Origin of the sequence: Bacillus sp. NH11B, assembly GCF_001884205.1 — a bacterium.
Lineage (GTDB): Bacteria > Bacillota > Bacilli > Bacillales > Bacillaceae_G > Bacillus_A > Bacillus_A proteolyticus.
On record NZ_MAOG01000094.1, the window covers coordinates 1 to 57,671 of the forward strand.

The 57,671-nt window shown below is 36.1% G+C and carries 52 protein-coding genes and 1 riboswitch (1 of these 53 running past the window's edge); of the genes, 14 read left to right on the top strand and 38 right to left on the bottom strand.

Annotated features, from left to right (window positions below; translation table 11 throughout):
* The 5 genes from BAU27_RS13590 to BAU27_RS13615 form a co-directional block, all read right to left on the bottom strand.
* Nucleotides 1-2,193: Cna B-type domain-containing protein (locus BAU27_RS13590; RefSeq protein ID WP_071771207.1), on the bottom strand; the 2,193-nt coding region annotated here is incomplete at its 3' end.
* A 650-nt stretch (nucleotides 2,194-2,843) separates the two neighbouring features.
* The gene (locus BAU27_RS13595; RefSeq protein ID WP_071771115.1) at nucleotides 2,844-4,400 is read right to left on the bottom strand and encodes a fatty acid--CoA ligase; all 1,557 of its coding nucleotides are present in this window, start codon (nucleotides 4,398-4,400) and stop codon (nucleotides 2,844-2,846) included.
* 391 nt (nucleotides 4,401-4,791) lie between these two features.
* Entirely contained in the window at nucleotides 4,792-6,282 is a 1,491-nt protein-coding gene (locus BAU27_RS13605; RefSeq protein WP_071771116.1) for a coproporphyrinogen III oxidase, read from the bottom strand.
* Nucleotides 6,283-6,423: 141 nt separating this feature from the next.
* On the bottom strand, nucleotides 6,424-10,179 hold the full coding sequence (locus BAU27_RS13610) for an MSCRAMM family protein (protein WP_071771117.1): 3,756 nt from the start codon (nucleotides 10,177-10,179) through the stop codon (nucleotides 6,424-6,426).
* A gap of 394 nt (nucleotides 10,180-10,573) precedes the next feature.
* Nucleotides 10,574-11,446: a Cof-type HAD-IIB family hydrolase gene (locus BAU27_RS13615; RefSeq protein WP_071771118.1), complete on the bottom strand. Its 873-nt coding sequence runs from the start codon at nucleotides 11,444-11,446 to the stop codon at nucleotides 10,574-10,576.
* A gap of 134 nt (nucleotides 11,447-11,580) precedes the next feature.
* On the opposite strand from BAU27_RS13615, the gene BAU27_RS13620 reads away from it, so the two are divergent.
* The gene (locus tag BAU27_RS13620) at nucleotides 11,581-12,195 is read left to right on the top strand and encodes a DNA-3-methyladenine glycosylase (RefSeq protein WP_071771119.1); all 615 of its coding nucleotides are present in this window, start codon (nucleotides 11,581-11,583) and stop codon (nucleotides 12,193-12,195) included.
* Between the two features lie 179 nt (nucleotides 12,196-12,374).
* On the opposite strand, the gene BAU27_RS13625 is transcribed toward BAU27_RS13620, so the two are convergent.
* The 6 genes from BAU27_RS13625 to BAU27_RS13650 form a co-directional block, all read right to left on the bottom strand.
* A complete protein-coding gene (locus tag BAU27_RS13625) occupies nucleotides 12,375-13,484 on the bottom strand; it encodes a glycosyltransferase family 2 protein (protein WP_071747868.1) in 1,110 nt (369 codons plus the stop codon).
* Between the two features lie 50 nt (nucleotides 13,485-13,534).
* Complete coding sequence (locus tag BAU27_RS13630) at nucleotides 13,535-14,614, bottom strand: tetratricopeptide repeat-containing glycosyltransferase family 2 protein (RefSeq protein ID WP_071747867.1); 1,080 nt, start codon at nucleotides 14,612-14,614, stop codon at nucleotides 13,535-13,537.
* A gap of 202 nt (nucleotides 14,615-14,816) precedes the next feature.
* The gene (gene alsD, locus BAU27_RS13635) at nucleotides 14,817-15,575 is read right to left on the bottom strand and encodes an alpha-acetolactate decarboxylase (RefSeq protein WP_071771120.1); all 759 of its coding nucleotides are present in this window, start codon (nucleotides 15,573-15,575) and stop codon (nucleotides 14,817-14,819) included.
* 16 nt (nucleotides 15,576-15,591) lie between these two features.
* The gene (gene alsS / locus BAU27_RS13640; protein ID WP_071771121.1) at nucleotides 15,592-17,280 is read right to left on the bottom strand and encodes an acetolactate synthase AlsS; all 1,689 of its coding nucleotides are present in this window, start codon (nucleotides 17,278-17,280) and stop codon (nucleotides 15,592-15,594) included.
* A 224-nt stretch (nucleotides 17,281-17,504) separates the two neighbouring features.
* Nucleotides 17,505-17,861, bottom strand: a complete 357-nt coding sequence (locus BAU27_RS13645) for a YlbF/YmcA family competence regulator (RefSeq protein WP_071747864.1) — start codon at nucleotides 17,859-17,861, stop codon at nucleotides 17,505-17,507.
* A 123-nt stretch (nucleotides 17,862-17,984) separates the two neighbouring features.
* The gene (locus BAU27_RS13650) at nucleotides 17,985-19,130 is read right to left on the bottom strand and encodes a DUF445 domain-containing protein (protein ID WP_071771122.1); all 1,146 of its coding nucleotides are present in this window, start codon (nucleotides 19,128-19,130) and stop codon (nucleotides 17,985-17,987) included.
* A gap of 125 nt (nucleotides 19,131-19,255) precedes the next feature.
* On the opposite strand from BAU27_RS13650, the gene BAU27_RS13655 reads away from it, so the two are divergent.
* A complete protein-coding gene (locus tag BAU27_RS13655; RefSeq protein ID WP_071771123.1) occupies nucleotides 19,256-20,308 on the top strand; it encodes a YheC/YheD family protein in 1,053 nt (350 codons plus the stop codon).
* 19 nt (nucleotides 20,309-20,327) lie between these two features.
* A complete protein-coding gene (locus BAU27_RS13660) occupies nucleotides 20,328-21,788 on the top strand; it encodes a YheC/YheD family endospore coat-associated protein (RefSeq protein WP_071771124.1) in 1,461 nt (486 codons plus the stop codon).
* A gap of 168 nt (nucleotides 21,789-21,956) precedes the next feature.
* Here BAU27_RS13660 and BAU27_RS13665 read toward each other — a convergent pair whose 3' ends face one another.
* Entirely contained in the window at nucleotides 21,957-22,202 is a 246-nt protein-coding gene (locus BAU27_RS13665) for a hypothetical protein (protein ID WP_071771125.1), read from the bottom strand.
* A gap of 426 nt (nucleotides 22,203-22,628) precedes the next feature.
* On the opposite strand from BAU27_RS13665, the gene sasP reads away from it, so the two are divergent.
* Entirely contained in the window at nucleotides 22,629-22,832 is a 204-nt protein-coding gene (gene sasP / locus BAU27_RS13670) for a small acid-soluble spore protein, SasP family (RefSeq protein WP_000013349.1), read from the top strand.
* Nucleotides 22,833-22,883: 51 nt separating this feature from the next.
* Here the strand turns inward: sasP and BAU27_RS13675 are convergent, their stop codons facing one another.
* From BAU27_RS13675 to BAU27_RS13700, 5 genes are all read right to left on the bottom strand, one after another.
* The gene (locus tag BAU27_RS13675; RefSeq protein WP_071771126.1) at nucleotides 22,884-23,618 is read right to left on the bottom strand and encodes an amino acid ABC transporter ATP-binding protein; all 735 of its coding nucleotides are present in this window, start codon (nucleotides 23,616-23,618) and stop codon (nucleotides 22,884-22,886) included.
* A 28-nt stretch (nucleotides 23,619-23,646) separates the two neighbouring features.
* Entirely contained in the window at nucleotides 23,647-24,345 is a 699-nt protein-coding gene (locus tag BAU27_RS13680) for an amino acid ABC transporter permease (protein WP_071747859.1), read from the bottom strand.
* The gene (locus BAU27_RS13685; RefSeq protein WP_016082716.1) at nucleotides 24,332-25,129 is read right to left on the bottom strand and encodes an amino acid ABC transporter substrate-binding protein; all 798 of its coding nucleotides are present in this window, start codon (nucleotides 25,127-25,129) and stop codon (nucleotides 24,332-24,334) included. Before BAU27_RS13685 ends, BAU27_RS13680 begins: the two co-directional genes overlap by 14 nt.
* 279 nt (nucleotides 25,130-25,408) lie before the next feature.
* The gene (locus BAU27_RS13695) at nucleotides 25,409-27,409 is read right to left on the bottom strand and encodes an ABC transporter ATP-binding protein (RefSeq protein ID WP_071771127.1); all 2,001 of its coding nucleotides are present in this window, start codon (nucleotides 27,407-27,409) and stop codon (nucleotides 25,409-25,411) included.
* Nucleotides 27,406-29,166: an ABC transporter ATP-binding protein gene (locus BAU27_RS13700; protein WP_071747857.1), complete on the bottom strand. Its 1,761-nt coding sequence runs from the start codon at nucleotides 29,164-29,166 to the stop codon at nucleotides 27,406-27,408. The genes BAU27_RS13695 and BAU27_RS13700 overlap by 4 nt, the downstream gene beginning before the upstream one ends.
* A 639-nt stretch (nucleotides 29,167-29,805) precedes the next feature.
* On the opposite strand from BAU27_RS13700, the gene gapN reads away from it, so the two are divergent.
* Nucleotides 29,806-31,245, top strand: coding sequence for an NADP-dependent glyceraldehyde-3-phosphate dehydrogenase (gene gapN, locus BAU27_RS13710; protein WP_071771128.1), 1,440 nt, complete (start codon nucleotides 29,806-29,808; stop codon nucleotides 31,243-31,245).
* 27 nt (nucleotides 31,246-31,272) lie between these two features.
* Here the strand turns inward: gapN and BAU27_RS13715 are convergent, their stop codons facing one another.
* The gene (locus BAU27_RS13715; RefSeq protein ID WP_071771129.1) at nucleotides 31,273-32,127 is read right to left on the bottom strand and encodes a GNAT family N-acetyltransferase; all 855 of its coding nucleotides are present in this window, start codon (nucleotides 32,125-32,127) and stop codon (nucleotides 31,273-31,275) included.
* 193 nt (nucleotides 32,128-32,320) lie between these two features.
* Nucleotides 32,321-32,503: riboswitch (Lysine riboswitch) on the top strand.
* 147 nt (nucleotides 32,504-32,650) lie between these two features.
* Between BAU27_RS13715 and BAU27_RS13720 the strand changes: the two genes are divergently transcribed.
* The 3 genes from BAU27_RS13720 to BAU27_RS13730 all read left to right on the top strand — a co-directional run bounded on the left by BAU27_RS13720 (nucleotide 32,651) and on the right by BAU27_RS13730 (nucleotide 35,701).
* Complete coding sequence (locus BAU27_RS13720; protein WP_071747854.1) at nucleotides 32,651-34,075, top strand: amino acid permease; 1,425 nt, start codon at nucleotides 32,651-32,653, stop codon at nucleotides 34,073-34,075.
* 60 nt (nucleotides 34,076-34,135) lie between these two features.
* A complete protein-coding gene (locus BAU27_RS13725) occupies nucleotides 34,136-35,335 on the top strand; it encodes an ABC transporter permease (RefSeq protein ID WP_071747853.1) in 1,200 nt (399 codons plus the stop codon).
* A 162-nt stretch (nucleotides 35,336-35,497) separates the two neighbouring features.
* Nucleotides 35,498-35,701: a hypothetical protein gene (locus BAU27_RS13730; RefSeq protein WP_001063864.1), complete on the top strand. Its 204-nt coding sequence runs from the start codon at nucleotides 35,498-35,500 to the stop codon at nucleotides 35,699-35,701.
* A gap of 51 nt (nucleotides 35,702-35,752) precedes the next feature.
* Here the strand turns inward: BAU27_RS13730 and BAU27_RS13735 are convergent, their stop codons facing one another.
* Nucleotides 35,753-37,015 carry an MDR family MFS transporter gene (locus BAU27_RS13735; protein ID WP_071771130.1) on the bottom strand — a complete coding sequence of 421 codons (1,263 nt, stop codon included), beginning with the start codon at nucleotides 37,013-37,015 and terminating at the stop codon, nucleotides 35,753-35,755.
* A 154-nt stretch (nucleotides 37,016-37,169) separates the two neighbouring features.
* Between BAU27_RS13735 and BAU27_RS13740 the strand changes: the two genes are divergently transcribed.
* Together BAU27_RS13740 and BAU27_RS13745 are read left to right on the top strand one after the other, a co-directional pair.
* Complete coding sequence (locus BAU27_RS13740; RefSeq protein WP_071771131.1) at nucleotides 37,170-38,909, top strand: SgrR family transcriptional regulator; 1,740 nt, start codon at nucleotides 37,170-37,172, stop codon at nucleotides 38,907-38,909.
* Between the two features lie 30 nt (nucleotides 38,910-38,939).
* Nucleotides 38,940-39,458, top strand: coding sequence for a general stress protein (locus tag BAU27_RS13745; protein WP_071771132.1), 519 nt, complete (start codon nucleotides 38,940-38,942; stop codon nucleotides 39,456-39,458).
* Between the two features lie 55 nt (nucleotides 39,459-39,513).
* Here BAU27_RS13745 and BAU27_RS13750 read toward each other — a convergent pair whose 3' ends face one another.
* Both BAU27_RS13750 and BAU27_RS13755 read right to left on the bottom strand, forming a co-directional pair.
* Nucleotides 39,514-40,062: an NAD(P)H-dependent oxidoreductase gene (locus tag BAU27_RS13750; RefSeq protein ID WP_071771133.1), complete on the bottom strand. Its 549-nt coding sequence runs from the start codon at nucleotides 40,060-40,062 to the stop codon at nucleotides 39,514-39,516.
* Between the two features lie 19 nt (nucleotides 40,063-40,081).
* Nucleotides 40,082-40,621, bottom strand: coding sequence for an ester cyclase (locus BAU27_RS13755; protein ID WP_071771134.1), 540 nt, complete (start codon nucleotides 40,619-40,621; stop codon nucleotides 40,082-40,084).
* 166 nt (nucleotides 40,622-40,787) lie between these two features.
* Here BAU27_RS13755 and BAU27_RS13760 point away from each other — a divergent pair, with 166 nt between their 5' ends.
* On the top strand, nucleotides 40,788-41,126 hold the full coding sequence (locus BAU27_RS13760) for a winged helix-turn-helix transcriptional regulator (RefSeq protein ID WP_071771135.1): 339 nt from the start codon (nucleotides 40,788-40,790) through the stop codon (nucleotides 41,124-41,126).
* A gap of 65 nt (nucleotides 41,127-41,191) precedes the next feature.
* On the opposite strand, the gene BAU27_RS13765 is transcribed toward BAU27_RS13760, so the two are convergent.
* From BAU27_RS13765 to BAU27_RS13785, 5 genes are all read right to left on the bottom strand, one after another.
* Nucleotides 41,192-42,394 carry an MFS transporter gene (locus tag BAU27_RS13765; RefSeq protein WP_071771136.1) on the bottom strand — a complete coding sequence of 401 codons (1,203 nt, stop codon included), beginning with the start codon at nucleotides 42,392-42,394 and terminating at the stop codon, nucleotides 41,192-41,194.
* A gap of 212 nt (nucleotides 42,395-42,606) precedes the next feature.
* Nucleotides 42,607-43,185, bottom strand: a complete 579-nt coding sequence (locus tag BAU27_RS13770; protein ID WP_071771137.1) for a TetR/AcrR family transcriptional regulator — start codon at nucleotides 43,183-43,185, stop codon at nucleotides 42,607-42,609.
* Nucleotides 43,186-43,323: 138 nt separating this feature from the next.
* Nucleotides 43,324-43,638, bottom strand: coding sequence for a DMT family transporter (locus BAU27_RS13775; protein ID WP_000539702.1), 315 nt, complete (start codon nucleotides 43,636-43,638; stop codon nucleotides 43,324-43,326).
* Between the two features lie 2 nt (nucleotides 43,639-43,640).
* The gene (locus tag BAU27_RS13780; protein ID WP_071771138.1) at nucleotides 43,641-43,997 is read right to left on the bottom strand and encodes a DMT family transporter; all 357 of its coding nucleotides are present in this window, start codon (nucleotides 43,995-43,997) and stop codon (nucleotides 43,641-43,643) included.
* Between the two features lie 559 nt (nucleotides 43,998-44,556).
* Nucleotides 44,557-44,916, bottom strand: coding sequence for a MerR family transcriptional regulator (locus tag BAU27_RS13785; protein WP_071771139.1), 360 nt, complete (start codon nucleotides 44,914-44,916; stop codon nucleotides 44,557-44,559).
* A gap of 130 nt (nucleotides 44,917-45,046) precedes the next feature.
* Here BAU27_RS13785 and BAU27_RS13790 point away from each other — a divergent pair, with 130 nt between their 5' ends.
* A complete protein-coding gene (locus tag BAU27_RS13790) occupies nucleotides 45,047-45,817 on the top strand; it encodes an SDR family NAD(P)-dependent oxidoreductase (protein WP_071771140.1) in 771 nt (256 codons plus the stop codon).
* 79 nt (nucleotides 45,818-45,896) lie between these two features.
* On the opposite strand, the gene BAU27_RS13795 is transcribed toward BAU27_RS13790, so the two are convergent.
* Both BAU27_RS13795 and BAU27_RS13800 read right to left on the bottom strand, forming a co-directional pair.
* The gene (locus tag BAU27_RS13795; protein ID WP_071771141.1) at nucleotides 45,897-46,352 is read right to left on the bottom strand and encodes an N-acetyltransferase; all 456 of its coding nucleotides are present in this window, start codon (nucleotides 46,350-46,352) and stop codon (nucleotides 45,897-45,899) included.
* Nucleotides 46,353-46,489: 137 nt separating this feature from the next.
* Nucleotides 46,490-46,984 (bottom strand): Lrp/AsnC family transcriptional regulator, encoded by a 495-nt coding sequence (locus BAU27_RS13800; RefSeq protein ID WP_000446106.1) that lies wholly within the window; start codon nucleotides 46,982-46,984, stop codon nucleotides 46,490-46,492.
* Between the two features lie 205 nt (nucleotides 46,985-47,189).
* Between BAU27_RS13800 and BAU27_RS13805 the strand changes: the two genes are divergently transcribed.
* Complete coding sequence (locus BAU27_RS13805) at nucleotides 47,190-48,101, top strand: DMT family transporter (RefSeq protein WP_071771142.1); 912 nt, start codon at nucleotides 47,190-47,192, stop codon at nucleotides 48,099-48,101.
* 34 nt (nucleotides 48,102-48,135) lie between these two features.
* Here BAU27_RS13805 and BAU27_RS13810 read toward each other — a convergent pair whose 3' ends face one another.
* The 9 genes from BAU27_RS13810 to BAU27_RS13850 form a co-directional block, all read right to left on the bottom strand.
* Nucleotides 48,136-48,618, bottom strand: a complete 483-nt coding sequence (locus BAU27_RS13810; protein WP_071771143.1) for a PRK06770 family protein — start codon at nucleotides 48,616-48,618, stop codon at nucleotides 48,136-48,138.
* An 87-nt stretch (nucleotides 48,619-48,705) separates the two neighbouring features.
* The gene (locus tag BAU27_RS13815; RefSeq protein ID WP_071771144.1) at nucleotides 48,706-49,107 is read right to left on the bottom strand and encodes a nuclear transport factor 2 family protein; all 402 of its coding nucleotides are present in this window, start codon (nucleotides 49,105-49,107) and stop codon (nucleotides 48,706-48,708) included.
* A gap of 156 nt (nucleotides 49,108-49,263) precedes the next feature.
* Entirely contained in the window at nucleotides 49,264-49,668 is a 405-nt protein-coding gene (locus tag BAU27_RS13820) for a DoxX family protein (RefSeq protein ID WP_071771145.1), read from the bottom strand.
* A 152-nt stretch (nucleotides 49,669-49,820) separates the two neighbouring features.
* Nucleotides 49,821-50,894, bottom strand: a complete 1,074-nt coding sequence (locus tag BAU27_RS13825) for a DUF871 domain-containing protein (RefSeq protein WP_071771146.1) — start codon at nucleotides 50,892-50,894, stop codon at nucleotides 49,821-49,823.
* Nucleotides 50,895-50,942: 48 nt separating this feature from the next.
* Nucleotides 50,943-52,307: a PTS transporter subunit EIIC gene (locus tag BAU27_RS13830; protein WP_071747833.1), complete on the bottom strand. Its 1,365-nt coding sequence runs from the start codon at nucleotides 52,305-52,307 to the stop codon at nucleotides 50,943-50,945.
* A gap of 23 nt (nucleotides 52,308-52,330) precedes the next feature.
* A complete protein-coding gene (gene murQ / locus BAU27_RS13835) occupies nucleotides 52,331-53,215 on the bottom strand; it encodes an N-acetylmuramic acid 6-phosphate etherase (RefSeq protein ID WP_071771147.1) in 885 nt (294 codons plus the stop codon).
* Between the two features lie 151 nt (nucleotides 53,216-53,366).
* The gene (locus tag BAU27_RS13840) at nucleotides 53,367-54,230 is read right to left on the bottom strand and encodes a MurR/RpiR family transcriptional regulator (RefSeq protein WP_071771148.1); all 864 of its coding nucleotides are present in this window, start codon (nucleotides 54,228-54,230) and stop codon (nucleotides 53,367-53,369) included.
* A 30-nt stretch (nucleotides 54,231-54,260) separates the two neighbouring features.
* Entirely contained in the window at nucleotides 54,261-54,578 is a 318-nt protein-coding gene (locus tag BAU27_RS13845; RefSeq protein WP_071771149.1) for an outer surface protein, read from the bottom strand.
* Between the two features lie 125 nt (nucleotides 54,579-54,703).
* A complete protein-coding gene (locus tag BAU27_RS13850) occupies nucleotides 54,704-55,831 on the bottom strand; it encodes a cation:proton antiporter (RefSeq protein WP_083596011.1) in 1,128 nt (375 codons plus the stop codon).
* Between the two features lie 273 nt (nucleotides 55,832-56,104).
* Between BAU27_RS13850 and bcaP the strand changes: the two genes are divergently transcribed.
* A complete protein-coding gene (gene bcaP, locus BAU27_RS13855; RefSeq protein WP_071771151.1) occupies nucleotides 56,105-57,508 on the top strand; it encodes a branched-chain amino acid transporter BcaP in 1,404 nt (467 codons plus the stop codon).
* A 124-nt stretch (nucleotides 57,509-57,632) separates the two neighbouring features.
* Here the strand turns inward: bcaP and BAU27_RS13860 are convergent, their stop codons facing one another.
* On the bottom strand, nucleotides 57,633-57,671 hold the end of the coding sequence (locus BAU27_RS13860; RefSeq protein WP_000391506.1) for a hypothetical protein. The gene runs 165 nt beyond the window's last position; only the last 39 of its 204 coding nucleotides appear in the window; its start codon lies off the right edge, out of view; it ends in the stop codon at nucleotides 57,633-57,635.

Here is a 57,671-nt window from a genome sequence, read left to right on the forward strand (position 1 = left end):
TTCCGGTTTCTCTTCTACTTCTGGTTTGTTCGGTAATTCCGGTTTCTCTTCTACTTCTGGTTTGTTCGGTAAGTCTGGTTTGTTCGGTAATTCTAAATGCTCTTCCTCTGGTTTTACCCAGATTTCCGGTTTGTCTGTTACCTCTGGTGTTTCTAACTCATTCGGTTCTTCTGTCACCGTTGGCTTTTCCGGTTTTAATGACTCTTCTATTTCTTCTGTTGTTTCTTCTTCAATCTTTTCTTCTTCTGGTTTTACCCAGATTTCCGGTTTGTCTGTTACCTCTGGTTTCTCTAACACATTCGGTTCTTCTGTCACCGTCGGCTTTTCCGGTTTTAATGACTCTTCCAGGTCTTCTGTTGTTTCTTCTTCAATCTTTTCTTCTTCTGGTTTTACCCAGATTTCCGGTTTGTCTGTTACCTCTGGTTTCTCTAACACATTCGGTTCTTCTGTCACCGTCGGCTTTTCCGGTTTTAATGACTCTTCTATTTCTTCTGTTGTCTCTTCTTCAATCTTTTCTTCTTCTGGTTTTACCCAGATTTCCGGTTTGTCTGTTACCTCTGGTGCTTCTAACTCATTCGGTTCTTCTGTCACCTTTGGTTCTTCCGGTTTTGATAGCTCTTCCATCTCTTCTGTTGTTTCTTCTTTACCTTGCTCTTCTACTTCTGTTGCTTCATGGATCTTTATATTTGTAATATCATATCCGTTAACTTTCGATTGATATCCCGTTACTGGTTGTTCTTTCACTTCATACTTATGAGCTTTTCCTTCATTATTAACTGCTGGTAACTTTTCAAACTCATATTTCCAACCATTTGCTGCAGTTACTTCTTTCGTTGCGATTACTTTACCATCTTGCAGTAAATCTACTTTAATTGTTTCCGGGCGATCATTTGCTTTATCGCCTTCCCATGTTTTCTTTCCCATAACTGATGTAGTTTTTAACTTATTTGGAACCATAAGTTTTATTCCATTTACATCATCCTTCTTAATTGTAAAAGGAATTTTCGTTTGTGGATCGAACTCTACATAGTTCGGAGCTGAAATTTCTTGTACATAGTAATTACCTGGAGTTAGATTTGATGCCTCAACTACTCCATCTTTATTCGTTGTATAAGAACCACCAATTTGTTGTCCTGACTCTGTATACAGTTTAAAAGAAACACCCGGGATAAACTTTTTCTCATCCCCAGTAATATGTTTCACAATTTGCAGCGTTCCTTTCGCAGGTAAATCCCCTTCAGCTCCGCCACCAAATGATATATTTTCAACCTTTACACTATTAGATTCAGAAGTAGGTTTCTCATATAAAATTTGATAATCAAGTTTATAGTCATTTTGTAGGAATTTCAAATTTTTCCCACTCTCAGTTATAGTTGATTTATAAGCAACAGTAAATGAAGTGGCGTTCCCCATATGTCTATAAATCACGACTTCAAATGAGTTATCACTCGTAAACTTAATATATCCATAGCCTCGCTTTTGAAACTCTTCAAGTGACAAATTTTCTCTACTATTAATAGTTATATAAAAACTATCTTTATTAAGCATTTGTCCTTCTTGTAAAGTATCTTTCAAAACGATATTGTCATGTAAATATTGTTTCTTTAGATTGATATTTAAAAACCAACGTATTTCATTACTTTTGTCTGGCTGAATATCACCAGCTTTATAGAAAAAGATCCCCGGTTCTGTACCGCCCCCTTTCGAGTGGGTAATGCTAACCGTTTGTTTTTCTAAATTTGTCCCTAAATTCGTTTGTACATCTTTCGTTTTTCCTGCTTCTACATTCGTACCTTGAACAGTAAAATTAAAGTTCCCTCGAATATTCTCAAGCTTCTCTACCGTATCGTTAAATGTACAAACCACATTATTTCTATTGATCTGGCACGTTCCAAAAACAAGTCCTGCCTCATCCTTTAATGCAATCGTTCCACTATAACCCTGTAATTCTGGAGGAAGCGCTAACGTTAATGTATCCCCAGACTTCATCTTCTTTCCAGGTTTTTCACTAAAGTTTACACGTATGCTAGTCTTTTCCCCATAATTTAATGTTGTCTTTTCGATTGCAAAACTATCAACAAATCCTGCTGTATTTAATTCTTGAGCATGCCCTATGACAGGCAGAAAAACCTGTCCAATAATAACAGTAAAAATAAAACAAATCACAGATATTCTTTTTAAATATGTACTCATAACGCCTCCATCTTTAATTATCAAATTTTCCTGCGGTGAAATCCTTTCCACCCTAAACCACCTTGAAAAAAGGTTACAACTAAAGAATATTTGCAGCATCAAACTATCTTTAATCATGCAAAACAAAGCAGTAACAAAGCGATTCATTAACCGTATTGTTCTCTTGTTTTGGCAGCCAACAATAAATATTAGTACTTATAAAAATGCATTACAAGACTGTTCATTTAAACTTTAATTTGTTACTATAATAGTAGTAACCAAAAGTACTAAATGACCAATTCGCTCATATGGTCATCTGATGACTGACCATCTTTCTTTACAAATATGCTCCACCAACATTCTCCTCAAATTTATTTATTCAACTCGTACTAATATATGAAGATGTTTCGTAATTACAAACTAACTATTACTATTTTAGTATTCCTCATCCAACCAAAAACGCTTCTATATTAAAATAGAAAACATGATTTCAGGGCTAAAACAGTAAAAATAAAATTATTTCATTATAATATAAGAACGTAATTTAAAATAAAAGGTATATACTATTTTTTGACCAAACTACCTCCCTTACTTGATTATTTTTAAAAAATAAGGCTACCTTTCCTTATGAAGAAAGATAGCCTTATTTGTATAGACAACTGTCCTACTAATTATTTTTTCGCGCCTTTCAGCGACTCTCTCAGCACAAATTTTTGTAGTTTTCCACTCGCATTACGAGGAAGTTCATCCACAAATAAATAATGACGTGGGCGTTTATAGTCTGCTAATTCGTCACTTTCTTTACAATACATTTCTAAATCAGCTTCTGAAATATTTTCATCTTTCTTTACAACGACCGCAACGACACGCTCTCCCCATAGTTCATCTGGCTCACCAAGTACTGCAACATCTAATACACCAGGGTGACTATGAAGGAAATCTTCAACTTCACGAGGATAAATATTTACCCCACCGCTAATTACCATATCATCAACACGATCTGCAACGAATAAATAACCGTCTTTATCGAAGTAGCCTAAATCACCAGAATGATACCAGCCTTTATACATTGATTTTACATTTGCTTCTTCTCGATTATGATAACCAGCCATCATAGTCGGGCCGCGTAAAATAATTTCCCCTACTTCATAAGGAGGCAAGACATCGTCTGGCTCTGCCGGTGCATCTTCGTTCGGTTTAACAATTCGAATTTCATGGCTAAAGCACGGTGTTCCAGCTGAACCAGCTTTCGTAATTTGATCCTCTTCCACGAGAAACGCAACAACCGGTCCCATTTCTGTCATTCCGTAAATTTGGACAAGATCAATATAAAGACGCTCTTTACATTCCTTCACTAGTGCTGGGGCCATCGCAGCCCCGCCATATACACCAATCTTCATCGAAGTTAAATCATACTTAGTCAGATCTTTTTGCAGTAACATATTCCACATCGTTGGTGCTGCAAAAAACGTCGTAATCTTCTCTTCTTGAATTGTATGTAACACTCTATCCGTATCAAAATGATGTAAAATAACATTTTTTCCGCCAACTTGAATGCGCGGTATAATTCCAGCATTTAACTCGCCGCAATGATATAAAGGCGCTACCACAAGTCCGGCGCTATCCCTGTTATATTTTATGAAATACGTACAAATCATACTATGCTCAGCCATATCACGATGGCGATGTAGTACACCTTTCGGATGGCCAGTCGTACCACTCGTATAAAGCATAGAACAATAATCCATCTCATCTACTACAATATCTACTTTTTCAGCTGATGCTTCATTTACTTTTTCATGGTAAGAACTCGCATAGGAAGGTGTATCGTCTTCTACATACCAAAAAGACGTATTTGGAAAATCTCGTTCAATCATAGCAACAGTTGATTCGACTGCTTTTTCAAAGACAACTAATTTCGAGGCTGCATCTTGGAGGATATACGATAATTCTTTTGCTTTTAAGCGGAAATTAATCGGGTTAAAGATCGCCCCAATTTTGGCACAGGCTAAGTAAACGTTTACAAATTCACGACAGTTATATAAGTAAACAGATACAGAGTCTCCTTTTCTTACTCCTTCTTTCAATAGAGCTTGCGCCGTTTTATTTATTTGCTCATCCCACTGTTTATATGTCCAGCGAATATTTTTTTCTGGCTCTACTAACGCCTCTTTATTCGGATACTTGCCAACTGCTAAATCAAAAATTCTCCCTATCGTCATGTACATGCCAACAATTTCCCCCTTTTCTCTTTCATAAATCTATCATTTCGTCTATAAGTAGACATTGTCCTCTAATAATATGACTAATTTTTCTGATTATTATCGACATAGTTTTACAAACAGTGTCACTTGACGGTAAATGAAATTATATTGAAGGTTTTTAAAATATATTGACCGCAACTTGAAATATATCAGCGATTTTCAAGATATATCGACGCAACTTGAAATATATCAGCGATTTTTAAAATATATCGACCGCAACTCAATTTATATCAGCGATTTTTCGAATATATCGACTTACCGACAAAAACTGACAATATAAAGTGACACTTTAATCTGCCCGGCAAATAGCGGGATAAAAAAGAGACTGTTCCAAGTCAGAACAGTCTCTTTCTCCTTACACAAATAGCTCTTCTAAAATTTTCAGTTTATCTTCTGTATATTTCACAAAGCCATCGTTATATGATTTTGGATCTTTCGGATTCGCAAAGTGTGTAATTGCTCCTGTTTGTGGGTGAACAAATTTACTTGATGCACCGCAACCAAGTCCGATAATCGATTGTACTTCTTCCATAATAACAATATTGTAGATACTTTCTTGCGTAGGCATTGCATACCCAACGTTTTCTAAGTTCCCTAAAATATTTTTTTGACGATATAAATAGTATGGCACGTAATTGTGGTTCTTCGTCCACTCTTCCGCCTCATGCATCATCGCAGTGATTTCTTCGCGACCTGCTACTTTATATTTACGTTTGTTTTGCGTCATTTCAGAAGCACGTTTAAATGATAACGTATGAACTGTTAACGATTCTGGCATTAACTTTTCTGTTTCATCTAGCGTATGCTTGAAGATTTCTAATCCTTCACCAGGAAGACCAATAATTAAGTCCATGTTAATATTGTTCATTCCCATTTCACGTGCTAAATGATACTTCTCAATCGTTTCTTCTACAGTATGATGACGTCCAATTGCTTTTAGTGTCTCTTGATGGTATGACTGCGGATTAATACTAATACGGTCAATGTTCCATTTATTTAACACTTCTAGCTTCGCTGGTGTGATCGTATCTGGGCGACCTGCCTCAACTGTTACTTCACGTACATCTTTCACATCTGGGAACGCTTCGTACATTTCTTCATACAGCATATCCATCTCTTCTGCTGTAATACTCGTCGGTGTACCACCGCCGTAATAAATCGTCGTAACTTTAACACCTTTTTCTTTTAAAAACTTACCAATTTCACGAACTTCATAATGTAAGCCACCTAAGAACGAATCAACTGACCCTTGGCGTCCGTTAATTGCATAAGCCGGAAATGTACAGTATGCACATTTTGTTGGGCAGAATGGAATACCAATATAAATACTTACTTCCTCTTTCAAACGGTATAAATCCGGAACTACCGCTAATTGGCAATCCACGATACGCTGAAGAAGCTCAATTTTCTCTTCATGAATTAAATAGCTTTCACGAAGTTCTTTATGCGCCTCTTCTTTTGTCATACCATTTTGAAGCATTTTATGAAGAAGCTTCGTTGGGCGTACTCCCGTTAAAATCCCCCAGCTCTGTTCAAGTCCAGTTAGCTGTTGAAGTACAGAAAGATATACGTAAGAAACAACATGTTTCACTTGCTTCATACGTTCTTTTTCATCTGTAAAAGCAGATAAATCTTTCGAGAATGTTTCTTCATACACATTTCCGGTTGCAACATCTGTTAAATGAGCTGATGCTGTCACATTACCTTCTATCTGTATATCAACGATCAGATTTGCTTCTTCTTTCTCAAACCCTATCGTGCTCTCTTCAAAAAATAAACCGCCAATATTTTGTAGCGGACGTAAAAAACGATCATCTTGTAACGTTTTAATTGAAATTAACAACATTATCACCTTTTCATTTGCAAACTCTCTTTAGTTTACTTGAAGGGCGTTTGCAGGTCAATACAGAAGCTTTTACCTTATTTCTTCTATTAATAACTTAAAGGCATAAGAGATAACATTTCTCTTATGCCTTTTATACATCTATTAACTATTTTTAGTCATAAATCTTAAACGTATTCCTAATAACAGAAGAACAAAACCGACGAATGGAAGATAATTCATATCATGCCCTGTAGCTGGCAGTTGTTGATTATTAGAAGAACCCTGTCCTTTTTCTGGTAAATTAGGCTTTTCTGTTTCTTCACCTGGTTTTTCTGTTCCTTCACCTGGCTTTTCTGTTCCTTCACCTGGCTTTTCTGTTCCTTCACCTGGCTTTTCTGTTCCTTCACCTGGCTCTTTTTGATTTGTAATTTGAAGTTTTATAGCTTGAATTTTTTGATTAGAAATCGTAAATCTGATTTCCTTATCAGATAAAGTGTATCCTTCTGGAGCCTGAACTTCTTTTAAAATATAATCTCCTGGCTCCAATTCTTTCGAAGTTACTTTACCATTTTTATCTGTTGTTAATGTGTCTATTTTTGTTCCGTCTTTCAAAATTTCAAAAACTGCGCCTGCTAATGTTTTATCTGTATCATTAGCATCTACCTTTGTAATTTCTACTTGGCCTGTAATTTTTTCTTTCACTTTTTCATTCAATACTTCTTGTTTTGCTACTTCATTTGCAACAATGTTTACTTCTACTGTCACTTCTAGCGCTTTATAACCCTCTGGTGCTTTCGTTTCTTCTAACTTGTATTTTCCTGGCACTAAGTTTTCGAATTTCACAACACCATCTTTATCTGTTGTTTTCGCTTCTCCAACTACTTGACCATTTTCGTTCTTCAGTCTAAATTCCGCGCCTTCTAGAACTTTTCCACTTTCTGCATCCTTTTTGATTACTTGTAAGCTTCCTAGTTCTTTTGCGTTTTCTACTTGTACTTGTACTACTTTGTTTGCTTCCACAACGACTTCAATTTCTTCTTTTAGTAACTTATATCCTTGTGGTGCTTTCGTTTCTTTTAATGTATATTTTCCTGGTTCTAATTTCTTAGAAATTACTTTACCTGTTTTATCTGTTCGTAATGTCTCTACTTTTTTACCATCTTTATACACTTCAAATTCTGCGTCTGATAATACTTTCGCTTTATCATTTGCATCTACTTTCACGATTTCGAATTGACCAAGGCTCTTACTATTCGTTACTTTTACATCAACAACTTTTTCACCATCAACTGTTACATGAATTACTTGTTTTGTTAACTCATAACCTTCTGGCGCTTTCGTTTCTTCTAACGTATATTCACCCGGCGCTAGTCCGTCTACTTTAACAGTTCCAGACTCATCTGTTGTAATTCCTTCTTTTACAACATTTCCTTTCACATCTTTCAATGTAAATTCTGCGCCTGCTAAACGTTTCGCTTGATCTTTATCATCCGTCTTAATAATTTGTAGAGAACCTAAGACTTTTTCATTTTCTGCCTCTACTTTTACTATTTCGTTCTCATTTTGAATTGCTACTTTCCATTCTTTATTAGAAAGCTTGTAACCTTCTGGTGCTTTCGTTTCTTTCACTGTATATTCACCTAATGGTAATTTCGGTGACATCACTTTTCCACTCTCATCTGTTTTAAGTTCCGCTACCTTTTTTCCATCTTTATACACTGCGAATTCTGCACCTGATAACACTTTCGTTTTATCATTCGCATCTACCTTCACGATTTCAAATTGACCTGTTACTTTTTCGTTCATAACTTCTTGTTTTACTACTTCATTCGCTACAACGTTTACTTCCACTGTCACTTCCAGCGCTTTATAACCTTCTGGTGCTTTCGTTTCTTCTAACGTGTACTTTCCTGGCACTACGTTTTCGAATTTCACAACACCATCTTTATTTGTTGTTTTCGTTTCTCCAACTACTTGACCATTTTCGTTCTTCAGTCTAAATTCCGCGCCTTCTAGAACTGTTCCACTCTCTGCATCCTTTTTGATTACTTGTAAGCTTCCTAGTTCTTTTGCGTTTTCTACTTGTACTTGTACTACTTTGTTTGCTTCCACAACGACTTCAATTTCTTCTTTTAACAACTTATATCCTTGTGGTGCTTTCGTTTCTTTTAATGTGTGCTTTCCTGGTTCTAATTTCGTAGATATTACTTTACCTGTTTTATCTGTTCGTAACGTATCTATTTTTTTACCATCTTTGTACACTTCAAATTCTGCATCGGATAATAATTTCTCTTTATCATTTGCATCTACTTTTACGATTTCAAATTGACCTGTAGCTTTTTCAACGATCTTTTTATTCAACACATCTACAGTCACTGTTTTATTAGCAGCTACATCAACATGAACTAAACTAGATGATAGTTCATAACCTTTTGGTGCTTCAACTTCTTTTAATATATATGTTCCAACTGGAAGTTGTTTTGATAAAGCTTCACCTTTACCATCTGTAATAATTGTTTCGACAACGTTTCCATCTTTATCTATAACATCAAACTTTGCACCTGATAGAAGTTGACCAGATTCACTATCTTTCTTCAATATTTTAAATTGACCATTCTCTACTTTTTTCGTATTCTTCATAACAATTTCAATTACCTGTGTATTATCAATAGTTACTTTTACTGGTGTATCAACTTTTATATATCCTTCTGGTGCACTAATTTCTTTTACAAAATAGTCACCCAGTGGTAAATCTTTAACTTCCGCAATACCCTTTTCGTTTGTTGTAACAGTAGCCACAACATTATTCTCTTTGTCTATAACATCAAATTTTGCGTCTTTTAAAACAATGTTTTCATCGCTTTCATCAACTTTTTTAATTTGTAAATTTCCTTTTTCAGCTGCCGGCTTTTTCCACTTCGGCCAGTTAAATTTGAAATTATGAACCTCAAATCCATCTCTTTGGTGCAATCCTCCAACAAAGGCTTGTCCATTAATAGAACCACCTTTTGTCTCTACAACAGCATTAGGCGCAAACACACTTCCTACTACACCATAACCTTTAGTTGTTATCTTTGTAGCATTAGGGAGCACCCAAATGACCTTACTAGCTAACTCAGTAAAAGATGAATTAGGATCATATGCTTGAGATGTATTAATTAAGTCTGTTGCCATCCCAGTATTCCTTGTATCATACAAAATTGCACCACTAGCAAAATTAACTGTTTCCGCATCTGAGTAAATAACAATAAAATCCTTGTTATCTACATTCGGAAGAAAAACATCTTTTACATCAAACGTTTTCTCTCCTGTTAACCCTGAAGAAACATAAATATTAGGATTTTTTACATCTTCACCAATTCCAAAGCTCATATTCGGTTTTGGTTTATCAGTGTGTAATTGGCCCGCATCCCCAATTACGCCATCAACGTCTTTTCTAAATTCTTTAAATTTAGCATCAATCTCCGCTTGCTCTTTATAAGCGATACGGTCATATGATGTTTTCATTGTGCCTTCTGGGTCACCGTCTTTTGTCATCGCCACTGTTCCATCTTGGATAATTACTTGTCCTGCTCCCGCTTTCGTAAATTGACCACCTAATAATAACGATGGATATCCTTCATCTACCCATGTTGCTCCAGCTAAGTTGTTCGCTCCAGTTGCAGCCGCTAAGACTGTATAACTTGATGCGTTCATATTTTTTTGAACAGCCATCGCACCTTCAATATCCGCACTCGTTGCACTATGATCTCCAAAAATGATGGCGTTGTAATAAGATACGTCACCTAAACCTTTTAATTCTGTTGTAGCCGCCTCTGCTTTAAATGGTAAGTGGATTAAAAAATTCATACATACTAGTAATACAACTATTAAACTACTACTTATTTTCTTTACTTTTTGATTAAATAATTTCCTCAAGAAATTCATTCCCCCTTTTAAACTTCCTAAAACCACAAAAAGAAGCACATTTCATATGTACCAAGTCTTACTCACATTAACTTAAAATAATCCATTTAAATAAAACAAAGAAATTCTACAACTAATTAATAAAATTACTATAATTCATTTTTGAAATAATACATGAACTAAACTATCATGCGGAAATGTTTTTACGTACGGGAGCCCAATAAAATTAATCTGAAGAATATTTCGTGTGGTGTAACTAATTTGGCAACATCATCCACTTTACATCAGTTTCCTAGAGTATTCAAGTGAATTGTATAGACTTCATGCACAATTCACATTTTAAAACGCTTTCATTCATTTTAATAAGTTCAACAAAAAAACGTAGCCAAAAAGCTACGTTTTTCTTTCATCGTTTCGGTGTATTTTTATGATTTTTCAAAAACGGAAGCGGGAATTGTTTGCGAAAATGTTCTTTAATCATATACTCTACACCATTTTCACTATTCGAACGTGTAATCCAGTCAGCTGCTTGTTTTAACTCTACAGGCGCGTTCCCCATTGCTACCCCGAGCCCAACATTTTCAATTACCTCTAAATCTTCTATGCTATCCCCAATCGCAACCATTTCACTAAGGCTAATATTTAAATGCTCTCCAAGTAATTGTAAACCACGTAGTTTTGATACATTTTGAGGGAGAATTTCTATACGCCTCGCATCACATTCGACGTACTCTATATCTTGAAATGCCTTTCTTAACGTATTCATCCCTCTTTCTTTTTCACCTTTCGTATGGAAGACAACATCAACTTTGGGTGCAGCTACTGGATGATCACGCAGTGCATCCCCTAGTGAATCTACAAATTGAACTGGATAAAATAACGGATCTGCGCTCGATAATACAGTACGCGCAATTAAGTTTGGTGTATTTCTCTCACGATTCCCAATTGAAAATCGTTCATGAGAAATACGAACATTACAATCAAAATGCTCTAACACTTGCACAATATTAAAGGTTTTCTCTTCAGATAATCTCCTTTGAGCGAACGGCTTATCTAACGATGCTGAAACGAAAGCACCACCATGTGTAACTAATATAGAATCTAATTTTAACGCCTTCGCTATTTTATGAGCAGATTGAAAATTACGATTCGTAAACAATGTAACGTATACATCTTTTCTTTTCACAAAGTCAATTGTCTCCCGTAACCCTTTTGCGATTTTTCCGTTGTTGTATAGTAGTGTCCCATCTATATTAAGAGCTAGTAAGCGATAAATCATGTCGCACTCCCCCTCTTCGCTGTTGTACTCTATCCATAATTTATGAAATAAACGTAGCAAATAGAACGAGTTAGAATTACTACTCAAAATTTGGTTTACTATATACATATACAACCAGCAAAGGAGATAGTACAATGCAGGCACCACCTTCTTTTTATGAAGGCGATACGTTAGAAGTCGCAAAGAAGTTACTCGGACATAAACTTGTTCATATTGTAGATGGAATAAAACGAAGCGGAACTATTGTAGAAGTAGAAGCATACAAAGGTCCAGATGATAAGGCCGCACATAGTTACGGTGGCAGACGAACAGATCGAACAGAAGTAATGTTCGGTGCACCCGGACATGCTTACGTATATCTTATTTATGGTATGTATCATTGTTTTAACGTAATTACAGCACCAGTCGGCACCCCGCAAGGAATTCTCATTCGTGCTCTTGAGCCTATAGACGGAATCGAAGAAATGAAACTAGCGCGCTACAACAAAACCGATATTACGAATAAGCAATATAAAAACTTAACAAATGGACCTGGAAAACTATGCCGCGCACTCGGAATCACTTTAGAAGAACGCGGGGTATCATTACAAAGTGATACATTACATATTGAGTTAGTTCCAAAAGAAGAACATTTATCATCCACACATAACATAATAGCTGGCCCTCGTATTAATATTGATTACGCAGAAGAAGCCATTCACTACCCATGGCGGTTTTATTATGAAAAGCATCCGTTTGTTTCAAAGTAAAGAAGCTATCCTATAAGTATGCGAAACCAGCTTATAGGATAGCTCTTTTTTCATAATTCATCACACGTCGAAAAGCCGAAATCCGGGCTCGGATTTCGGTTTTGTTTCTATAAAAGAAACCGTTGTTCCTCCAACATTGCCAAATACAGTTCATCTCCACAGAGAAAATCTTAAAAGTATTATTTTTTTAATGCATAATAATTATCCAAATTGAATTTCGACATAATGAAAGTTCCTGTTGGCGTTAACAGTTGTGACATAGATTGTATGACATGCGGTAATTTCGCTGGCTCAATGGGATGTGATAGTAGGATGTACTGGAATTTTTCATCTGTAAATACCTCATGTAACTTGTCATATTCAGCAGAAGTTGTAGGAGCTACCCGATTTGCAAGAGCTGCCGCTTTTTCATTACTTTCTGCTCCGAATAAAGAAACTGCCTGATAACACCCTTTTATTTTTAATAAAGTGGCACCACATCCAGCTCCTATATGAAGAATATTTACTTTATCAGGTGCAAATCGCTCTAAAATCGCTAGTAAATCATAATGAATGTATAAACTTTCACCATAAAATCCCCATTTTTCATACAATTTTATATTATTCGCATGTAAAACTACAGAAAATTTCATACTATCTTCTTTCCATGAGACACTTCCATAATGATGAATAAATGTATCTCTACATAAATACAATTTATATCCTTTTTCAAACATTCTTAGTGACAAATCATCATCTTCATAATTCCCCGGTGTAAATCGTTCATCTAATAATCCAACTTCATCTAACACTGATTTTTTTATAAGCATACAGAATCCGATTAATTTCATACGTTCTTCCCATTTATCTTTATCACTTTGATTATATAAAGTTGCAAACTTCTGCATTCCTTCAATATCTTTATAAAAGGTTGGTATAGCAGTATAGTAAGCTGCATTATTAGTTACGGGCCCTACCGCTCCAGTATCCTTACTTTCATATAAACACCGAATTAAGTTGCTTAGCCAATTTTCAGTTACGACCACATCATTATTTAATAATAGAATATTATCACCTTTTGCCTCTTTAATCCCCTGATTGCATCCCTTTGGAAAACCCATATTCTCCGCATTTTCCACTAGCATAATATCCGATTGTTTTTGTAACCATTCTACAGTACCATCTGTTGACGCATTGTCCACAACTATTAACTCATACTCTTGTTCCACTGTATAAGTTCTAATACTTTGGATGCATTCTTTTGTATATTGTAATTGATTATGAGTCAATATAATTATACTTGTGAGCATGAATCAAACTCCTCTCAGCAGCCAAAATGATTATCTAGTATTATTAAATACTATTTTTGTAATAAACTATCAAAATATTTTCTATTATATGCAATGCTTGGATTATTAGGTATGAACTCCGCAGCTTGTTCGTTATGATAAATTGCCTTCTCATATTCTTGTATTCGATCATAACAAATACATAGTTGAATATGCGGCAACCATGTATGACACTCTTCTCGGACAAACGGAGAATCCTTTGGCCTTGGCCCGTCAATTGCTGCATGGTACCAATATATCGCTTTAGAATATTCCCCTTGTTGCAAAAATACACGTCCTAAGTGGCAACAAAGTTCTCCTCTAGGCGTGTCATACGTAAATGATTGCAAACAAGACTGTATAGATTTTTTTAAGTCCCCCAATTCTAAATAACATTCGGCTCTTTTTAAACACGCTTGAATATTATCTTCAACCCACCCCTTTTCTTCATCTAAAAATTTAGAATACCCCTTAACAGCCTTATCAAATAATCTGTGATCCCTACATTCATTTGCATAATAGTACACATCACGGGGACTAAATTCTTTTCCACTCTCAAGATGCTTTTCATATATTTTCAAATTACGATTAGTATATGCTTTTATTTTTTTATGACTTACCCCTACATCACTATTTATAAGATTTCCATACACCTCTAAATATTCATGAACAAATCCATGCCATTGAAAATTTCTACTTCTGTTGACTAATCGATATCGCCTTAAAGAATGTGTTGGATTTCCTTCTATATCAAAAGTTAAATAATATTTCATAGATACTGCATCCGTACTACGATCTAACGTACTTTTTAACTGCAACAATTTCTTTATATCTTCCGTATCTATTATGTCATCTGCGTCTAGCCAAAGAATATATTCTTTTGTAGCTTTAGAAAATGCAAAATTTCGTGCCGCTGAAAAATCTTCAATCCATTGAAAATCATAAACTTTCGCATCATACTTCTTCACAATTTCTTTTGTAGCATCTGTTGAACCTGTATCTACAATAATAATTTCATCCACAACACTTTTGACCGATTCTAAACATTTCGATATAGTTTGTTCCTCATCTTTTACAATCATGCATAAACTAATAGTAATCGAGTTTCCCATCATATCCCCCCTATCCTTTTGATGTATATGTTTAGGGAGAAATTTATATTTCTTTTGCTTCAAAATTGAGTTTTCATTTTACAAATGAAACATAATGAGGCGGTACAGGGGAATTTCACGAGAAGATTGCGCATCAATAAAAAGACCGAAGCCTGAACAAGACTTCGGTTCTTATATAGAGAATACATGATTTCGATTCCTTTTACTCCGCACCTTCCGCAGTTGCAATATCATTCTCTAAGTTTTCTCTTGATAGTTCAGCCGTCATAAAGTCAGCTGTTTCCGGAAGCGCTAAATGCATATGAGCTTTTTGACAAATTTGGATCGTACAGTTTTCTACAACATAATCGAAAACATGTCCACCCCCGCGAATTTCATCATCAATGTAATGTAAGTGGAAACCAGCTACACCAATACCTTGCGCGTAATCCGGCGTCCAAAATCCAGCCATCGTCCCATCCGTATCTTTAAACGAAAAAATCGGTTGTGATTTCGTCACTTCAACGAGCGGCGTATATGGTTTTTCTTGTCTTGGAACAGTTCTCGTTCTTACTTCACGGAACGTACCGTCCATTCGAATAGCGTAAAATAAGTTTTTACTCGGCATCAATTCATGTAATAACGCTTCAACTTCTTCACGATTCATCGGGTGTTCTACCGTATAACTCATTTCTTTTTCAAAAAACGTTACCGTCGCAAAAGGTGTTGTTTCTTCCGGTTCTACCTTTTCCGCTGAACCGTCTGAACGTAAATGATAAAACTCATTATCAAACGCAATCATTTCACCATCTAATTGATCAAATGTGCCGATGCCAAAATCACCACGTTCTTTCAATTCCTCAAAGCTAATAACACCATCATATATACCATCTAATAGCGCAAGCATTGTAGATGTTTGATATACTTCATTACTCGTTTTCGTTCTTTTTTCATCAATATCAATTAATTGCGCAACATTCATCTCAAGTCTGCCCCCATTAGTTTAATTGGTTTGGTAATAATTTTTCGCTTAATTTAATGTTGTCACGGTAATCGATTGGAATATCAATAATGACAGGACCGTCTGCTTCTAATGCCGTTTTCAATACATCTTCTAATTCATCTGGTGTATTGACACGAAGACCTAATGCCCCGAAACTTTCCGCATATTTCACAAGATCAACATCGCCAAACTCTGTAGCTGATGTTCTGCCGTATTTCATCATTTGTTGGAACGCAACCATATCGTACGTACCGTCTCTCCATACGAGATGGACAACCGGAGCATTTAAACGTACCGCTGTTTCTAATTCCATCGCTGAGAATAAGAAACCACCGTCACCTGACACTGAGACTACTTTTTTACCCGGTTCTACTAAAGTAGCAGCAATTGCCCAAGGAAGTGCAACACCTAACGTTTGCATACCGTTACTAAATAATAATCTACGTGGTTCATAAGAACGGAAACATCTCGCCATCCAAATAGAATGGGAACCGATGTCACATGTAACGGTTGTATCGTCACTAATTAAAGAACGAAGTGTACGAATAACTTGAAGTGGATGCGTAACACCTTCTGAAGCACGATTTGGAACTAATGCTTGCTCTGATAATTTCGAGCGTAATCGTTCTAAAACTGCTTCTGATTTCGTATTTAATACAAGCTTCGGTAATTTCTCTGCAATGCTATTTACAGTTAAAGCGATATCGCCAATTAATTCACGCTCTGGTTGGTAATCATGATCGATATCCGCTTGGTGGTCATCAAGATGAATAATCGTTCTGTCTCCAAGTTTATTCCAGAATTTCGGATCATACTCAATTGGGTCATAACCGATTGAAATAACAAGATCGGCTTCTTCTAGTAAAATATCACCTGGTTGGTTACGGAATAATCCAACGCGGCCGAAGAAATGATCTTCTAGCTCACGTGAAATCGCGCCAGCTGCTTGATATGTTTCAACGACAGGAAGTTCTGTATCAGCAATTAATTCACGAACCGCTTTCGTTACTGCATTCGTGCTCGCTCTCATACCGAGTAAAATAACTGGTAATTTCGCTGATTTTATTTTTTCTACTACATATGTAATTTCATGTGTGGGAGCGATTCCAAGCTGTGGCTTAGAAAGCGCACCGATAGACTCTACAGTCGTTTCCGCAGTCATAACGTCTTGCGGAAGACTTACTAAAGTAGCTCCTGGATTTGTGGAAGTCGCACTTCGGAATGCATTTGATAGCGCTTCTGGCACATTATCAGGATGCTCTACTTCTACGCTATATTTTGTGATTGGTTCGAATAGTGCAGCATTATCCATAGATTGGTGCGTACGTTTTAATCGATCCGTACGTGGAACCGCACCAGCTAAAGCAACAACGGGATCACTCTCCGCATTCGCAGTAACAAGACCTGTCGCTAAATTCGATGTCCCTGGTCCTGAAGTTACAAGACACACACCCGGTTTCCCTGTTAATCTACCAATAGCAGCTGCCATAAATGCTGCATTTTGTTCATGACGACAAACAATTAACTCTGGTCCTCTTTCTTGCAGTACATCAAATACAGAGTCAATCTTCGCTCCTGGAATACCGAAAACATGTGTAACACCTTGTTTAATTAAACAATCAACAACAAGATCTGCTCCTTTTGTTTTTGTTTTCACGTCGTTTGCTTTTACACCTGTACTCAAACTAATCATCCCTTTATTTCATAATGTGTGTAATAAAGATTTTTATTTTATATAATTCACTACATTAATTAATGTGGTGTAATATATCTCGCTTATCATTATAGTACAAATGCATTATTTTTCCAACGATATGAATTTGACAGTTTTTTGACAAACAAAAAGGAAAACCCTTACATTTTTCTACAATAAAAAAGACGCCCCTATACTAGGAGCGTCTTCCCTTATTACGCTTGTTGTTGCGCGTTATATAATTCTTCAAGTGGCTTCATGATAATTTTGTTAACGTCAGTGATAACGATGTTTAAACGTTGCTCAGTTTCCATTAACTTTGTAATTTTAGCATCTTGTTGAATACGAGCTACAACCTCTTGTGCTTTTTGGTTATCTTCTTCAGTAATTTCTTGACCTTGCATCATTTTTTGTTGTAGGCCAAGTTGCATCATGCGGAACTCATCGAATAAGCTCTTTGAAGCTGCATCTCCTTGTACTGCTGCGTAGCTTGCTTTTAATGTTTGGAAATCTTCATTTTCAGCGATTGTTTTTTGTAATTCATATGCAACATCATGAATGTTTTTTGTCATTTTATTTTTCCTCCTTTAGAAGGCTAGCGCTTTTCGCTCGCACCGCCTTTTAAGTGCATTTACATACGCACCTCTTCTTACCATATCAAACTATGCAAGAGATGTGAAGAAATTTCACTTTTATTACTTAAGGAACAAGAGCAACAAACCTTGAATAAATCCAATCGTTCCTCCTAATAATGCCCCTAAATATGTAATCATCTTCAACTCATTTTTTGTAATAGATAGTACAAGATCTTCTAGTCTTTCTGTAGAAAATGTAGACACTTCTTGCTGTACGATTTCCGCAAGGTGTAGATTTTTCAATATACTCCCAACGTTTTCTGTCCCCCACTGCAATCCTTTCTGCATCAGACCAGGGACCAACTTTTCAATGATTGTTTCTCGAACTGGCTCACATACTTGCTGAACAGATTGATTTAAAAATTTACTCACTGTTTCCTCAACTTTAACTGCTGACAATATGGATTTCACAATCATTTCTTTTTCTACAAACGTTTCTAATTCTTTTACATCTCTTCCTTTTAACTTTTCCCACTCTTTTTGCAGTACATCAGTTAAAAGCTGCTTTGTGCCATCTTGCCCTAAAAACTTAATGACTTCTGGCTGCACACGATCCACTACACTTACATTTCCTAAAAACATCCCGACTAAGTTAAGCAGCGTTCCCCTAGAAGCAAAAAAATCATCAATCATTTTTGAAAGACGCGCTTTCCCTTCTTCACTTTCAAAAAATTTAATTCCTCGCTCTAAAATAAACGCCGAGACATTTGGGATCGTATTCTCTATTTTTTCATGTACAGAATGAGGTAAAGCTTGTTCCCATGTATATGTATAGTACTCCGTTAAAAATGCCTGAATCTTTTCTGTAATCGCATGTTCGATTTTACCGATTGCTTCTTTTTCTACATGCGCTACATCCCATTTTTCTAACATTTGTCGTAACGACTGTTCATTCGTAATTACTTTATCCACTTCTGCTTGTGCCCAGTGGATTAAACTTTTTTGAAACTCTTCATTTGTTAGCTTCTTTCCGATTCCTTCTGGCGTTAACAAATGCTCTACAACCATTTTTCCTAATTGAACAGCAAGCTCATCGCGACGTTTCGGAATTAACCCTGGCGTAAATGGAACTTGAAACTTTCCAATATAAATCGGACGATGAGGACGGAATAACATTTTTATTGCTAAATGATTTGTGTATCCTCCAATAATCGCCCCGAGTCCTGTTGTTGTTAACATATTCAACCATATATTCATCATAATCAACCTTTCACTTCTCCAAAACTATAGCATATCGTCATACGGACAAAAGTATAATGGTATAAAAATGTATTTGCAATATATAGCTTCGCCTATTATGCAAACATCTTGTTAATAAAGGAGTGATTTCGTTGGTTCTTGGTCTTTTAACTTCTAAATTTCATCACGAGCAAATGTATTACACCGAAATCGCTAAGCGAGCTCGTCTGTATCATAACGTCGTTGCTCAATTCACACCGTTTAGCATTGATTCAAAGACAGATCTTGTTTCTGGTCTTATTTATGATACAGATACAGGAAATTGGATAGATCAAACCTTTCCCATTCCTTCATACATATATGATCGCTGTCATTTCAAAGAAGATAAAGACTTCCACCAAGCAAAATCGATTATTCATTCATTACGCAAACGTTCCTCGACTACTTTTTTAAATAACACACTTATTAATCCAAGTGATTTACACAATCTTTTTCTTACTAATAAACGTCTTTCCCCTTACATTCCAAAAATAAAAAAAGGAACGGTACAAGGAATTTTCAAATTACTACTAGAAACAAGAGATATCATTATACGACCAATCAATATACATTCTAATGAAAATTTATATCGAGTCACTTACAAACATAAAACATTTCATATCGATACAATAAATGAACAGCATCGTACTTCTACTCAATTCAAACGGACAGATGACCTTATATCATGGTGCCAATCGAACATACACTCATCCCGTTATATGATTCATCCAATGTTACATGCTCCAAATCAACTATCATATCCGATTCATATTCGAACCATTATGCAAAAAAATAAAGAACAGAACTGGGTAGTGCTCGGTCAATTCATACAAAAAGCTTCATTCCCAGCACAATTTTTACTTCCCGTAACAGAGCGTTCCATGATACATCCATTTTCCAAAATTAAATATTTGCTTTCTTCAACTGGTGTTCAATTATTGAAAGATGCTTTGCATGATGTTGTAAATGAAGTGTTCAAAACACTCGATCAGTCCTATTCGTCATTATTTGAATTAGAACTTTCTACCATTATGGATCAAAAAGGTGCCATTTGGCTTATGTACGTTAATACGATGCCTTCTTACGAAGTTTATACTAGGTACAACGACGAACTGGCTGAACAAATTTTTCATGGTCCATTAAAATTTAGCCGATTTACACCATAACGAAAGGAGGAGCCCCCCGTTGAAAGAACACATATATACATTAAGTATTTCAGATGAGCATCCAAATAGTATTACTTTACCTTACGTTTTTTCTATTACACCGCCAATTACATCCCTTTCCTTTGGCTTACGTTATATTGCATGTGAGAATATTAAAATTCACTATTCATTCACGCGAGAAATCATTATTGGCGAACAAATTGCAGCCAATCTTTTACTACCGCATTCAGCAACAATCCATGCCTTCTTACACAATCAAACCATTGTTTTCGGCCCATTAATCGGGATTTTCACAACTGGCTTTAACGATGATTCTAATTCTCCTTTAGGGAGTCGTTCCATCTCTCTCGGTGAGTTATTAACACCACCATTCACATTGCAGCCATTTGTATTTGTCTTTGGCCTTCAACATATAAACTGGGCAGAGGAAACAATTGAAGGGTACTTCTTTCAAGATAGCAAATGGGTAAAAAACAAAGTCCCTTTACCAAATGTCATTTACGACCGTTTACCAAATCGCCAAGCAGAAAATTACAAACCTATCATAAGAGCAAAAAAACGATTAGAAAGCGACTATGCGATTCCATGGTTTAATCCAGGGTTTTTCAACAAATGGGAAGTGCATCGCCTTCTAATGAAAGAAGATTCAATGAAACCATTCTTACCAAAAACAGAAGAATTCCAACATTTTGAACAAGTAGAACGACTTCTCGGTACGTATAAGTACATTTATATGAAGCCGATACATGGTAGCTTCGGAAGAAACATTCATCAAATACTCTATTCTCAAACTGAAAATCGCTACTATTGTCGTTATCGTGAAAATGAACAAAATAAACTAAGAAAGTATCAATCATTAGAAGCACTTCTTAACCATGTGTTAAAAGGACATGATTTAAAAAAATTTATCGTACAACAAGGTATCTCACTGCTCCGCTTCGAAGGGCAACCCGTCGATTTTCGCATTCATACAAATAAAAACCATTTTGGTAATTGGGTAGTCAGTGCAATCGTCGCAAAAATCGCCGGTAAAGGTAGCTTAACAACTCATGTAAATAGCGGCGGTGATACGAAATTACTTCAGGAACTATTTCCCGATTCAACAAAGCAGGTTCAAATTGAAAATAAACTAAAACAAACAGCCTTACAAATCAGCTATGCACTTGATCGACAAGTAACTGGGAACATTGGAGAGATTGGTTTCGATATCGGTTTAGATACAGCGGAAAACCCGTGGTTATTTGAGGCAAATTCTAAACCAGGGCGAACTGTATTCCAAGATGAAAAGTTAAAAGAACAAAGCGAGCTTACGCGCCAATTATTTTATGAATATGCCATCTATTTAACTGAACATTCTTTGCGCGATTCGAAAGAAAAAGTATCTCAAATACAATCAAACCCTGCACCTAACACTGAAAATATCCCATCCCCTATGATTAACTCACAAATAAAAAAACAAAAACTTCCACCTCATTCATAAGGTGGAAGTTTTCTATTTATCCCGCTATTTGTGGGCAGTAAAACCCCCACCTCAAAATTCGGCTGGAGCAAAGAAGTTAAGCGGAAACCCTGCTGCCCGTAAACGCCCGATTGGTACGGGCTAATAATCAGTGGGGGATGAACACCCTCCACTGATTAAAGTTTCACTTTATACAAACTTCACTACAACTTCCATTTCCACATTACATACTCCGCAATAAAAAATATGATTGCAATATTCATTTGAATTATTATGTGTTAAACCATCTACCGCACTTAATAATTCCTGATCCATATATGCACTGTAATCATCTATGTAATCCACAGTTTTTCCATAATCTTGGAGTATTCCTTGGCAATTTTGACAAGAATATGTTTGTGATTCTAATGCATTGCAAAGCGGGCAAATTCCCATCGTGATTCCTCCATATGTTATCCTTTTTAGATTCTAGCCGTGCATAAGAGCGGTCAGTCAGTACCTTTTCCTGCTCCATCCCGGATTAAAACAGAACTATGAAGTTAATACCAATTTAATTTTTATTTTACTAAGCTGTAAGCACAGCTGATTATATATAGAATTTAAACGTAGATGATTTCGCTCTTAGTTTGGCCTTCTTTCTTAAAAATACAACGATTACTCTTATTTCATAATTTACAAAATAGCGAAGATTTTTTTACAAAATTTACAAATTATTATTTTGTATATCTTTCTAGGTAACATCCATACTATGAGTACAAACTTAATTACCGATGGATTAGCGCCAAACGGGGCGATAATCTGGTTCAAATCCAGCTAGTCCAACCAAAAAAATTTTTATAACTCTAAGGAGGATATATTCCTATGGCAAACCAAAGTTCTTACAATCAATTAGTAGTACCAGGAGCAACAGCTGCAATCGATCAAATGAAGTACGAAATCGCTCAAGAATTTGGTGTACAATTAGGAGCAGATTCTACGGCTCGCGCTAACGGTTCTGTTGGTGGAGAAATTACAAAACGTCTAGTTGCAATGGCTGAGCAAAGCCTTGGCGGATTCCAAAAATAAATATATATGGCAAAAAGGTCTCAAGGCATATGCCTTGAGACCTTCCTTAATTTATTGCAACATTTGTAAAAACTTCTTCGTTCGTTCTTCTTTTGGATTTGTAAATACATCTTCCGGTGTACCTTGTTCGACAACGACACCGCCATCCATGAAAATAACACGGTTCGCAATTTGATGAGCAAAGCGCATTTCATGCGTTACAATGACCATCGTCATTCCTTCTTTAGCAAGTTCTTTCATAACCTTTAAAACTTCTTGAACTAGCTCAGGATCAAGTGCTGACGTTGGTTCATCAAATAGTAAAACTTCCGGCTCCATCGCAAGTGCACGAGCGATTCCAACGCGCTGTTGTTGTCCACCTGATAATTGGAACGGATATAAGTCTACTTTATCCGCAAGACCAACTTTTTCAAGGAAATAGTTTGCTTTTTTCTTCGCTTCTTCTTTCTCCATCTTTTTCACTGTAACGAGCCCTTCCATTACATTTTGAAGTGCCGTTAAATGAGGAAATAGATTATGGTGCTGGAATACCATACCTGTTTGCGTACGAAGATTTACAATATCTTTCTTCGTTACTTTTTGAGAGAAATCGAGCTCTTTATTGCCGATGCGAATATTACCAGCATTCGGCGTTTCTAACACGTTGAGGCAACGTAAGAATGTCGTTTTACCAGATCCAGATGGCCCGATAATAACAACCACTTCGCCCTTCTCAACTGATAAATCTATATGCTTTAGTACGGTATTATCTCCGAAACTTTTTTGTAAATGTTGAATTGAAATCATAAAAACAAAAACTCCTTTTATGAAAGGGTTATTTTAGAGTATAACGTTCTGAACGTTTTTCTAATATTTGTTGCACGATAGATAATAAGAAGCAAATTACCCAATAAATTAGACCTGCTTCAAAATAAACAATTAAAAACTCATAGTTCATTGCCGCAATTTCCTGCGCTTTTCGGAACATTTCTGTTACTAAAATTAACGACGCTAATGAAGTATCCTTCACTAAACTAATAAATGTATTCGAAAGCGGCGGAATAGATACACGCGTCGCTTGCGGTAAAATAACACGTTTTAATGCTTGCGGATATGTCATCCCAATTGTGTAAGCTGCTTCCCACTGTCCTTTCGGAATAGAAAGAATAGAAGCACGAATAATTTCAGATGCATATGCACCAACATTTAATGAAAAACCAATAATTGCTGCTGTATATGGCTCAACCTCAATATTAAGAGTTGGAAGACCATAGAAAATAATAAATAACTGTACAAGAAGTGGCGTTCCGCGAATGATAGATACATAGATACGAGCAATCCATTGTAAAATACGACTACCTGAAATACGAGCGAGCGCTGTTAGCGTCGCAAGTATAATACCGATAATAAATGTAATAAGCGTTAATGGAATTGTCGTAAATACAGCTTCCTTCAGCATAGGCATGAAGGAAGACTGCATAATATCTATCCAAGTAGACAGTCGATCTGAGACCACTACACTACTTAGAAACATTTTCACCGAACCATTTTTTCGTTATTTTGTCATACGTACCGTCTTTTTTCATATCTTCTAACGCTTTATCTACTTCTTGTACAAGCTTATCGCTACCTTTACGGAATAAGAATCCACTTTGTGAAGCTTCTTTTTCTGTATCTACAATTTTAATTTTTGCATCTTTTTTCGTTTCTAAATAATTTAATACTGATAACTTATCATTAATTGTAAAATCAACGCGTCCTGAAGCTAATAATTCTGCCGCTTGGCTAAATCCTTCTACACCTTCGATTTCTGCACCGTTTTTCTTAGCAATATCTGCATAGTTACTCGTTAAAGATTGTGCTCCTTTTAACCCTTTTACATCAGCAAATGTAGCAGGCTTATCTTTATCTTTTGCGATAACTAATGCCGCTGAAGATGAAATGTATGGTTTAGAGAAATCGTATTTCTTTTGACGATCTTCACGAATACCAACTTCGTTTGCAACCATATCGAAACGTTTTGCGTCTAGGCCAGCAAGTAAGCTATCCCATTGTGTTTCTTTAAATACAGGTTTTACACCTAAACGTTTTGCAACTTCTTCCGATAGTTCAACGTCAAATCCAGTTAATTTATTGCTTGAATCGTGGAACGTAAATGGTGGATATGTACCTTCTGTACCAATTACAAGTTCACCGCTTTGTTTAATCTTTTGTAACGCGTCTTGACTAGCTGTATCTTTTTTCTCTTCTTTACCGCAGCCGGCTACAATCCCGATCGCTAATGTAGTTACTGCAAGCACTGAAAATAATTTTTTCATGATGGTAATCCTCCAAGTATTCTGATAGGAATTTAAAAACTATATTGATTGTATGCAATCTTGAGCAATTTTTCAATGAAAATGTTCTTATTTAGTTTATCCTTTTTCTTCATAATCAAACAAAAGGGAAAAATAACGCTACATACAAAAAATAAGTAACATTTTTTAATATAGCATTTATTGTAGGAAAGGTAAAATAATACTTCTTATTATGTACCTTTATCGCCGACATTTTGCCAACAAAAAAGAACTTGCAACAATCGCAAGTTCTTCCCCGTATTAAGCGCTCTGGTTTCCTTCCATTTGCGTTTTGTACATATCGTAATAACGCCCACGCTTTTTCATTAATTCATCATGAGATCCTTTTTCTAAAATGGTTCCTCTATCAAGCACAATAATTTGATCTGCGCTTTTAATTGTTGAAAGTCGGTGAGCGATAATAAACGTCGTTCGTCCTTTCTTCACAACCTCTAGCGCTTGTTGAATCATCGCTTCAGTCTCTGTATCAATACTAGAAGTCGCTTCATCTAAGATTAAAATCGCCGGATCAAAAGCAAGCGCCCTAGCAAACGATATAAGTTGTCGTTCTCCGGTTGAAAGTGTACTCCCTTTCTCCGTAATTTCTTCATCTATATTGTTTGCAAACCTTTCAGCACCAACGTCACGTAACGCCTTTACGATGCGATCTGTTGAAATTTTTTCATTCTCTAAGCTAACATTGGATGCCACTGTCCCGCTAAATAGAAACGGATCTTGTAGTACAATTCCCATATGTTCACGAGTTGCTTGTTTCGGCATCTCTGTTACATCGTGACCATCAATCGTAAGCTTTCCTTTTTGAAATTCATAAAACTGAAAGAGCACATTCATAATGGAACTTTTTCCTGACCCAGTATGACCAACAAGTGCCACCGTCTCTCCTTGTTTTGCTTCGAAAGAAATATTTTTTAACACTTCATCTTTTCCATTATAAGAAAACGAAACATTTTCGAATTTCACATTTCCGTTTAAGCGAGGCATACGATCTTCTTCCACTGCCTCTCCCTTTTCCTCTAGCAATTCGAAGACACGCTCTGATGCAACGCGCGATTGTTCTAAGTTAGCAAGCTGATTTACCATATTTGTAATTGGTGAGAACAATCTCGTTAAATAATCAACGAACGCATACAGTATCCCTAGAGAAATGATGCCTGAAGCACTTAATGAAGCTCCCCCGAAATACCAAATCACACCCGTGAAAGCGATATTTCGTAATACAGACACTAAGTTATGCGAAGTTGCTGCATTTAAATTTAAAATTTTATTTTGATACTTAAAATAATCGCCATTTAATTCTTCAAACTCTTTTTTCGTTTCACGTTCTTGACGGAACGTTTGAATAATCGGCATCCCTTGAATCGATTCATTCACTGTACCGTTAATATCGGATAAACGTGAACGCATTTTATGATTGTATACAGATGCATACTTTCTATATAAAATCGCCCAAACAATTAAAATCGGGATAATTAATAAACAGAACGACGCAAGTTTCACATCGAGTAAAAATAGCGCAGCAAATATCCCGACAATATAAATGATACTGGAGACAAATGTCGCAAGTACTGTTACGTATAAATCCCGAATGGCCTCTGTATCATTCGTTACACGCGAAACGATTTTCCCTGCTGGTAAATGATCAAAGTACCTGATCGGTAACGTTTGAATATGAGAGAAGACATCTTCCCTCATAATTTGAATAATTTTGTTCGCTGCCTTCTGTAAGAAAAACTGCTTTCCATATGCAAATAATGACACAATTACTAATAGAGTAAAATAGCCTCCACCAAGTAATAGTAGGGGGTTTATTTCTGGCTTATAAAACGCAAACACTTCTTCCTTCGTTAATGCTTTCGCTTTATACACTTGCACCGCCTTACCATTTTGAACGGTAATCATATCACCTTTTACAGAACGTGACCCTTCAATATTCACTTTATTTGGTACAAAGTAATATTGAAAACCGACTTGCATCACGCGTACTTCTTTTCCTTTTTTCTCACCTTGTTCAAAGCGATCACTTCGCTTATAATAGGCGCCATTATATGAAACAGCATCTTCACTCTTTTCTGTCTCATACCAAGATTTCTCTATCGCAACGATATGATCGTCAATCATCGTTTTAGCGACGAACGGACCGGCAAGCTCTGCGATAACGAAAATAAATAACATCGCCATCGCTGCAAAAATCGTCCCTTTTACTTTCATCGCATATTGAAACAATCGTTTTGAAACACTCATATTTTCACCCCACTATCCGTACTTTCATTTTCACCTTGTTGTCTTTCAAACTGCTCAGCATACCAGCCTCCGTTTCGAAGAAGCTGGTCATGCGTGCCTTCTTCCATAACTTCGCCGTCATCCATAACGAGAATCCAATCTGCATGTTGTACTGCAGATAAACGGTGCGTCGTAATAATCGTCGTCTTTCCGCTTCTTTCCGTTCTTATATTTTCAATGATCGCCGCTTCCGTACGAGCATCAACAGCTGATAACGAATCGTCCAAAATTAATATTTCTGGATTTTGAATAACCGCTCTCGCAATTGAAATCCTTTGCTTTTGCCCTCCTGATAACGAAACACCTTTCTCTCCAACGAGCGTTTCTAATCCTTCTGGTAAAAACTCTAAGTCTTTTGTAAACGCAGCAATTTCAATGGCTTTCTCGAGCTCTTCTTCAGTCGCTTCCCTGTTTCCGAATAAAATATTTTCCCTCGCTGTTTTTGAGAATAAAATGTGCTCCTGAGGTACATATCCAATCCACCCGAGTACATTTTCACTCGTCATTTTATCTAATGTCACATCAGAAACTGCAATATCCCCTTCTCCAAGCGGATATTGACGAAGAAGCTGACGTACAAGCGTCGTTTTTCCGCTTCCTGTTTTTCCGACAACCCCTAGCGTTTCTCCTTGTTTTAATGTAAAAGAAACCTTTTTTAAATTTTCTTCAGCTGATGAAGGATATGAAAAAGAAACTTCATCAAACTGAATATAATCAGGCTCTTGTACAAGCTTTGGATTTTTCGGATTCTTTACATCTGGTTCATACGCTAACGTTTCATTCACACGGTCGAGCGACGCATTTCCTCTTTGCATAACATTAATTAATTCACCAATTGCAAACATTGGCCAAATCATCATCCCTAAATACACGTTAAAGGAAACGAGCTCACCAAGTGTCACCTTTGATTGGAATACAAGGTATGCACCGTACACTAAACCAATTAAATAACTAAGTCCGACAAGCATTTTCACAGTTGGTTGGAATAACGCATCGATTCTTGCTACTTTCATATTTTTTTCGTAGACGTCATCTCCTAAATGATGAAATCTTTCCTGATCTGCGTTCTCTTGTACGTATGCACGAATCACGCGCACACCAGCAATTGATTCAAGTACTTTATCGTTCATATCACCGAACGCATCTTGCGCAACTGTAAATCTTTCATGCAATTTCTTCCCATATATATTCATCGCATATGCCATAATTGGAAGCGGTATAAGGGCCGCTAATGTAAGCTCCCAACTTATTGTAAATCCCATCATAAAAACGATTGTAAGCATATATAAACTAGAGTCTACAAGCGTTAATATACCGAAACCAGCTGTCATAGCGATTGCTTTTAAATCGTTTGTTGCTCTCGCCATTAAATCGCCAGTACGATTTTTTTGATAAAACGTCGGTGTCATCTTGAGCAAATGCCCCATAAATTTCGAGCGCATCGTCTTCTCAAGTACGAACGCACCTCCAAACAATTGATGTTGCCAAACAAAAGTAAGACCATATCCAACTATCGTAACTCCTATTAAAATAAGAATAGACTCCATAATTGCTGCATTCGTTAACGTTCCTGTTTTTATATTATCAATCGTAACCCCTAGTACTTTTGGGGGAATGACTTCAACTATATTTACAATTAAAAGCGCACCAATCGCGATACTATATCTCTTCCAATGCTCTTTAAAAAACCATCTTAACTTTAGTAATACTGAAAACAATGTAACCTCTCCCTTCTCGTTTTCGTTTAACCCTCATTTCTTTATCCGCTATCCAAACCCATCACATTTACATTTCGTAACCCATACAATCTCATCACATTTTTCCACCTTCCAAATTTCAGTTTTATAGTAACCATATAAAGTATGGAAACAAGCAAATTGGACAAAAAAAAGCATACCGTCGCTTGACGATATGCACAAAAATGCATAAAAGCGTACGTTACGATATACGCAACGTACGCTTCTCATAAGACAAAAAAGTCCTATATATCCGCACGGGTTGCGTAATAATATGAATGTTTTCCGCCGTTTAATACAGCTAAACCCATTACATTTACGATTACAATCATTACGCACACCCCCTTCATTTATTTTCCATTTATAATCTTACAACTTTATTGAGTATTCTGTCAATTGTTTTTTTCGCTTTAAAATAATCTTTTATCACAAAAAATGAAAGTGATGCATTCTACTTATAATTCAGTTTGAAATGAGAGAATGTTCTATAAGAAAGGGCATACAAAATAAAAAAAGAATAAGAAATCGTTTTCACAAATATTTCATTTGAAAAATATTATCAAACCCCCTACAATCACCTTATACTCACTCTTACAAGTTGCTATTTTAGGAGGACTAATCATGACAACTAGCAATACGTACAAATTTTATTTAAACGGAGAATGGAGAGAAAGCTCTTCTGGACAAACAATCGACATTCCATCTCCATACTTACACGAAGTAATTGGGCAAGTACAAGCAATTACTCGCGGAGAAGTAGATGAAGCAATTGCATCTGCAAAAGCAGCTCAAAAATCATGGGCTGAAGCTTCTCTACAAGATCGCGCAAAATTTTTATATAAATGGGCTGATGAGCTCGTAAATATGCAAGATGAAATTGCCGATATTATTATGAAAGAAGTCGGTAAAGGATATAAAGATGCGAAGAAAGAAGTTGTTCGTACAGCGGACTTCATTCGTTACACAATTGAAGAAGCTCTACATATGCACGGAGAAAGCATGATGGGCGATAGCTTCCCTGGCGGAACAAAATCAAAACTTGCGATTATCCAACGCGCACCACTTGGTGTTGTATTAGCAATCGCACCGTTTAACTACCCAGTAAACTTATCTGCTGCAAAACTTGCACCAGCATTAATTATGGGTAACGCTGTTATTTTCAAACCAGCAACTCAAGGTGCAATTAGCGGTATTAAAATGGTTGAAGCACTTCATAAAGCTGGCCTTCCAAAAGGTCTTGTAAATGTAGCTACAGGACGCGGTTCTGTAATTGGTGACTACTTAGTAGAACACGAAGGTATCAATATGGTATCGTTCACAGGTGGTACAAACACAGGTAAACACTTAGCGAAAAAAGCTTCAATGATTCCACTTGTATTAGAACTTGGTGGTAAAGACCCTGGTATCGTTCATGAAGATGCTGACTTACAAGATGCTGCAAACCATATCGTAAGCGGTGCATTCTCTTACTCTGGTCAACGTTGTACAGCTATTAAACGTGTACTTGTACACGAAAACGTAGCGGACGAGCTTGTTGACTTAGTAAAAGCGCAAGTAGCTGAACTATCAGTTGGATCTCCAGAACAAGACAGCACAATCGTTCCATTAATCGACGATAAATCTGCTGACTTCGTTCAAGGTTTAGTTGATGATGCTGTAGAAAAAGGTGCAACGATCGTTATCGGTAACAAACGTGAGCGTAACTTAATTTACCCAACATTAATCGACCACGTAACAGAAGAAATGAAAGTTGCTTGGGAAGAGCCATTTGGCCCAATCCTTCCAATCATCCGTGTTTCTTCAGATGAGCAAGCAATTGAAATTGCTAACAAATCAGAGTTCGGCTTGCAAGCAAGTGTCTTCACAAAAGACATTAACAAAGCATTTGCAATTGCTAACAAAATCGAAACTGGTTCTGTTCAAATTAACGGACGCACAGAGCGCGGCCCTGACCACTTCCCATTCATCGGTGTAAAAGGTTCAGGTATGGGCGCACAAGGTATTCGTAAGAGCCTTGAGTCTATGACACGTGAAAAAGTAACTGTATTAAACTTAGTTTAATCTTATATTCAGCAGCTGATCTAATATTTAGGTCAGCTGCTTTTTAAATTTCCGAAACACTTGTGTATTATGAAGCGGTTTAAATCCGACAGAATTGTATAACTTCTCAGCACTTTCATTTCCTTCTATATAACATAGCCTAATGTCTTCGTACCCGTCTTCTAACAACTTGTTCATACCAAATTGCAAGGCTTTACGCCCATATCCATTTCCTTGATGACTTTGTGCAACCATTAAATTCTCTATTGTCCCTTCCCCTACCGTAACTGATGCAACCAACTGTTCATTTTTAAAAACCACATACACATTACTTTCATTGTTCAATTTGTATTTTTTTATACTATCTTCTGGAGCAAGATAAGGCTTCATATCATTCATTTCATGCAATTCGTAATAACATTCCTGTACCATTTTTACAAACTGGTTGAAAAATCTATCTTCATACTTAATAAACGTGATATCCGTTTCTGGAAAACTCCCTCCCTTATATATCAATTCAAGCGATCCCCACCATCTTTCAAATCCCATTTTCTTAGCAAAACCAATACAATTTTCTGATTCTGTTCTCATATAAGTGCACACAAAATCCGGTTTTATTTTAGAAATTAACTCTTCTATTGCCTTGTATAACCCAGAACCAATACCTTTCAAGCGAGAACCAGGTTCCACATACACACTTATTTGACCAATAGACTCTCCATCACTATTTTTATAAAAGGATGAATACGCGAATCCTTCAATCCCATTTTGGTTATATAAAAGAAAATGCGTGGAATTCGATACAATATCATCTAAAGAACCTATCTCTTCTTCTGTCCCCATACTTTTTATTAAATTCAATGTCCTGATCCGATCTTCTTTTTCACTATAAGCACGTATCATTTAAATAATCTCCATTCCCATTAAAAGTAAATTCTCTACTGGAATTTATTCAATGAATCCGTCTCAAACCCTCCAATCCCTCAATAACGAACTCTTCTCTATAATCTGATTATTGCTATATCCATTGACGTATAAAAATACATTTGTTACTCTTAAATACGTTAATTTAATATTTAAATCCTCATTCGTATCTCGGTGAGGTAGAGGTTGCAGTCATTAAGAGTATCATTTCAGGAGATGTAGTGGCATTGATGAAGAAATGAGAAAGGAATGATTGCCGAAGTAAGTCGTGTCCACCATGCACGCTTGCTGGGTCTGCATTTAATAAGTGCAGAACTGTCACAAACGTTTCCGTTTGTGGAGAGCTATCGAGAGGTATGTCGTGGGTTTCTTATAAGATAGAAAGCATGTAGCGGCAAATTACGTGCTTTTTTTGTTTTGTTTGGGACTTCTCTTCCTGACTTCGGAAGACATACATATCTCCTCGCTTGACTTGGTTATACTAACTTTGGAGGTATTTTCTATGCAACAAAAAAAATGGGGCTTTTGGGTACTAACAGCTTTCGTTGTCGGTAACATGGTTGGCGCTGGTATTTTCATGGTGCCAAGTACGTTGGCACAAACAGCAAGCCCACTCGGTGTCACTTTAGCTTGGTTAACAACAGGGTTTGGTGTTTTAATGCTAGCTCTTGTTTTCGGTAATTTAGCAATTCGTCGTCCTGATTTAACGACAGGACCACAAAGTCATGCATATGCTTTATTCTCAACACCAAAAAGAAAGAAAATGGCTGGCTTCAGCATGGTATGGGGATATTGGGTTGCAAACTGGGCAAGTAACGTTGCCATCATTACATCTTTCGCGGGATATTTATCACTCTTCTTCCCGATTATGAAAGATACGCGACTATTATTTTCAATCGGCTCGTTCGATATAGAAGTTGGAAAGCTCATTACATTTACTATTTGTTCCGTCTTACTTTGGGGAACTCATTTAATATTAACAAACGGTGTAAGCGGAGCTGGGAAACTAAACTTCTTAGCAACAACAACGAAAGTAACTGGATTCCTTCTATTCATTGTCGTTACGTTATTTGCGTTCGAAGCTTCAAAGTTTGGACAATGGTACACACCGATGATCGATAAAGAAGGCGTATCACACGGTCTCCTTTCACAAGTGAATTTAGCGGCTCTTACAACGCTTTGGGCATTTATCGGAATTGAATCAGCCGTTCTTTTATCAAACCGAGCTACTTCTCCCAAAACGGTAAAACGTGCGACTGTTGCCGGTTTATTAATAACAGTTGCAATTTATTTAGGAATTACAATTTTAACAATGGGTGTACTTCACGTTGATAAATTACAAGCTTCGGAACGTCCATTAGCAGATGCATTAAACGCTGCAATGGGTCATGGCGGCGGGAAACTTATGGCATTACTTGCTCTTACTTCCCTATTCGGTTCCATCTTAGGCTGGATTTTATTAAGCTCAGAAGTACCTTATCAAGCAGCAAAAGAAGGTTTCTTCCCTTCCTTCTTCGCGAAAACAAATAAAAAAGGAAGTCCAATTCATTCACTACGATTAACAAACATTATGTCGCAAGTGTTCTTATTCTCAACATTATCAGGAACAATTGCAGAAGCTTATACATTCGTTATTACCGTATCAACACTGGCCTACCTCATTCCATATCTCGTCTCACCAATCTTCCAGTTAAAACTAGTCGCAACTGGTGAAACGTATAAAAATGAAATGCGGGCAAGAATTACAGATGGTATAGTCGCAGTGATCGCGCTTTGCTATGCACTATGGGTTATTAAAACAGGCGCATCCGATATAAAAACGTTCCTTCTCGGAATCGGTTTATTCGTAATTGGCTTTGCCTTCTATCCATTAATGAATCGTGATCAGAAAAAAAATAACGAAAAGAAAAACGAGCAAGTTGCGTAACGCAATTTGCTCGTTTTTTGCTTAATAAAACATATATAATAGAACAAAGAGGTGAAAAACATGTCAATCGAATCACTATGGAGCTCTCGCTTTCAACAACATATTCAAAATGCCATCACATACTTTGCACGTATGATTAACGGTTTGCTATATAGCTTCATCTTCGTCTCATGTATAGGTGCATATTATTACGCAAAGTTTCTTAAAACTGATCCTTCTAAAGAAATATCTTTATTACTCATCACAATCGTACTTACATTCATTATAACGAGATGTCCCATTCGCACATTTATTCAAAAACCGGACGCTGTCTATTTACTAGCACTAGAGGAAAAATTAACATCTTATTTTAAAAAATCTCTTCTATATAATTACATCATTCAGCTTTTCCCGCTTGTATTTACGTTCCTTATTATCGTACCGCTTGCCATGCAATCATTACAATTAACCGTACCTTTTTTATGTACAATCTTTATCGTTTTAATGATTACGAAAGCGTGGAACATGTACATACACTGGATATGGCGTGATAGTTATGAAAAAAGTATATGGTTTATCATTCGCATTGCTTGTAACACCCTGATCATTTACATGCTCTTTTATACTGCAAATGTGATTGTATTAGGCGGATTACTCTTACTTCTCGCTTTCCTACTTCTATATACGAAGAAACAGCCCACAAAGCGAATACCGTGGGAATACGTAATTGAGCAAGAAGAAAAAATGGACGTTCGTTTCTATCAATTTGCTAGCATTTTCACCGATGTTCCGCAACTGAATAAGCAAGTAAATAAAAGAAAATGGCTTACAAATTGGATTGAACCTATATTACATAAAAAGCGAGCAACGTTCTTCTATTTACATACACTAGCATTTTTACGCGGGAATGATTATTTCGGTATATATATTCGCTTAGGTTTGATCGGTGCCTTCGCCTTATATTTTATACCAAACATATACGTAAAAGGCGCTATCGCTTACATCGTCCTATATATGATCTCTATGCAGCTACGGTCCCTGTGGAAATATTTTTCGGGAAATATTATTGTAGCATTGTATCCGATTGATACTAAAAAACGAATGAACCAATTTCTTCGCTTAATCTTTATATTACTAAGCATTCAACTCATTGTATTTTCAAGTGTTATACTCATTGCTACAGTACAATTTTTACATAGCCTTATCATTATAATTATCGGGTTACTCTGGATCAAATTAATTATTATACCAAAAACGAAGAAACGAATTTCTGCATTTTAACGAAAAAAGAGGCTGTGCATCACAGCCTCTTTTTTCGCCCCAAAATTTCTAATCACTTTTCATAGGCAGTTCTCATATAGTGAAAATGACTATACAATTCCTATCCATAAGTTAAATAATGATTTTACACATATATAAATACAAAAGATGGGAGCCTTATTTATGAATAACAATCCACCTTCAACGCCCCCAAATCCAACGGAAACGAATAATAATGAAGTGAGCTTACAAACGTTACGCGTCATTGGGCTTATTGTACTGATTAGTGGCTACATATTAGTAGCTCTGTCTGAAGTAGGAACGTTAAAAAATCTTTTACTACAGCCTAGCACTACTCCAAATTTAGCTGAAGTTGATCCGTTTTAAAAATTATATAAAAAGCGAGTCTCAGTATAACTGGTTCGCTTTTATATAGTTTCATCCAATCTGAGAAACATTTCCTTCATTCTGATACTTCTCTTTCCCAATCGCCTTCATAAATAATAAAATACTGCTCATACCAACGATGAAATATAGAGCACTCATGCCCCAAGATGCAATAATTGAACCTAACATAACTCCTAATGCACCGTTCATTTTTGCTACCTGAAAGACCATTCCATTAATCGCCATGTATGAACCTCTTGCCTCATTCGGCACCATATCTGCCATAATAGATTGCCGTACTGGCACATACATCATCTCACCTACCGTTTGGCAAAGCCCTGCAATTAATAAAATCCATAAGCTATTGCTCGTTCCGAGTATTGTAAAGCCAATCGTATAAATGAATAAACCTACATATAAGATTTTCAAATCATTGAAGCTTTTCAGCATTTTAATAAGAAGAGCTGAACATAATACAACTAAAATTGTATTCTCTGCAGAAATCCAGCTCAGCATGCGAATACCTGTTAAATCAAATGTAAAACCATTCCCGAATAAAAAGTGCATCGTTTCAAATTCCTTCTGTAAACGTACCCCTAAATAATTATTAATTTGAAACTCTAAAGATAACGTACATATACTTGCTGCACAAAAAATTAAAAACGCTCTATCTTTCATCACGACTTTATAACTATCTGCCATATCTTTTAATACATGTTTCTTCTCTACCGTTTTTCTCGCTACATACACTTCTTCCATATATACAGCCATCACATATAAAGTAATAACTGCAACAAGCGTTAATACGATAAACAATTGTAATCTATAGTTTTCAAATAGCAATCCACCAAATATTGCTCCAATCGCAATTGATAAGTTAATAGCCCAGTAGTTAATGCTGTACATCACTTTTCGATTTTCAGGTGTACTCACATCTATTAACATCGCTTCCGTCGCTGGATTCATAAGTCCAGATCCTAAACTATTCACTAACATAAACACAAATGTTAGCCACGGTGAATCTACATAATCTGAGTTTGCAATTCCCATACAAGCAATGGAAATGACTTGTATACTTTGACCAATAATCATTACTTTTTTACGACCAAGTCGATCACCAACATACCCACCGTATAAACCAATAATTAAAGAAGCTAACACATTGATGAGTAATAACGCCCCAGCAAGTGCACTACCTAACTTGATTGAAAAATAAATCGCCATAAATGGAAAAATCATTGTGGAAACAGTACGTGTTAAAAACGAAGTTATAATTCTAATTTTTATATTTCGATGCATACTCCAAAATCCCATTGTTTCCCCCTCCTTATGCTTACTTATTTTACTTTGAAAAAGAGGAAGAAAAAGGTTAGAATATTCTAAAGAGTTTCCCCTTTTATCCCGCATTAACGGGCATTAAGACCCCCACTGATTAAAGTTTCACTTTATTATAGAAGGAAGTGTATATATGAAAGTTATGGACTATTACATTCGTTTAAGATTACATGCACAAGACCAACAACATATGCGAAATAGCTTACAAGAATTAGCGGATGTTTTATATTGCAGTACGAAAAACGTGAAGATTTTATTAAAGAAAATGAATGAGGAGCAATTAATTAAGTGGACACCAGGGAAAGGTCGCGGGAATAAAACAGAAATTCTATTTATACATAGTTTCGTAGAAGCGATTGAATTCTATACAGATGAACTGTTAGCGCAAGAAAAATTAAAGGATATCTTTCTTCTTTTAAAAGAGCCACTGCCTCCCGCACTTCATAAAAACATTGAAGGTAAACTCCATCATCATTTTGGCTATGAACCTTCAAATGATATGTATGATATATTAAAAATCCCCATATCACGAAAAGTAATGCCGCTAGATCCGGCTTTTGCGGCTGTCACAACAGAGAGCCATCTTACTAGTCAAATTTTTGACACGTTAGTCGTTTATAACGATGTTACTGAAAAGATGGAGCCTCACATTGCACATACGTGGGAATTAAGTGAAGACCAGCTAACATGGACGTTCTATTTACGAAAAGATATACATTTTCATAATGAAGCGGTTTTAACTTCTAAAGATGTACAATTTTCATTTGAACGATTAAAGCAAGTTCAATCTCCTTTCGAATGGTTAACAGTAGAAATTGTTCAAATTGAAACACCGTCGCCACTACAAATACGATTCCATTTAGCAAAACCGAATTTATTTTTCTTACATTATGTAAGTTCCATGCAACTCGCAATTTTACCGCGTGATGCAGCCATTCAAAATCATCACTACATAGGAACAGGACCTTTCAAACTTGCTCATTACTCTGAAGACAATATCGTACTTGAAGCTTTCACCCATTATTTTAAAGAACGCGCGTTATTAGACCGTATTGAATTTTGGGGTATTCCTGATCATGTGCAAATAGATGCTGATTATGAACTACCAAATGAAGAAGAGAATGAAAGGTATGATATACAAATAGAAGAAATAGGTTGTATTTATGCCAGCTTCAACTTTACAAAACCTGGTCCCCATCACGACATTTACTTTCGTAAAGCTTGGAGAGAAATATATGACGTTGAAACGATACTTCGTAACATAGAAGGCAGACGCACAATTGCTGCATCGAGCTTTTTCCCTGAAAGAAGTCGCCAAATTCCTAAAAGGTCCTACTCTCTTGAAAAAGCGAAAGAGCATTTAAAAAAGAGCACATATAATGGAGAAACAATCCATATATACTTCTTCGCATTTAAAGATAGTGCAAATGACGCAGACTTCCTAAAAGAACGTTGTGAAAATTTAGGTATACAAGTAGAACTTCATCCATTTCCCGTTTCAGATTATACGGATCGTTCTATCGATAAACATGCCGATATTATTTTAATGGGAGAAGTATTTGCTGCCGATCATGAAATTGCATTTTTAAATGTATTTAAAAATAAAAGTTGCTTCGTAAATCGTTTTATGGACCCGCACTATGCAAAACAAATTAATTGTTTACTTGATACCTTTTTATTAGAAGACAATAAAGAAAAACGGTATAAACTTATGTATGAGATCGAAGAGTTTTTACAAGCAGAACACATCATTTTATTTAACTATCACGTTTTAAAAAGAAAAACATACCCTTCTTCTTTAAAAAACGTAACAATTGATTCATTCGGTTGGGCCAATTTTGCGAAGTTATGGATACAGCCATCCACGTATTAAAATGTGAGTTTTTATAAAAGGAGGAGAACCATGAAACGCATCCTAGAAAAAAGACTTTCCTATCTATACACAGGTGAGTTATTTTCAGTCATTACTTTTATTTTCACAAGTTACTTACTTAATTATGCTTATCCTACGTTACATTTATATTCCCTATATTCTTTTTGGGTCTCATTTCTTCTTTTAGAGTTTATCTTATTACAAGGAACCGCTTACTGGTACGTAAAGTGGAAAAGATTAAAAAAAGAAAAAACATCTGTTACACCTATTTGGATTATTCAATATTTAAAAATGCTAAAAAAGATAAATATCGGATTGATTATCACAGGACTTATTATGTTTACTATTGATTTTGTAATTTGGTACCCCCACTTACCTTTAGGTGGGCTATCATTCACTCTATTTATTTATATTTTTGCATTACTTGAGTATATTAACTATTATCATACTCAGCTTTCATACGATAACATCTCTGATATTAAACATCTAATCAAATCCAAAAAACTAAAACAGTCCTGTATGAGTAAAGATTTTAAACGTATTTCATGAAAGAGAAGGTACTACATCCTTAGTAGTACCTTCTTGCGCACAAAGATACAAACTATTATTTAATTACTCCATCTAAGTGATCTTTCAAGTTCAATAAATATTGCTCAATATTCGGATTCTTCACCACATCATAACAAGCAAAACTCTTTAACGGACTCATACCAAGAAACTTCTGCACACGATGTAAATGACTAAGTGCTGATTCTAAACTTTCTCCTTCAAAGAACTTCGTCTTATCTCCAAATGCCTTTTCAGGTGCATTCCAAGTTGTAGAAAACATATACTCTTTCTCTTTTAATAAACCACCAGTTCCATATTCATCTGCACCTTTAAAGAACAAACCGTATTCATATACTTCATCCATATACGTTTTAAATAATCCCGGTACACTAAACCAATAAATTGGTGTTTGATAAATTACAACATCAGCCCATAAAAACTTCTCTTGTTCTTCTTTAATATTGTAGCCATCTTGAATCGTTGTCGTTTTCACATGATGATTCTCGTTTAATACCGTTACCATATAATCAACTAGCGTTCTATTTAATCGTCCTTCTTTCGTACCATATTTTTCATGTCCATTTATAATGAATATATTTTTCATCGCTTTTCTCTCCCTTATTTTATTCCTCGGCTATTAACCCAAGTTGCTGTTTCAGCGTAAGATTATCTTCTAAATGCCAATCCTCCGTTATCTTTCCGTCTTTCACATGTAAAATATCAATTGCAAAAAAACTGATTTTCTTATCCTTATGAGTGCCTGTAAAAGAAAGACGAGCTGTTACTTTATCACCGACGACTAATAAATCTTCAATCTCGCAATGTATGTTAGGAACAACTTTATGAAAGTTTTGCGCCGCAAACTTTAATCCTTCCGTGCCTTGTGGTCGCCCTTTTGGCAATGTATTATCGAAAAAATTTTCAGTAACAGTCTGCGGAATAAGTTCCTCTTTACCTGTATCCCAAAATGCATAAAAACGCTGTGCTGCATGAACTCTTTCTGTCGCTTCCTTTTTACTGAGTGAAGGATCAATTGTCATTGCTTTTGGCTGTGGCATTTCTTTTAATAACTGGATTTCCGTTTTTTGTTCCCCGCTACATGCTACAAGCACAATACAAATAACAAACAAACTAAGGAACCCAAACAACTTTTTTATCTCCATGAAAATCACCTCCTCATACAAACCCTTTGTGTTTCGTATTGCTATTGTATATGCACTAACTTCCTTTATGGAAGTAGTGATATTTTTTTCATATAGTTACCAAAAGTATAGTTTTGTGATACTATAAAGCAAATTCATCCAAAAAAATTTTATGGAGGCTAGTTCCATGAACAATATAGATCCAGTTGAATTAACGAAAGGTTTACCAGGCATACCTTGTCCTATCGCTAAAACACTTGACGTAATTAGTACAAAATGGACGTTTTTAATCATCCGTGATCTTCTTATCGAAGGAACATTACGCTTTAGCGATTTACAAAAATCAATGGACGGTATTAGTCCGAAAACATTATCACTTCGACTAAAAGAATTAGAAGCACAAGGGATTATAACGCGAAAAGTATATCCAGAAGTTCCGCCTCGTGTAGAGTACACTTTAACGGATAAAGGAAAAAAATTAGAAGGGATTTTTATTGAATTAAAACGGTTTGGATTAAATTTATAAAATGAAACTTTAATCAGGCCTTTACAGGATAAAACAAAAACCCCTTACCGTCGTAAGGGGTTTTATTACTTCGCAAAACTTTCAGCTAGCTGTTTCTCTCTCCACATAAATGTAATGCCGAGACCAACTATTAAAACAACTCCTGAAAATGCATATGGATAATGAATATTCATATCAAATAATATTCCGCCCATCGCTGGTCCTGCGATATTTCCTAAACTCGTATAAGTCGAGTTCATACCAGCAACGAATCCTTGCTCTTTTCCAGCTGCTTTTGATAAAAACGTCGTTAAAGCTGGACGAAGTAAATCAAATGCTAAGAAAATAAAGCAAGTAACGAGAAGTACAATCCAATAATTAAAGACTACAGTTGAAACGAATGCTAAAACTGCACCTACAATTAAACATATTTGAATTAATACTTTTTCACCGAACATGTCGACCAATTTGCCAAACATAAATACTTGCACAACTACCCCAAAGATGGAGCTAATCGTAATAATTGCCGCAATATCTTTCGGCGTGAAACCAAATTTATGATCAGAGAACAGGCTAAACACAGTTTCATATGCTGATAATCCAAATGCGAGTACAAATACAATAATAAATGCGATTGCATACATTGGATTTAATGATTTCTTTAAATCCCCGATAAAACTTGATTCTTTCGTATTAGCGGAAATCTCTGCAAGTTCTTCTTTCGTTAACGGCTCTTTCAAAATAAATATAGAAATCACGCATGCGACAAAAGCAATCACTGCTGCCACAAAGAACGGTACACGTATACCGTATTCTGCAATAAACCCACCGATTCCAGGCCCTATAATAAATCCGGTACTAATAGCCGCTGAAAGATATCCCATCGCCTTTGGACGTTCCTTAATAGATGTAATATCAGCAACATATGCCGTAACACCAGGCATAATAAACGCAGCACTAATTCCGCCTAACACCCTCGCTGCATAGAGCATCCATACATCTGTTCCTAATCCGAAAAGAAGCTCTGAAACACCAAAAATAAATAATCCAATGATTATCATTTTCTTCCTACCGTAAAGGTCGACCCAGCGCCCCGTAATAGGTGAGGCAATAAGCTGAGCCATTGCAAACACTGCAACGAGATAACCCATCGTCTTCCCTGTTAAACCCATATCATTCATAAAGGATGGCATAACCGGAATGATTAATCCAATCCCTAAAAAAGCGATAAATATATTACTCAAAAGAATGATCAATACCATCTTTTGTTCTTTTATCGGTTTCTTCAATTTTTAACACCTCTTCCCGTAAGTTCCTCTCAAAAAATAATGCCCAAGAAGCTTTTTCTTTATCCTGCTATTTGTGGGCTAATAATGAGTGAAGATGCCCCCACTCATTAGAATTTCACTCTACCCTTCCACACATATATAAATACAGAGTGAATGACTATCATTCAGTTTCCTGCAGAAATGAACCTACCTTTTCAGACAGGTTCATCTTACTATTTCTTTATATGTAATGCATGTGTTAAAAAATCTAGTACTTCTGCCTTTTGCAAGCCCACTTGCTCATCATCTTTGTGATCGTATAAATACACTTGTTCCGCTGCTGATTCAACAAGAGCAATAAATAACTTGGCCGTTCGCTCTGCGTGAACCGAATCACGAATTTCACCAGCTTCTTTTGCCTCGCTTAAAAATTCGCTTAGCCACATATAAAGAGGCTCATACACAGCTTCCCATTCTTTTATATGTTCAGTAGATGCAAGACCCGCATACATTAACGCTTGTATTTCACGATATTCAGCTATAAAGTTAAACACTGCATCTATTACTTGCTCAACTTTACTTGAAAAAGGTGCATCGTTCTGTACTTTTTCTTTCACTGCAAGTATCATCTTCTCAACCATCACTTCTGCTATTGCAGGCATAACAGATAACTTAGAAGGAAAATATAAATAGAAAGTTCCTTGTGCAATGCCAGCCAATTTCACGATATCAGAAATCTTCGTTTTTTCAACGCCCTTTTCCTGAAACACGTCAATAGCTGCATAGACAATTTTTTCTTTTTTATTCATCATCTAAACCCTTTCACACGCGTATTGAATGACTGTCACTCATTTTATAGAATAACTAGCTGTACTGTCAATCATCGTGCACTTTTCATAATAAAAATCCCCCAACAGATCGTTAGGAGATTTAACTTTAATATCCTTTTCCTATGAAAGGGCCTTTAATCCCGTAACTCCACATACAATAAGAGCTACGCTAATCAAACGCGCCTTACTTTTCGATTCACCAAACAGAAACATATTTAATAAAACTGCGCCTGCTGTTCCAATGCCAATCCAAACCGCATAAGCCACACTTACTTGTAAGAACAAGAAAGAAGTGTATAAGAATGCGAAGGAAGTTGCAAATCCACCTATATAAATCGCTCCATTTGCTAACGTCTTATCTTTACTATACATTTTAAGGCCTATCACACCGACTATTTCACTAATTGCGGCACAAAATACGAAAATCCAACCCATTTTTAAGCAGCTCCTTTCACAATTTCTTCCGCGGTTTCTTCTTTATTATCAGCCAGTTTTAAACCGATAACGCCTGCTACGACCATCACGATAAAGAATAGTTTTCCTACACTGAAACTGCCGCCGAAAAGGAATACATCCATTAGGAAAGTACCTACCGTACCAGCTCCGGCAAACACAGCATATACAGTCCCTGTTGCAATATGTTCGCACGCTTTAGAAAGAAAATGAAAATCAACAGCAATAACTCCTACAATAATGACCCAATGCCACCAAGTGTGAGCTGTATTAAAACCAAACACCCAAAATATTTCAAAGATACATGTTAATATCACATATAACCAAGCTTTATTTTTCATACTTACCACCTCTTATGACTGACTATCAGTCATTTTCGTTTTAAAAAAATATACTCTTCAATCACTACTATATAAAACAACTATCATCCTCATTTATCATTTATTTCGTTACATAGTTAACTAAATTCAAAAATTATTTAATGTACTTTTAACATCCTTAATCAATGAATTTTCGTCTCCTCTAACCTTCTTGCATGCATCCAAAAATATATTATCAGCACCCTTTCAAAAGTTAAAATGACTGAATGTCATTCATTAATATTGTATGTGAATAATTCACAATATGTCAACTGTAAATTTTCATACTGAATATGGACAGCAGCATAATAAAAAACGAAACGAAATACATTGAGGAAAAAAATTCATTTTCACCTGTATATTTCCAAATAATCTGTTAATAATAAGAGTAACATAATATTTTCTCCATTCCCCCTTGGAGATCCCTTAAAAAGAGTAGTTAGCTTTTGCTAACTGCTCTTTTTTATTTGTCGGCACACTATGGTGAAATACCCATAGATCCATTTTTCATCACGTAACAAGGAACAGAGTATTTTTTAATCTATTTATTTTTCAACGAGTCTTTGTATGCAATAATTTTATTTTCGAGCATCTTCTCTGTAATTACTAAGTTTTCTCTTTGAGTTTGAATAGATTTCCTATGATCTTCTAACAGTTGTAAACGAGCTTCTGTTGTATGCTCCCCTTCTAAATATAATCTAGCGTATTCTCTTATTTTCGCTATCGGCATTTGCGTTTGTTTTAATTTCATTACAAACTGCAACCACTTTATATGCGATTCTTCATACAGTCGATTCCCATTTGTATCGCGGTTTGCAATTAATATGTTCTCTTTTTCATAATAACGTAATGTATGTGTGCTCACTCCTAATAATTTCGCTACCTCGCTAATTGTGTACATACTCATACTCCCTCCACATGCCATTTACCATCATATATTTGACTGCTTTATAAAAAACATTTGACTTAGAGTATACTCTAACAAATAAAATCTAACCATAATAATTAATTTGAATTTAGGAGGACTTTATATGAAATATACTGTTATTACTGGTGCTAGTTCAGGAATCGGCTATGAATCAGCTTTAGCCTTTGCATCTCGCGGAAAAAATTTAATACTTATAGCTCGAAGACAAGCAGAATTAGAAGAATTAAAATTGAAAATTAACGAAATGAATCCGAAATTGGATGTTGTCATTCGAAAAACTGATTTATCCGTCACTGAAGAAGTTTATAAGCTTTATGAAAGCCTACAAACTTTTCAAATTGAAACGTGGATTAACAACGCAGGCTTTGGTAATTTCGCCTCAATTGCCGAACAAAATTTAAATAAAATAGAAACGATGTTGCATCTAAATATAGAAGCACTAACAATACTCTCTTCCCTTTTCGTTCGAGATTATTCAATGGTTGATGGAACACAGCTTATTAACGTTTCATCAGGCGGTGGATATACGATTGTAGCTAATGCTGTTACGTATTGTGCTACGAAATTCTATGTAAGTGCATTTACAGAAGGACTGTCCCACGAACTGAAAGAACAAGGCGCAAAACTGCAAGCAAAAGTTTTAGCCCCTGCTGCAACTGAAACAGAATTTGCGAAACGCTCATTTGATATTGATGAATTCCAATACGATAATGTTGTACCGAAATTCCACACTGCAAAACAAATGGCACAATTTATGCTCGACCTTTATGATAACGATAAAGTTGTAGGGATTGTCGACGGTTTTACGTATAACTATGAACTTAGAGATCCACTTTATAATTTTGCCGTGAGACAAACGAATTCAAATTCTTAATAACACTCTCATTTCTTATTGAAATATAGATGCCCACTATTATTTACATAATAGTGGGCTCTTTTTCTCTATAAAATTTTCACCCAACATACCGAACCATCGCCACCTCATCACAATAATCAACCTTTGGACAATGTCTGCAATCAATCCACACTTTCTCTGGCAATGCTTCTTTATTTACAAAATCAAATCCACACTTTTGAAAAAATACTGTTTCATACGTTAAGGAAATCACTCTTTTCACATTTATTTTCGTAGCTTCCTCCATCACATGATTTACGAGCATACGCCCTATCCCTTTCCCTGCATATGTATGCGAAACGACTAAAGATCGTACTTCTGCAAGGTCTTCCCCTAATACATGCAATCCAGCAACTCCAACAATTTTCCCGTCTTCTTTCATAACATATAAACATTGCAAATATTGATAGAGAGACAAAAGAGAACGCGGTAAAACAACTCCCTCTTTTGCGTAAATTTCAATGAGATTATAAATTTCTTGCACATCACTTGTGACCGCATTAAAGATTTTCATATTATATCCCCTTGCCTCTGGTATTAATATTTATAACTTTTAATGAATTTTAATTCATAATTTTATATAATAATACATCTCTCTTTTCTCCCCGTCAATCACTTTCCTGAATATTACATAAACAAAAACCAAGCAATCTAATCGATGCTCGGTTCCTCATTTCGTATCGGCAATACCGTCGAATATTTAATTTCACGAAGCGCTAAACTCGTCTGTATCCGTGTAATACCAAGCTTGTTCAACTTTCTAATAAACTGCTCCAGTTCTTTACGATCACGATTTGCAACCTTCAATAAATAATCATACTCTCCTGTTAAACAGTGACATTCTAACACTTCTGGCATCGCTTCTAATTCTTTTTCCAACACTTCCAGCTTATCTGATTGATGAATATTTGTACTCATAAAAATGAAGCATAGTAAATCAAAACCAAGCTTTTCTTGATTTAAAATTGCTACTTGCTTATCAATAAAACCTTCCCCATCCAATCTTTTTATGCGTGCATGCATCGCAGCCGGTGATAAATTAACGCGTCGTGCAAGCTCTGCATTACTTACTTGTGATTCCTTCTGCAATATATCTAAAATTTGTACATCTAAATCATCTAACACTTTAATAACAGATGACTCCATTATAATTCCCCCTTTTTTCTTACCGATGATTATTCGAAGAAACATCTCATAATCCATATAAAACTGAATGTTTTTCCGCAAATAATACTTCTAACAAAACATTTTATCGAGTTTTTATCATTATACAAAAGAATATATTACACAATAAAGAAAAATGCTAAAATTATTTACAATTCATATTGATTACAACAAAGGGGATTTTAACATGCCTTATTTTTACGTCTTTTTACTATTATTAACGAGCTTACTATGGGGAGGAAATTTCGTCGTTGGGAAATCGCTCGTTGATCATGCATCACCAATGACACTGACAAATTTAAGATGGATGATTGCGATTGTTTGTTTATTACCGATGGTATGGTTTAAAGAAAAGAAAATTATTCCGCCGCGCGCTGCAATACTTCCGTTAATACTGATGGGAATTTCAGGGGTCGCCCTCTTTAACATCTTTCAATTTTTAGCATTAGAAAAAACATCTGCTACAAATGTAGGTCTTATTTCTACATTAAACGCGATTTCCATCGCATTATTTTCTGTGTTATTTCTAAAAGAAAAAGTAAATACTCTTCAAATTTTATCCATGATTCTTTCATTCTTCGGTGTGGTTCTTGTCTTATTAAAAGGTGATTTCTCACTTTTATTTTCACTACATTTTAATAGCGGAGATTTATGGATGATGGCGGCAGTTTGTATTTGGGGAATCTATTCTGTTTGCAGTAAATGGGCTACAAAAACAACTACACCACTCATGGCAACATTATATTCTGGTATTTTTGGCGTTATTTTATTACTGCCATTTAACATGGGTAGCTTCTCTGTTTCCAATATTAATTCTTCTTTCATTACATCACTTTTATATACAGGAATTATTTCTACAGTTCTTTGTATGGTGTTTTGGAATATTGGCGTACAAAAATTAGGAGCTACAACATCAGGTATTTTTCTAAACTTCAATCCCATTTTCACAGCGATTTTAGCATTTATTTTCCTTGGAGAAGAACTAACATGGATTCAAATTTTCGGTACAATTATCGTCGTTACAGGATGTTATTTATTTTCCCATTTCAAAACTGTTACTGTTCAGCCAACTAGAGCTTTAATACGAAAACATTCTTAATCAAACAAACATCGCCACCAAAGTGGCGATGTTTTTATTTACCTTTCATTTCTTTCACATACTGCTTTTCTTCTTCTGGCGATAAACGTTCTGTTGCTTTTCCAGTATCACCACCTTGAATTTCCCACAAAAAGTTATGCTCCTCAACCGTTTGTGAAAAATCGCCTTTCTCCCAGCGCTCCAAAGTAGAAAGTAGCTTTGACTTATATTTAAAATTTGTACTGCTTTCTACTGCGTTTTTCGCACTACGAATTTCCTTATTTGTCATTTCAATAAATCCCCATTTTTCAGAGGACTTCACTTTTTGATGTACCATCCTATGCATTGTAGAAATAATTTCATCTTCACTAGCTTGTTGTTTCTCTTCCTTTTCTTTCTTCCCTTGTTGCCCCGTTACATTTTGTGCTTTCAGACTCTTCTCCTCTTCTTCTATATAATTAAGAAGTTTCGTACCACCGAATACAGCTCCTATCGCAATTACAATCATTGTAATTGTCCCTATAATCCATTTTTTCATATTATGTATTCCCCATTCCCCTAATAATCACATAAACAAATGGAATCGCCTGCACACAGCCGATTCCATTTGTTTCCTTATTTCATTTTAAACCTTCATCGCTTCTCGCACAATATAACTATCCACATATTGCTTAAATTTTACGATTTTTCCATTTTCAACCTGCCATACATGAACGAATTCTGCTTCAAATGATTTTCCCGTTTCTTTATAAACCCCTGAATAAACACCTTCAGCAATAATTACATCTTTTTCGTTTACTTCATGGTACGTATTTACACTCGCTTTATAATTATTCCACTCTGATCCTAAACGGCTAAATACATTTTCCATTATAGCTTCTACACCTATATACGTTCCGCCATAAGGAAAACCTTCTGCCTCTGTCCATTCTACTTTTTCGGAGAGGGCTTCCGCTAAATGTTTTGCATTCGAAGAAGCTGATCCTTCATATGTGCTTCGAATAATTTCTAAATTTGATTTAGGCATAGTACTTCCTCCCTCGTTTATTTATTCTTTACACTAGATGTAACTAAATTAGTTACATCTAGTGTAAAAAATATTTAAATTATTTTATTCTTAATTCAGTTATTGTAACTATTATAGTTACAATAACTCTTTAAGTCAACAATTTATAAATAAAATTTACTTCGTTTTCATTACTTTCTCTTTTAAGAAACGATCTACATATCCTTCTGCTTTTACAACGAATAAGTACGCACCCATTGATAATAATGCAAGATCTAATTCATATCCTGGATTCTTTCCATCTCCTAATAATCCTGCTGCACCATTTACCTTTACGATAGCTCCAGCTAAAATAAGAGCGAATAACAATCCTACGTATCGGACACCTAAACCGATAATTAATAATATACCACCTACTAATTCAACTGTCGCTACGCCATACGCAAGAACACCTGGTAAACCGATGCTTGTAAACCATCCTGCCACGTTATCTATACCTGATTGAAACTTTGCTAAACCGTGTGCAAAGAACGTAACTCCTAACACGATACGAATAATTAAATTCCCAATATATTGATTCATTTTGAACTCTCCCTTTTGTTTTGTTATGGTGAATATTTATTCACAAGACAAAACAATACGGTATTTCTTTTCATTCGTCAAATGCTTTTTTTAAAGAAAACAAAAAACATTATCCGTTTTACGAATAATGTCTTTTACAAAATAGCTCTAATTCAAGCTTTTACTCTATCACACAGAAAAAGTTGAAACTTTTTTCCAGCATCAATATACGGCAATAAAGACACGTCCTCTTCCATAACCATTCCGACAACGTTCACTTTCTCATCTTCAAGTAAATCATTTATAACAATTTGCATTTCACCAGCATATCTACCGTACAATTCATTATCAATTGTAATGCTGCCTTTCTTTCTTGAAATTGTATTCATTGGTTGTAATACAACTTTATTTTCTTCGCGCGATTCTACAGAGCGAATGACATCACGAGCTGGATCAAGCCGGTTCGTATGCACTCGTTCTAACAGTTGTACAGTGTCGCGATTATTTATAAATGATTGATATCTCACTGGAATAATTCCATTACTCGCAATTGCGATTTCTTTTACACTTTCTATGCTCCCGCTTATATCCCCAATTAGCACTTTATCGACGTCACACTCTTGCACAAGTTCTAAATACGCTTCAAGCGGCCGCATATAGCGGTGTTTTTCTAATGTCGGTAAACCTTCACATAATGGACCGCGTCTTTCACCATCTCCCGGAATAAATGCCATCGTTTTTATTCCGCACTCATGTAAATACTTATTTTGTTTTTGTAAAAATGACTTTGCTAGTCCTGTTTCTGGACGCGGGTAAAAATTATGCCACGCTTCTACACGATCTACTCGGATATTTTCCGTAAGTAACTCTCTCCAAAATGATTCTGTAATCGTACTCGCATTCAAAGCTACTTTCATTTTATGAGATACGTGTGCAATTTCTTTCGGTGTGATGCCATAATCCATTCGTAAACCAGTAATGCCCCACTCTACTAACTCTTCCACATTTTCGTACATCATTCCTAAATGGTGTAGCGATTTTGGAGAAACATCGACCATTAATTCCATTTCATTTTCAAGAGCCTGCTTCCCAAGTATTTGAATCAACTCTTTATATGTACCAGGATCATCCTCTGGTATATGGAGTGATGTAAAAATAGATGAAAACCCGTTTTGCTTCGCTACTTTTAGCCACTCTTCTTGTTTCGTTACTCGTTCTTTTGAAAGATAAATTGAAACTCCTATCATATGAATCTCCCTTTCTATGAATAGAAAAAGAGAAAGGAATCCCTTTCTCTATATGTTTTCTGCCATTTCTTCTTTGAATCCGAAGAAGTACGTAAAGATGAATCCGAACGTATATGCAACTACTAATCCAAGGAAATATAATAAATATTTATTATCAGCAATTAACGGAATTAATGATAATCCTGATACACCGATTCCGAGTGCTGCTGTTTTCATAACTGCTTGGAATGCACCACCAACAGCGGCGCCTAGACAAGCAGTAAGAAACGGTTTTCCCAATGGTAATGTAACCCCGTATAATAACGGTTCGCCAATTCCTAAAAAACCAACTGGTAATGCACCTTTAATTACATTACGAAGTCGTTTGTTTTTTGTTTTCACAAAAATCGCAATCGCCGCTCCTACTTGCCCAGCACCTGCCATTGCCAATACTGGTAATAAAGGCGTTACGTGAGTTTGATTAATAAATTCCATATGAATCGGTGTTAAACCGTGATGCAATCCGACCATAACGAGAGGTAAAAATGTTCCGGCAAGCACAGCTCCAGCAAACGCTCCGCCAATATTTAAAATCGCATTAATTCCGCTTGTAATTCCTTCAGATAAGAAACCAGCTACCGGCTGAATCGCTAACATCGTTACGATACTCACCACTAACACAGTAATAAGCGGCGTTACAATAATATCAACTGCATTTGGTACAGCTTTTCGAACTTGTCTTTCCACTACAACCATAAGCCACGCTGCAAAAATAACTGCAAACAATCCCCCCCGCCCGGGTACTAGCGCTTCACCGAATAATTTTACATTCGCCATTGCCGGGTTAAAAATTAAAATACCAGCAATTGCCCCAAGAACTGGTGTCCCGCCAAATTCTTTCGCTGTATTCCAACCGACTAAAATGCCTAAGAATGTAAAGATACCGCCACCAATAAGTAGTAACATTTGTAGCCACGTTGCATTCGGATCAGCACCTGCGTTTTTCGCAAAGTTAGCGACCCCGTTTATAATACCTGACGCAACAAGCCCCGGAATTAACGGAATGAAAATACTTCCTATTTTGCGTAAAAAGTTTTTCACTGGTGTATTATTTTTCTTCTTAATCTCTGACTTCATCTCTTGCCCAAGATCTTCAAGGTGATGATCTGCCACTTCACCAATTCTGAGTCCTGTTAAAACTTCCATTTCAGCCGCTACTTTATTTACCGTTCCTGGACCAACGACAACTTGAAGTGTTTCATCTTCAATCACGCCCATAACGCCTTCAACCTTTTTCAAAAGATCCATGTTCACTTTACTTTCATCATGAAGCGTTAGTCGTAACCTCGTCATACAATGAGCAATGCCACGAATATTTTTTACTCCCCCAAGCTGCTCCGTAATCCTACTGGCCATTATCTCTTCTTTCTTCATAATAGAATCCCCCTCCCCATAGTTTAAAGTGCCTTCTTCACAAATCCTTTCGCCGCTTTTAATTTTTCTAGTGCTTCCCCATATTCACACTGTAGTAATATCATAACGATTGCTGCTTTCACATTACGTTCTGCTTTCTCATAATACTCTGTAGCTACTTCATAACTAGCGCCTGTCGCTTCCACAATAATTCGTTTTGAACGTTCTACCAATTTTTCATTTGTAGACTGAACATCTACCATTAAGTTTTTATACACTTTTCCTACACCAATCATAGACGCTGTAGAAATCATATTCAGTACTAGTTTTTGCGCTGTGCCAGCCTTCAAACGTGTTGAGCCTGTTAATATTTCTGCGCCTGTTTCTACTTCCACATTTAGTTTTGCATATTTACTTATTTCAGCATTTTTATTACAAGAAATACTCGCTGTACTCGCTCCCACACTACTTGCATATTTCAATCCGCCAATTACATAAGGTGTTCTACCACTTGCTGCAATTCCAATGACCGTGTCTTTCTCATTTAATCCAATACTTTTTAAATCTTCTTCTGCTAACTCTTCCCGATCTTCGGCACCTTCCACCGCTTTAGTAAACGCTTTCAATCCACCTGCTATAAATCCTTGCACCATTTTGTCATCTGTTCCAAATGTCGGGGGACATTCCACTGCGTCTAAAATACCTAAACGACCACTCGTACCAGCCCCAATATAAATTAACCGTCCAGCTTCTTCAAAAGACTTAATAACAATTTGTACAACCTTCTCAATTTCTTCTATTTCATTTTCAACTGCTAACGCAACAGTTCGATCTTCTTGATTCATACTTTGTAACACTTCTTTTATGCTCATCTCATCTAAATTCATCGTCTTCTCATTGCGATGTTCTGTAGATAAATTTTCTAACATATTGTCACCTTCTTCGAAATTTAATTTCACATTTTTATTATAACTTTAAGAAATTTAAAATCAATATTACTTTCTTATTTTATGAAATTTTCTTTCTTTCCATGACGAATTTATGTCCAGCCACACAAAAAAGATGGGTTGCCCCATCTTTTCACTTTAACTTCCGTAACCGCAAAGCCTCTTCTCTCGTCTCCATAAATTGATCTATCACATTATTACCAATACGGTTAAAAGTAATAACATATAAAGCATCAATTATATTTAGCTGCGTCATTCGTGAAGCAATACTTGCAATGCGATGGTCTTGCTCTACATCCGGCATACAAAGGCGAATATCTGCCGCTTTATATAAAGGAGATGATTGATCTAGCTTTGTAATCGCAATAACTGTAGCTCCGCGCTTCTTCGCATATTGCGCCATTTCAAGTACATCTTTCGTACGACCAGATGTTGAAATCGCAACAAATATATCACCTTCTTTTAAATTCGTCACAAGCGGTAACATCATATGAAAATCAGATAGCATCATCGCAGTAAATCCAAGTCTAGTAAATTTATAAGCTCCGTCCATCGCCGGAGTAGCTGACCCACCTACTCCGTAAAATATAACTTTATCCGCATTTACAATACGATCTGCAGCTCTCTCAAGTTCCTTCTTATCTATCGCCGTAACGCTCGCCTCAATTGCAGCTTTATTCACATATGTAACTTTATTAAACAAATCGTACGGTCCATCTTCCGTATTCATCACTGAAAAATCATTAATATTATAATCAGCAATCGTTAATTCACGAACGAGCGCGATTTTAAATGCTTTAAAGCTCCCAATCCCAATCGACTTACAAAAGCGAACAACACTCGCCTCACTTGCGCCTGCATTCGTTGACACTTCTTTCGTCGTTAAGTTCGGAACAATCTCTGCATTCTCCATTATGTACATGGCAACCTTCTTTTCAGCTGGTGAAAATTGATCCATATTATTTTCAATTTTAAATAGTAATGTTGAAGCTTTCACTATTTAACCTCCACTTCTTACGGTTGCTTTTTATTTCGCATTTTCTCCTTCTTCATAGAGATAATAGCCATCATCACCAGGAGGATGGAACACATTTACAGTGCGATTCCCTTTTTGATAAACGGTTCTTTCCCCTTCTGTCCACTTCTTTTCCCATCCTTTTATCCAAACTGCAAAGTCTGGTAAAAATGCAGTGTATTTATATTCTTGTGGATAACGACCTTCCACGTGAGAAGAAAACATAGAAACCGGAAAATCTTTCACCTTTGATTCTTTTCCTACAATAAATGGCATGCACAATAAAAGAAGTGTAACTACACCTATAACTTTTCCCCTCGTAATCTTCACCTATTTTTCTCCTCGCCTTATCATATACGTAGATTTTACCATAATTACAACCTATTCACGCTATATGACTATTGCTTTTTCTAATAAAAAAAAGAGCTTACCTACATCAGATAAGCCCTTTCTTCCTATACAAAATATTTCTTTAAAAGTGGTGGTGTAATAATCGTCGTTAATATAACAACAATAACAATAGCTGTGAAATTTTCTTTCGCTAATAAATTTGCCGTAAGTCCATTTGCTGCGATGATAAGCGCTACTTCTCCGCGCGATACCATTCCTGCACCAATACTAATAGAAGATTGTAAATTGAATCCTGTTAATCTTGCTCCTAAACCCGATCCAATTAGCTTTGTGAAAATTGCGATGAGCGTCATAATGATAATGAACCAAAGTTGGCTTCCGATACCTTGAAATGTAATTTCCATCCCAATACTTACGAAGAAAACTGGTACAAATATCGCATACGCAATCGGTTCAATTTTATGTTCCACTTCATGTTTATACTCGGTTTGAGAAATCGCAATTCCTGCTGCAAATGCTCCAATAATACCTGCGATTCCCATCATTTCACTGTAATATGAAAAAGAGAAACAAATAATAAGAGCCGCACTAATTAACGCTTCCGACACGCGAAGTGGTACGAGCATTTTCATAATCCACGGAACTACTTTCCATGCGATAAAAACAATACTTACAAAGAAAATAATTTTCTTTGCAATAACAAGTGTTATATTCACATCTTGCGTTCCTAAAAAGCTCATTACAAACGCTAATAATATAACGACTATCACATCATCAAATACAGCCGCTCCTAAAATCGTTGTACTTTCTCTCGTATTCATCTTCCCTAAATCACGTAACGTTTGCACCGTAATACTAACCGATGTTGCGCAAAGTAATAATCCTAAAAAAATAGCATGGGATTGCATCAATCCAAAAAGCAGTCCCGTTACATATCCACCAATGAAAGGGAAAATAATTCCACCAGCCGCTACTGCAAAGGACGCTTTTAAATTCCGATTTAACTCTTCTAAATCTGTTTCAAGCCCTGCCATAAACATAAGTAGTAAAACACCAATTTCACTCAGCTCATCGATAAGTTCTGAACTATTAATAATACCGAGTACAGCAGGACCGATAATAATACCAACAATTAATTTACCAAGTACAGAAGGCTGGCCGAGTCTCACACTAATATCACCAGCTAATTTCGTACAAAGTAAAATGACGACAAGTTCAAAATAAAATAACATAGCATCTTCTCCTACTTTATAAAGTGAAACTTTAATGAATGGTTTTATCACTCCGTTAACCCTCGTCTATTTCTGCAAGTAGTTTCCCCTATTCATTCGCATTTTATTTGTCATATTTTTATTTGACAAAATATTCTGAATTGCATTAAAATTAATCCAGAAATTTCAAAAAACTACATACCATAACTGTACCTTCATTCACTTACGTACTCTTTTCCAATGGATTCACACTATTCGCAGTTATGGAGATGAAAAACGGGAGGAGAGTCCAAAATGAAGTCATTATTACGAAAAAAAGCGCTTAGTACTGAATCACCAAGGCAGCTAGATCGAACATTAACGGCACTCGATTTAACATTTTTAGGAATCGGCGCCGTAATTGGGACAGGGATTTTTGTATTAACAGGTATCGTAGCGGCAAAACATTCTGGCCCTGGTATTATGCTTTCATTCCTTATTGCTGCATTTACTTGTGCTTGTGTAGCCTTTTGTTATGCCGAATTCGCTTCTTCTATACCAGTCTCAGGCAGTGTTTACACTTATGCATACATGACTGTCGGAGAAGTTGTCGCCTTTATCGTTGGTTGGTGTTTAATGCTCGAATATTTACTCGCTGTTGCAGCAGTAGCTGTTGGCTGGTCTGGATACTTACAATCATTGCTTCAAGGATTCAATATACACCTTCCCACCATTATTTCCTCGGCCCCTGGTACAGGAAAAGGTGGTCTCATTGATTTACCCGCTGTTTGTATTTTACTTCTCATTACTGGTCTTTTAAGTTTTGGTATACGCGAAAGCGCACGCATTAATAATATTATGGTCCTTATAAAATTAGCAGTTATTATCGCCTTTATCGTAGCAGGTGCAAAATATGTAAAGCCTGAAAATTGGACACCGTTCATTCCATTCGGGTACGACGGTATTATTACTGGAGCTGCCACTGTCTTCTTCGCCTTTTTAGGTTTTGATGCAATCGCAACCGCGGCAGAAGAAACGAAAAAACCGCAGCGTGATTTACCAATTGGCATTATCGGTTCCCTTCTTATTTGTACAGTTTTATACATGATCGTATCTTTCGTTTTAACAGGCATGGTTCCTTATACGCAATTAGACGTTTCTGATCCAGTTGCATTTGCACTACATTTCGTTGGTGAAGATACAATTGCGGGGCTACTTGCAGTTGGTGCGATGACAGGAATGACAACCGTTCTTTTAGTCGTTATGTATGGACAAGTTCGTGTTTCTTATGCGATGAGCCGAGACGGCTTACTCCCAAAAGCGTTATCACGCGTAAATAAAAAAGTAAAAATCCCTTTACTAAACACATGGATTACTGGGGTATTTGCAGCTTTATTAGCAGGACTTTTAGACCTACATTTACTAGCGAATTTAGTAAACATCGGTACGTTAACAGCCTTCACATTCGTTTGCTTTGCTGTACTTATTTTACGAAAAACCCATCCTGATTTAAAACGTGGCTTCCGCACACCACTCGTACCTGTACTACCAGTTGTCGCTATTCTTTGTTGTTTATATTTAATGATTAATTTGTCTAAAACGACATGGATCAGCTTTGCAGTCTGGCTTATAATCGGTTTATGTGTCTATTTCTTCTACTCTAGAAAACATAGTCATCTAGCTAATGAAAAAACAAATGATGAAGAGAAAAAAGCATAACAAAATAGCTCGCCGATAAAACGGCGAGCTATTTTCATGTTTTATTATGTTTTTTCGTTAACGATTGTAAATTGAAAAATATACCGCTGCCCACATAGGCTTCAGCCTTTGCATACTTATCCACTTACTTCGTCTCTTTCTTTTTCTTTCTCCACGCGTTTAC

Bases quoted from the DNA above. Each gene is read 5' to 3' on its own strand.
- BAU27_RS13630 (WP_071747867.1), bottom strand. From the start codon at position 14,614: ATGGGAAACTCGATTACTATTAGTTTATGCATGATTGTAAAAGATGAG.
- BAU27_RS13780 (WP_071771138.1), bottom strand. From the start codon at position 43,997: ATGAAAAATAAAGCTTGGTTATATGTGATATTAACATGTATCTTTGAA.
- BAU27_RS13615 (WP_071771118.1), bottom strand. From the start codon at position 11,446: ATGATTTATCGCTTACTAGCTCTTAATATAGATGGGACACTACTATAC.
- BAU27_RS13820 (WP_071771145.1), bottom strand. From the start codon at position 49,668: ATGAATCAATATATTGGGAATTTAATTATTCGTATCGTGTTAGGAGTT.
- BAU27_RS13645 (WP_071747864.1), bottom strand. From the start codon at position 17,861: ATGACAAAAAACATTCATGATGTTGCATATGAATTACAAAAAACAATC.
- BAU27_RS13665 (WP_071771125.1), bottom strand. From the start codon at position 22,202: ATGGGAATTTGCCCGCTTTGCAATGCATTAGAATCACAAACATATTCT.
- BAU27_RS13785 (WP_071771139.1), bottom strand. From the start codon at position 44,916: ATGTACACAATTAGCGAGGTAGCGAAATTATTAGGAGTGAGCACACAT.
- BAU27_RS13805 (WP_071771142.1), top strand. From the start codon at position 47,190: ATGCCTTATTTTTACGTCTTTTTACTATTATTAACGAGCTTACTATGG.
- BAU27_RS13795 (WP_071771141.1), bottom strand. From the start codon at position 46,352: ATGAAAATCTTTAATGCGGTCACAAGTGATGTGCAAGAAATTTATAAT.
- BAU27_RS13735 (WP_071771130.1), bottom strand. From the start codon at position 37,015: ATGGGATTTTGGAGTATGCATCGAAATATAAAAATTAGAATTATAACT.
- BAU27_RS13685 (WP_016082716.1), bottom strand. From the start codon at position 25,129: ATGAAAAAATTATTTTCAGTGCTTGCAGTAACTACATTAGCGATCGGG.
- BAU27_RS13695 (WP_071771127.1), bottom strand. From the start codon at position 27,409: ATGAGTGTTTCAAAACGATTGTTTCAATATGCGATGAAAGTAAAAGGG.
- murQ (WP_071771147.1), bottom strand. From the start codon at position 53,215: ATGTTAGAAAATTTATCTACAGAACATCGCAATGAGAAGACGATGAAT.
- BAU27_RS13830 (WP_071747833.1), bottom strand. From the start codon at position 52,307: ATGAAGAAAGAAGAGATAATGGCCAGTAGGATTACGGAGCAGCTTGGG.
- BAU27_RS13800 (WP_000446106.1), bottom strand. From the start codon at position 46,984: ATGGAGTCATCTGTTATTAAAGTGTTAGATGATTTAGATGTACAAATT.
- BAU27_RS13770 (WP_071771137.1), bottom strand. From the start codon at position 43,185: ATGATGAATAAAAAAGAAAAAATTGTCTATGCAGCTATTGACGTGTTT.
- BAU27_RS13680 (WP_071747859.1), bottom strand. From the start codon at position 24,345: ATGTTTCTAAGTAGTGTAGTGGTCTCAGATCGACTGTCTACTTGGATA.
- BAU27_RS13755 (WP_071771134.1), bottom strand. From the start codon at position 40,621: ATGGAGATAAAAAAGTTGTTTGGGTTCCTTAGTTTGTTTGTTATTTGT.
- BAU27_RS13725 (WP_071747853.1), top strand. From the start codon at position 34,136: ATGTCAATCGAATCACTATGGAGCTCTCGCTTTCAACAACATATTCAA.
- BAU27_RS13625 (WP_071747868.1), bottom strand. From the start codon at position 13,484: ATGCTCACAAGTATAATTATATTGACTCATAATCAATTACAATATACA.
- BAU27_RS13740 (WP_071771131.1), top strand. From the start codon at position 37,170: ATGAAAGTTATGGACTATTACATTCGTTTAAGATTACATGCACAAGAC.
- BAU27_RS13745 (WP_071771132.1), top strand. From the start codon at position 38,940: ATGAAACGCATCCTAGAAAAAAGACTTTCCTATCTATACACAGGTGAG.
- BAU27_RS13675 (WP_071771126.1), bottom strand. From the start codon at position 23,618: ATGATTTCAATTCAACATTTACAAAAAAGTTTCGGAGATAATACCGTA.
- alsD (WP_071771120.1), bottom strand. From the start codon at position 15,575: ATGAATGTTGCGCAATTAATTGATATTGATGAAAAAAGAACGAAAACG.
- BAU27_RS13760 (WP_071771135.1), top strand. From the start codon at position 40,788: ATGAACAATATAGATCCAGTTGAATTAACGAAAGGTTTACCAGGCATA.
- BAU27_RS13750 (WP_071771133.1), bottom strand. From the start codon at position 40,062: ATGAAAAATATATTCATTATAAATGGACATGAAAAATATGGTACGAAA.
- gapN (WP_071771128.1), top strand. From the start codon at position 29,806: ATGACAACTAGCAATACGTACAAATTTTATTTAAACGGAGAATGGAGA.
- BAU27_RS13620 (WP_071771119.1), top strand. From the start codon at position 11,581: ATGCAGGCACCACCTTCTTTTTATGAAGGCGATACGTTAGAAGTCGCA.
- BAU27_RS13730 (WP_001063864.1), top strand. From the start codon at position 35,498: ATGAATAACAATCCACCTTCAACGCCCCCAAATCCAACGGAAACGAAT.
- sasP (WP_000013349.1), top strand. From the start codon at position 22,629: ATGGCAAACCAAAGTTCTTACAATCAATTAGTAGTACCAGGAGCAACA.
- BAU27_RS13715 (WP_071771129.1), bottom strand. From the start codon at position 32,127: ATGATACGTGCTTATAGTGAAAAAGAAGATCGGATCAGGACATTGAAT.
- BAU27_RS13850 (WP_083596011.1), bottom strand. From the start codon at position 55,831: ATGTTATTTTATTTTGAACTTGTCGTCATTTTACTTTGTACGAAATTA.
- bcaP (WP_071771151.1), top strand. From the start codon at position 56,105: ATGAAGTCATTATTACGAAAAAAAGCGCTTAGTACTGAATCACCAAGG.
- BAU27_RS13815 (WP_071771144.1), bottom strand. From the start codon at position 49,107: ATGCCTAAATCAAATTTAGAAATTATTCGAAGCACATATGAAGGATCA.
- BAU27_RS13790 (WP_071771140.1), top strand. From the start codon at position 45,047: ATGAAATATACTGTTATTACTGGTGCTAGTTCAGGAATCGGCTATGAA.
- BAU27_RS13825 (WP_071771146.1), bottom strand. From the start codon at position 50,894: ATGATAGGAGTTTCAATTTATCTTTCAAAAGAACGAGTAACGAAACAA.
- BAU27_RS13720 (WP_071747854.1), top strand. From the start codon at position 32,651: ATGCAACAAAAAAAATGGGGCTTTTGGGTACTAACAGCTTTCGTTGTC.
- BAU27_RS13605 (WP_071771116.1), bottom strand. From the start codon at position 6,282: ATGTTGTTAATTTCAATTAAAACGTTACAAGATGATCGTTTTTTACGT.
- BAU27_RS13810 (WP_071771143.1), bottom strand. From the start codon at position 48,618: ATGAAAAAATGGATTATAGGGACAATTACAATGATTGTAATTGCGATA.
- BAU27_RS13775 (WP_000539702.1), bottom strand. From the start codon at position 43,638: ATGGGTTGGATTTTCGTATTTTGTGCCGCAATTAGTGAAATAGTCGGT.
- BAU27_RS13595 (WP_071771115.1), bottom strand. From the start codon at position 4,400: ATGTACATGACGATAGGGAGAATTTTTGATTTAGCAGTTGGCAAGTAT.